This is a genomic window from Blastomonas sp. UPD001, assembly GCF_003426715.1.
In the GTDB taxonomy this organism is placed as follows: domain Bacteria; phylum Pseudomonadota; class Alphaproteobacteria; order Sphingomonadales; family Sphingomonadaceae; genus Blastomonas.
Genome location: NZ_QKVT01000001.1, coordinates 3,263,534 through 3,304,585, shown reverse-complemented (window position 1 = coordinate 3,304,585; position 41,052 = coordinate 3,263,534). Strand labels below are relative to the sequence as shown.

34 protein-coding genes and 1 pseudogene are annotated in these 41,052 nt (G+C 61.3%); 17 read left to right on the top strand and 18 right to left on the bottom strand.

Going from position 1 to position 41,052, the window contains the following annotated elements:
* Nucleotides 1-1,071 (bottom strand): S46 family peptidase (locus DM995_RS16770; RefSeq protein ID WP_198669398.1); only part of this gene is annotated, 1,071 nt, incomplete at its 3' end.
* Nucleotides 1,072-1,516: 445 nt separating this feature from the next.
* Between DM995_RS16770 and DM995_RS16765 the strand changes: the two genes are divergently transcribed.
* The 7 genes from DM995_RS16765 to DM995_RS16735 all read left to right on the top strand — a co-directional run bounded on the left by DM995_RS16765 (nucleotide 1,517) and on the right by DM995_RS16735 (nucleotide 11,281).
* Nucleotides 1,517-1,876, top strand: coding sequence for an STAS domain-containing protein (locus DM995_RS16765; RefSeq protein ID WP_232824457.1), 360 nt, complete (start codon nucleotides 1,517-1,519; stop codon nucleotides 1,874-1,876).
* Nucleotides 1,873-2,241: a response regulator gene (locus DM995_RS16760; RefSeq protein WP_023839252.1), complete on the top strand. Its 369-nt coding sequence runs from the start codon at nucleotides 1,873-1,875 to the stop codon at nucleotides 2,239-2,241. The genes DM995_RS16765 and DM995_RS16760 overlap by 4 nt, the downstream gene beginning before the upstream one ends.
* Nucleotides 2,238-4,274: a chemotaxis protein CheA gene (locus DM995_RS16755; RefSeq protein WP_116970156.1), complete on the top strand. Its 2,037-nt coding sequence runs from the start codon at nucleotides 2,238-2,240 to the stop codon at nucleotides 4,272-4,274. The genes DM995_RS16760 and DM995_RS16755 overlap by 4 nt, the downstream gene beginning before the upstream one ends.
* 4 nt (nucleotides 4,275-4,278) lie before the next feature.
* Complete coding sequence (locus DM995_RS16750) at nucleotides 4,279-4,800, top strand: chemotaxis protein CheW (protein ID WP_116970155.1); 522 nt, start codon at nucleotides 4,279-4,281, stop codon at nucleotides 4,798-4,800.
* Between the two features lie 15 nt (nucleotides 4,801-4,815).
* Entirely contained in the window at nucleotides 4,816-6,750 is a 1,935-nt protein-coding gene (locus DM995_RS16745) for a methyl-accepting chemotaxis protein (protein WP_116970154.1), read from the top strand.
* A gap of 113 nt (nucleotides 6,751-6,863) precedes the next feature.
* On the top strand, nucleotides 6,864-8,108 hold the full coding sequence (locus DM995_RS16740) for an MCP four helix bundle domain-containing protein (RefSeq protein ID WP_116970153.1): 1,245 nt from the start codon (nucleotides 6,864-6,866) through the stop codon (nucleotides 8,106-8,108).
* 314 nt (nucleotides 8,109-8,422) lie between these two features.
* Nucleotides 8,423-11,281 carry a PAS domain S-box protein gene (locus tag DM995_RS16735; protein ID WP_116970152.1) on the top strand — a complete coding sequence of 953 codons (2,859 nt, stop codon included), beginning with the start codon at nucleotides 8,423-8,425 and terminating at the stop codon, nucleotides 11,279-11,281.
* A 321-nt stretch (nucleotides 11,282-11,602) separates the two neighbouring features.
* On the opposite strand, the gene DM995_RS22495 is transcribed toward DM995_RS16735, so the two are convergent.
* Nucleotides 11,603-11,782 carry a hypothetical protein gene (locus DM995_RS22495; RefSeq protein WP_232824456.1) on the bottom strand — a complete coding sequence of 60 codons (180 nt, stop codon included), beginning with the start codon at nucleotides 11,780-11,782 and terminating at the stop codon, nucleotides 11,603-11,605.
* Nucleotides 11,783-11,908: 126 nt separating this feature from the next.
* Between DM995_RS22495 and DM995_RS16730 the strand changes: the two are divergent.
* From DM995_RS16730 to DM995_RS21365, 5 genes and pseudogenes are all read left to right on the top strand, one after another.
* Nucleotides 11,909-12,214, top strand: a pseudogene (locus tag DM995_RS16730) (transposase); the annotation flags it as partial.
* Nucleotides 12,215-12,482: 268 nt separating this feature from the next.
* A complete protein-coding gene (locus DM995_RS16725) occupies nucleotides 12,483-12,665 on the top strand; it encodes a hypothetical protein (protein WP_023836052.1) in 183 nt (60 codons plus the stop codon).
* Between the two features lie 100 nt (nucleotides 12,666-12,765).
* Entirely contained in the window at nucleotides 12,766-13,740 is a 975-nt protein-coding gene (locus tag DM995_RS16720) for a hypothetical protein (RefSeq protein ID WP_116970151.1), read from the top strand.
* Nucleotides 13,737-14,483 (top strand): 2OG-Fe(II) oxygenase, encoded by a 747-nt coding sequence (locus DM995_RS16715; RefSeq protein WP_116970150.1) that lies wholly within the window; start codon nucleotides 13,737-13,739, stop codon nucleotides 14,481-14,483. The genes DM995_RS16720 and DM995_RS16715 overlap by 4 nt, the downstream gene beginning before the upstream one ends.
* Before the next feature lie 160 nt (nucleotides 14,484-14,643).
* On the top strand, nucleotides 14,644-14,826 hold the full coding sequence (locus DM995_RS21365; RefSeq protein WP_157973250.1) for a hypothetical protein: 183 nt from the start codon (nucleotides 14,644-14,646) through the stop codon (nucleotides 14,824-14,826).
* A gap of 69 nt (nucleotides 14,827-14,895) precedes the next feature.
* Here the strand turns inward: DM995_RS21365 and DM995_RS16710 are convergent, their stop codons facing one another.
* The gene (locus DM995_RS16710; protein ID WP_116970149.1) at nucleotides 14,896-17,043 is read right to left on the bottom strand and encodes a peptidase domain-containing ABC transporter; all 2,148 of its coding nucleotides are present in this window, start codon (nucleotides 17,041-17,043) and stop codon (nucleotides 14,896-14,898) included.
* Entirely contained in the window at nucleotides 17,040-18,284 is a 1,245-nt protein-coding gene (locus DM995_RS16705; RefSeq protein ID WP_116970148.1) for an HlyD family secretion protein, read from the bottom strand. The genes DM995_RS16710 and DM995_RS16705 overlap by 4 nt, the downstream gene beginning before the upstream one ends.
* A gap of 205 nt (nucleotides 18,285-18,489) precedes the next feature.
* Between DM995_RS16705 and DM995_RS16700 the strand changes: the two genes are divergently transcribed.
* Nucleotides 18,490-19,833, top strand: a complete 1,344-nt coding sequence (locus DM995_RS16700) for an efflux transporter outer membrane subunit (RefSeq protein ID WP_198669397.1) — start codon at nucleotides 18,490-18,492, stop codon at nucleotides 19,831-19,833.
* Between the two features lie 222 nt (nucleotides 19,834-20,055).
* Nucleotides 20,056-21,954 carry a sensor domain-containing diguanylate cyclase gene (locus DM995_RS16695; RefSeq protein WP_116970146.1) on the top strand — a complete coding sequence of 633 codons (1,899 nt, stop codon included), beginning with the start codon at nucleotides 20,056-20,058 and terminating at the stop codon, nucleotides 21,952-21,954.
* A gap of 98 nt (nucleotides 21,955-22,052) precedes the next feature.
* Here the strand turns inward: DM995_RS16695 and mobF are convergent, their stop codons facing one another.
* From mobF to DM995_RS16625, 14 genes are all read right to left on the bottom strand, one after another.
* Nucleotides 22,053-24,833 (bottom strand): MobF family relaxase, encoded by a 2,781-nt coding sequence (gene mobF, locus DM995_RS16690; protein WP_116970145.1) that lies wholly within the window; start codon nucleotides 24,831-24,833, stop codon nucleotides 22,053-22,055.
* Entirely contained in the window at nucleotides 24,833-26,731 is a 1,899-nt protein-coding gene (locus tag DM995_RS16685) for a type IV secretion system DNA-binding domain-containing protein (protein WP_116970144.1), read from the bottom strand. The genes mobF and DM995_RS16685 overlap by 1 nt, the downstream gene beginning before the upstream one ends.
* Complete coding sequence (locus DM995_RS16680) at nucleotides 26,728-27,018, bottom strand: hypothetical protein (protein ID WP_116970143.1); 291 nt, start codon at nucleotides 27,016-27,018, stop codon at nucleotides 26,728-26,730. The genes DM995_RS16685 and DM995_RS16680 overlap by 4 nt, the downstream gene beginning before the upstream one ends.
* A 544-nt stretch (nucleotides 27,019-27,562) precedes the next feature.
* A complete protein-coding gene (locus DM995_RS16675; protein ID WP_232824455.1) occupies nucleotides 27,563-28,339 on the bottom strand; it encodes a lytic transglycosylase domain-containing protein in 777 nt (258 codons plus the stop codon).
* A 3-nt stretch (nucleotides 28,340-28,342) separates the two neighbouring features.
* On the bottom strand, nucleotides 28,343-28,675 hold the full coding sequence (locus tag DM995_RS16670; RefSeq protein ID WP_116970141.1) for a DUF736 domain-containing protein: 333 nt from the start codon (nucleotides 28,673-28,675) through the stop codon (nucleotides 28,343-28,345).
* Entirely contained in the window at nucleotides 28,672-29,262 is a 591-nt protein-coding gene (locus tag DM995_RS16665) for a S26 family signal peptidase (protein ID WP_116970140.1), read from the bottom strand. The genes DM995_RS16670 and DM995_RS16665 overlap by 4 nt, the downstream gene beginning before the upstream one ends.
* Complete coding sequence (locus DM995_RS16660; RefSeq protein ID WP_232824454.1) at nucleotides 29,259-29,762, bottom strand: DUF2840 domain-containing protein; 504 nt, start codon at nucleotides 29,760-29,762, stop codon at nucleotides 29,259-29,261. Before DM995_RS16660 ends, DM995_RS16665 begins: the two co-directional genes overlap by 4 nt.
* Before the next feature lie 115 nt (nucleotides 29,763-29,877).
* A complete protein-coding gene (locus tag DM995_RS16655; protein WP_023836037.1) occupies nucleotides 29,878-30,120 on the bottom strand; it encodes a helix-turn-helix transcriptional regulator in 243 nt (80 codons plus the stop codon).
* 93 nt (nucleotides 30,121-30,213) lie between these two features.
* On the bottom strand, nucleotides 30,214-30,768 hold the full coding sequence (locus tag DM995_RS16650) for a DNA -binding domain-containing protein (protein WP_023836036.1): 555 nt from the start codon (nucleotides 30,766-30,768) through the stop codon (nucleotides 30,214-30,216).
* Nucleotides 30,769-30,820: 52 nt separating this feature from the next.
* Complete coding sequence (locus tag DM995_RS16645; RefSeq protein ID WP_023836035.1) at nucleotides 30,821-31,006, bottom strand: transcriptional regulator domain-containing protein; 186 nt, start codon at nucleotides 31,004-31,006, stop codon at nucleotides 30,821-30,823.
* Nucleotides 31,007-31,131: 125 nt separating this feature from the next.
* Nucleotides 31,132-31,449 carry a DUF736 domain-containing protein gene (locus DM995_RS16640; protein ID WP_023836034.1) on the bottom strand — a complete coding sequence of 106 codons (318 nt, stop codon included), beginning with the start codon at nucleotides 31,447-31,449 and terminating at the stop codon, nucleotides 31,132-31,134.
* A gap of 568 nt (nucleotides 31,450-32,017) precedes the next feature.
* Nucleotides 32,018-33,499 carry an amidohydrolase family protein gene (locus tag DM995_RS16635; protein WP_157973248.1) on the bottom strand — a complete coding sequence of 494 codons (1,482 nt, stop codon included), beginning with the start codon at nucleotides 33,497-33,499 and terminating at the stop codon, nucleotides 32,018-32,020.
* Between the two features lie 148 nt (nucleotides 33,500-33,647).
* A complete protein-coding gene (locus DM995_RS16630; RefSeq protein ID WP_023836032.1) occupies nucleotides 33,648-34,883 on the bottom strand; it encodes a sensor histidine kinase in 1,236 nt (411 codons plus the stop codon).
* A 53-nt stretch (nucleotides 34,884-34,936) separates the two neighbouring features.
* On the bottom strand, nucleotides 34,937-35,623 hold the full coding sequence (locus DM995_RS16625; protein WP_023836031.1) for a response regulator transcription factor: 687 nt from the start codon (nucleotides 35,621-35,623) through the stop codon (nucleotides 34,937-34,939).
* 133 nt (nucleotides 35,624-35,756) lie between these two features.
* Here DM995_RS16625 and DM995_RS16620 point away from each other — a divergent pair, with 133 nt between their 5' ends.
* The 3 genes from DM995_RS16620 to DM995_RS16610 form a co-directional block, all read left to right on the top strand.
* Entirely contained in the window at nucleotides 35,757-36,800 is a 1,044-nt protein-coding gene (locus tag DM995_RS16620) for a type 1 glutamine amidotransferase domain-containing protein (protein WP_023836030.1), read from the top strand.
* A 147-nt stretch (nucleotides 36,801-36,947) separates the two neighbouring features.
* Nucleotides 36,948-38,201, top strand: a complete 1,254-nt coding sequence (locus tag DM995_RS16615; RefSeq protein ID WP_116970138.1) for a S41 family peptidase — start codon at nucleotides 36,948-36,950, stop codon at nucleotides 38,199-38,201.
* Nucleotides 38,202-38,723: 522 nt separating this feature from the next.
* Nucleotides 38,724-41,052 (top strand): tetratricopeptide repeat protein (locus DM995_RS16610; RefSeq protein WP_198669396.1); only part of this gene is annotated, 2,329 nt, incomplete at its 3' end.

Below are 41,052 nucleotides of genomic sequence, written 5' to 3'. Positions count from 1 at the left end.
AACCCAGGCGCGGAATTCCGCATCGGCCCTGTCCTTGCGGCCCATGAGGTCGATGGCATCCGCGCCGGCAATCTCGCCGAGCAGCTTCTTCTTGTAATTGTCCGACCCCTTGAGGATCGACGCATATTTGATCTCGGCGTCCTTGTTGCCCTTCACCGCCTTTTCGATCGCGGCGGAATAATCGGCGCGCAATTGCTGGTCGATGGCATAGACCTGCTCGAAATTGTGGCGCACCTCGGCAGCAGTCCAATGGCGCTGTGTCACGCCGGGAAAGCCGGCGACCATCACGAAATCGCCTTCGCGCAGCGGCTTGTCGGCGATCTTGAGCCAGGACTTGGGCTTGTAGGGCACGTTCTCCTTGGCATAGGGCACGGACGAGCCATCGGGCGCGACATAGGCGCGGTAGAAGCCGAAATCGCCGGTATGGCGCGGCCATTGCCAGTTGTCGGTCTCGCCGCCGAAATTGCCGATGCCGCCCGCCGGAGCATAGACCAGCCGCACGTCCTTGATCTCGAGCTGCTGCTGCAGGAAATAGGTCTGCCCACCGAAATAGGGACGGACGTCGCAGCGGCGATTGGCTTGCTTCTCGCATTCGGCGATCAGCGCCTTGCGGTTGGCCTCCAGCCGGTTGTAGCGATCAAGACCCGAAAGCTTGGTGGTGACGCCCTTGTTCATCGCCGCGGTCACGTCGCGCAGGTCCTCGATCACATAGATGCGCGATCCCGGCGCGGCGGGCAGTTCGTCGCCTTGGGTCTTGGCCAGAAAGCCATCGGTCAGATAGTCCTGCCCCGGCTTGGAATTATACTGGATCGAGCCATAGACGCAGTGATGGTTGGTGGCGACCAGCCCCTCGGGGCTGACGAACGAGGCGGAGCAGCCGCCCAGCGAAACAATGGCATTGAGCGGCGCGGCCTTGAGATTGCCAAGGTCCGCCGGCGACAGCTCCAGCCCGGCCGCTTTCAGCTTGTCGCCCAGCGCCGGCGTCTGTCCCGGCAGCCACATGCCCTCTTCGGCAAGCACGGGGGCGGATATCAGCAAGGCGGTCGAGGCAAGCAACAGGGGATAACGCATCAGAGAACTCCGCAAACGGGCGCCAGAGGCTGGCATGGGCGCTCAGATAGACCGCAGCCATAAGCGGAGCAAGCGTGCTCGTCCCGGCCTGAGTTTAGCAAGAATAACGGTTCCGCACCCCGGCTTCGCTGGAGTCGACCCGTGGCGACTCGCTGCCGGCCTTTTGGCAAGTCGAGTCGCAGTAATCGGTCAGTCGAGTCGAGCGCAATTTGGTCAATTTTGCCGCATACCGGATATTAACGAGCACACCCCGCAGTTGTCCGTGGTCCATGTACCTTTATCACATGCCCGTAACCTGGTCTTCAGCATGCGTTTTTACTGCCAATTAAAACGCTGATTTTATCTGTAAATTTCAAGGTTGGCCGAATTTGTGGCCCCTCTGACCCGTTCGCCTTCCCAGGCCCACCCGTCACAGGGATATGGTTGCTTCGGCGTTAACCAATATTTGACCAAGTTGGGGGTAGGGTTCGACAAGTTTCGGGGGGCCGATACCATGCAAAAGACTTTCAACATTGGCAGCTCTGCCAATATCCAGAATTCCGCTTCCTTAAGAGATGAGCTCCTGACGGCGCTGGACGAATGTGAAAAGGTCACAATCGACGCGTCGCAACTGCTGGATGTCGATCTCTCGTTCTTCCAGACAGTCTATTCGGCGCATCTTTATGCCGTGAAGTGCGGAAAAACCATCGAATTCACCGATGATGCAAGCGAGAAGCTGGCCGCCACCCTGGTGCGGGCCGGTCTCGCCGATCTGCTGCCCGGCGCTAACCTCAATTCCTGGCTCCATGGAGGACTTCCGCAGTGACTGCCTCGATCCTGACCGTTGACGATTCGTCCAGCCTTCGCATGGCTATCCGCATCGCGCTGAATGGCGCGGGCTATGATGTCAGCGAAGCCGTGGATGGCCTGGATGGCCTGAACAAGGCCAAGGCCGCGAAGTTCGACATGATCATCGCCGATCTCAACATGCCCAACATGAACGGGCTGGAGATGATCCGCGAGATCCGCAAGCTGCCGATCCAGCTCGGCACGCCGATCATCTTCCTCACCACCGAATCCGACGAGGCCATGAAGCAGGAAGCGCGCGCCGCCGGTGCCACCGGCTGGCTGGTCAAGCCGTTCGTGCCCGACCAGCTGCTGCGCATCGCCGCCAAGGTGCTCGGTCGATGAGCGGCCAGGATCCGATCGCCGCCTTCCGGGTAGAAGCCGGGGAGCTGCTGGGCGATATCGAGCAGGCGCTGCTCGACCTCTCGCACGATCTGACCAGCCGCGATCTGGTCGACAGCGTGTTCCGCGGCCTGCACACGCTCAAGGGTTCGGGCGCGATGTTCGGCTTCGATGCCCTGGCGGGCTTCACCCATCATTGCGAAACCGCATTCGACCGCGTCCGCAAGGGCCAGGTTCCGGCCACCGAAGAACTGGTCGCGGTGATCCTGTCCGCCATGGACCATATGCAGGCGCTGGTCGATGGCGACGGATCGGGTCTGGAAGCTATCGGCGACGAAATCCTTGGCCGCCTGCACCAGGCCATCGGCGCGGCAGATGCGTCTGTCGATGCCGCTCCCGCCACCGCCGCCTCAGCAGCGCACCCCGCTTCCGCGCCCGCTGCGCAAGGCTGGCGCATTGCCTTCCGCCTTCCGACCGACTGCATGACCACCGGCACCAACCCGCTGATGCTGCTGGACGAGCTCCGGTCGCTGGGCGATGCCAGGATCACCGCGCAGACCGACCAGATCCCTTCGCTCGACGAACTGGATGCCAGCCAATGCCATCTCGGCTGGCAGGTCGAGCTGCGCGGTGATGTCTCGCGCGCGGATATCGAGGATGTCTTCATCTTCGTGATGGACGACATGACGCTCGAGATCGAGCCGATGGAGTGCGCGGCGCCCGAAGCCGAGACGCCAGCAGCGGCCGAGATCGTGCCCGAAGGCGAGCCGGCAGCCCTCGCACCGGTGACCGCCGAGGCGAGCACCGGCGACACTCCCCGCAACGCCAAGGCCAATCCGGCCAAGGTGCAGGAAAGCGTCCGCGTCCCTGCCGAGCGGCTCGACGTGCTCATGGATCGCGTCGGCGAACTCGTCATCGTGCAGAGCCGCCTCGCCCAGCTTTCGCATCAGGGCGTGCGCGGACCTGCGGGAGAACTCGCGCTGCGCTCGGTCGCCGAGGATATCGAGCGGCTGGCGAGCGAATTGCGCGATACCATGATGGTGCTGCGCATGGTTCCGGTCGCCAGCCTATTCGGGCGCTTCCGCCGCCTGGTCCATGATCTGGCGCGCGAGACCGGCAAGACCATCGAACTTTCGACCCAGGGCGAGAGCACCGAGGTCGACAAGACCGTGATCGAGCGGCTCGCCGATCCGATGGTGCACCTCATCCGCAACGCCTGCGACCATGGGCTGGAGCTGCCCGAAGAGCGCGTGGCGGCGGGCAAGCCCGAGGCCGGGCATGTCACGCTCAGCGCGCATCAGGCGGGCGGCGAGGTGCTGATCACCATTCGCGACGACGGACGCGGCATCAACCGCGAGCGCGTCCGCGCCAAGGCCGAAGCCCAGGGGCTGATCGAAGCCGGCGCGCAGATCAGCGATTCCGAACTGCTGCAGATGATCTTCCACCCCGGCTTCTCGACCGCCGCGCAGGTCACCAACCTGTCCGGACGCGGCGTCGGCATGGACGTGGTCAAGCGCACGATCGAAAGCCTGCGCGGTACCATCGACATCACGTCCAATCCCGGCGAGGGATCGACCGTGGTGCTGCGCATCCCGCTGACCCTGGCGATCATCGAGGGCCTGCTCGTCCGCGTCGGCGAAGGACGCTATGTCATCCCGCTGGCGGTGGTCGAGGAATGCATCGAGCTCAGCCTCGAGGAGGACATGCGTTCGCGCGGCCGCAGCTTCATCACGCTGCGCGACCGGCTGGTGCCCTTCATCCGCCTGCGCGAGATGTTCGCCACCGGCACCCGGCCCGATCCGCATCAAAAGATCGTGGTCATCACCACCGGGGGCGAGCGCGTCGGGCTGGTGGTCGATCAGATCATCGGCAGCCACCAGACCGTCATCAAGTCGATGTCGCCGCTGCACCGCGATGTCGCGACCTTCGCTGGCGCGACCATATTGGGAGACGGCAGCGTCGCGCTGATCCTCGATGCGGTTCAGCTCGTCGCCTTCGGCCAGGAACAGGAGGAGCGGCTGCGCGCAGCCGGATAAGCCCATGCAGGATACACTCACCCCCATATCCGCCGCGAACTGGGATGCCGAGGGCCAGCTGGAAGTGCTGACCTTCGACCTGGCAAGCGAGACCTTCGCGGTCGAAGCGATGCTGGTCCGCGAAATCCTGGACCTGCTGCCCGAGACGATCGTGCCCGGCGCATCGCCGCTGGTGCGCAGCGTCGTCAACTTTCGCGGCAAGATCATCCCGATTGCCGATCTGCGCCTGGCCTTCGACATGCCCGCCGCCGAGAACACCATCGACAGCCGGATCATCGTGATCGAGATCGATATCGACGGCGAGCCGAGCCAGATCGGCATCCGCACCGACAAGGTGCACGAAGTCGCCACGCTCAACCGGACCGACGCGGAAAAGCCGCCGGTGGTCGGCATGCGCTGGCGCCGCGACTTCGTCCACGAACTGGTCCGCCAGCCCGGCGGTATCGTCGTGCTGCCCGATCTGTCCGCCATTTTCCATCACAAGTCGCCGGAGAGCGCTGCCGCCTATTCTGCCGCGGCGAACTAGAGAGAGGATCTACTTATGCGTCCGTATGTTTCCCTGAAGTCGAGCTCGCATTTCGACCATGCCGCCGAAGAGGTCCGACGCGTCGCGCGCGCCGTGGCAGCGGGGGAGAGCGGCGCACGAGCAGACGCGATGAACGCCACCGGCGGCGCGCGCGCGATGCTGCTGGCGGTCAACGAACTTCTCGAAGCGGCGCAACAGCCCGCCCAGGCCCTGCACGCGGGGGTCGACCATGTGCTGGCCGAACATGCGCGCGGCGATATCGATGTCGCGCTTCGCCCGGCAGACTATCCCGGCGAATATGCGGCGATCGCGCAGAAGGTGAACGAGCTGGTCGAAAGCCATATTGCCGTCAAGAAGAGCGCGATGGCGTGCATCCAGGAATTCGCCAGCGGCAATTTCGACGTGCCGTTCGAAAAGCTTCCGGGCAAGAAGGCCTTTATCAACGACACGATCGAGCAGTTGCGCGGCAATCTGCGCGGGCTGATCCGCGAGATGAACCTGATGTCGGCCGAGCATGATCGCGGCGATATCGACGTGTTCGTTCCCATCGAGAAGTTCGAGGGCGATTTCGCCAGGATGGCCGAGGGAATCAACGTGATGGTCGCCAACCACATCGCCGCCAAGAAGAAGGCGATGGCCTGCGTCCAGCAGTTCGGCCAGGGCAATTTCGACGCGCCGATGGAGCAGCTGCCTGGCAAGAAGGCCTTTATCAACGACACCATCGAACTGCTGCGCGCCAATTTCCAGGCAATCATCGGCGAGATTCAGCGCCTGATCGATGCCTCTGCTGCAGGCCGGCTGGAAGAGCGCGGCAATGCGGGCGATTTCCCGGGCGATTTCGGCCGGGTCGTGGGCTCGATCAATGGCATGCTCGATGCCATTCTGCTGCCGATTGCCGAGGGCAACCGCGTGCTCGATCTGGTGAGCACCGGGGTGCTGACCGAGCGCGTCGAGATCGAGTGCGAGGGCGACCACCGCCGGATGAAGGATTCGATCAACAACCTGATCGAGAGCCTGACCGGCTTTGCCTCGAACGTCACCGACGCCGCAGCGCAGGTGGCTGCCGGCAGCCAGGAACTCTCGTCGAGCTCCGAACAGGTCTCGCAGGGCGCGACCGAACAGGCCGCCGCCGCCGAACAGGCGTCCGCAGCGATGGAAGAGATGGCCGCCAACGTCAAACAGAATGCCGACAATGCCGCGCAGACCGAGAAGATCGCGCGCCAGTCCGCGCGGGATGCCAAGGTCAGCGGCGAAGCGGTGAACAAGGCCGTGGGCGCGATGCAGACGATCGCCGACAAGATCGGCATCGTCCAGGAAATCGCCCGTCAGACCGATCTGCTCGCGCTGAATGCTGCGGTCGAGGCGGCGCGCGCCGGCGAACATGGCCGCGGCTTCGCGGTCGTCGCTTCCGAGGTGCGCAAGCTCGCCGAGCGCAGCCAGGGCGCCGCGGCCGAAATCAGCCAGGTCTCGTCCGAGACGGTCAAGGCGGCGGCGGAAGCCGGCGAAATGCTCAACAAGCTGGTGCCGGACATCCGCCGTACCGCCGAACTGGTGTCCGAAATCAGCGCCGCGTGCCGCGAACAGGACATCGGCACCGAACAGATCAACGAGGCGATCCAGCAGCTCGACAAGGTGACGCAGCAGAATGCCAGCGCCTCCGAGCAGATCAGCAGCACCTCCGAGGAACTGGCCAGCCAGGCCGAGGAGATGCAGCAGACCGTATCGTTCTTCCAGCTTGAAGAGCGTCAGGCCCGTCGCGCCCGGCCAAGCGCGTCGAAGCCTGCCGCTCCCAAAACCACCAGGCCTGTGGCGAAGCCCGCCAAGCCTTCCGCACCCAAGCCGAAAGCCAATAGCGTGGCGCATCAGCAGGAGCGGGTGAAGGGCTTCGCGCTGGACCTGGAACGCGGCGTCGCAGACGATGACGATGCCGATTTCGGAGAGGCGGCCTGATCCGGCCTGCCCGCGGGCAGAATTAGACCCTTACGATTGCAACCCGTCAACCACGCACGGTGGGAAGCGATGACGCGCGCCCACCTGTTGCAACCAATGCGAGACCTGAAACCATGCGTGCAACCATCAAGGCGAAACTGGCGGGAGCATTCACGTTCCTGCTTTTGATCACAGCAACCCTCGGCATTTTCGGAATCACGAACATGTCGGACATCAACGAGAAATCGACGGAACTGTCGCAGAACTGGATGCCCAGCATCGATGCCATCCACCGGATCAACACCGCGACGGGTGATTTGCGGATCGCGCAATACACGCATGTCGTCTCCACCGACCCGGCGGTCATGCGCACGGCAGAAGGTCAGATCGACTCCATCCTGAACGATATTGCCACCCAGCGCGCCCGCTATGAGAAGCTGATCTCCTCTGACGAAGAGCGCCAGATGTACCAGGCGTTCGAGGGCAAGTTCGACAGGTACCTGAAGGAGGGCGACCGCTTCATCGCGCTGTCGCGCGCCAACCAGAATGTCGAGGCCGCCGCGACGCTGGCCGACAGCAGGACCCTGTATGACGATTTCTCGGGCGATCTGCTCAAGCTCGTCAAGCTGAATACCGAAGGCGGTGCGCAGGCCAGCGCCGAAGGCGACGTCGCCTATGCCGATGCGCGCAATCTGTTCGTCGTTCTGCTGGTCGTCGCGGTCATTGCTGGCATCGCTGCGGCTATCTGGATTTCGCTGACCATCTCGCGCGGCCTGATCAAGGACCTGGTCGATACCGTCAACCGCATGACCGCCAACCTGCGCCAGACCGCGGCGCTTGCCGAGACCATCGCGCAGGGCGACCTGACCGTGCAGCACACTGCGCTGTCCGATGAAGACAAGCTGGGCCATGCGCTGATCGCGATGGTCGAGCGGCTGCGCATCGTCGTCGCCGATACCGTCGCTGCGATCGGCAACGTCGCCGCCGGCAGCCAGGAACTCTCCTCGAGCTCCGAACAGGTCTCGCAGGGCGCGACCGAGCAGGCCGCTGCGGCCGTGTCCGAACAGCGCGCCGACGCGCAGCCGCGCGTGCTGCTGAGCTTTGCCGCGCGTGACGGCCGACTCTGCCGGGCGTGGCGTGACTCTGGCCGGGGCGGCATCGCCTGCCGCGATTCGGTGGGCTGGAAGATCGAACGGAAACTGCTGCTGGAGAGCACCGGCACAGCCGAATACCGCCAAGCTGGCAGCGACACCGATCTCCTCGCCGCCGCGCAGACCATGGCAGCGGGCGAAGCACTCGACGCGGACGCGGAACGCCGCGCGAAGACCGAGCGATGGATCCGACCGCGCGACCCAGCGCTCTGTTACGAGAGCAACTGAGACGCCGCCAACAGCACCGTGCTGGCCACGACGCTCACAGTCATAATGGGCTTGCGCATCTGGTCTCCGTCCCATTTTTTCGCCTTCCCATTCAGAAAAAGCACGAGGCCAGCCGTTTTATCCAACAGAAAGGCGCCGAATCTGGATGACGACATTCGAAACCCTGCTGATCGACCTGCTGCCGAAGACGCGGCGGTTTGCCTTTGGCCTGCTCGGAGTTTTTTTTGGCTCCGCGGAATGCACCTAAGGAACCGGCTGCACGCTTTCCGCGTTCCTGAGGGTTAGGGAAGAACATACCCTGATTGGGGGGGGGAATGCGGGTATCTGACGATCACAAAGTTGCCCTCGGTCCCACAGCCCTTGATATTTGTCGGGACTCTATCATCGCATTAGCCGAAGATGACAAAGTCATTTACTGCAACCTGCCAGCAACTAAACTTTTTGGCTATAGCAGAGCTGACATCGAGGGCACGCCTATCAGTAGCATTATTCCCGGCTTTTCTCGGGATCTCGAGGCAGCGACAGATAGTAGGCCTACACCCACATCAGTCTGTTTCATGTCGGAGGCCGTAACGGCGGTTGGCGAACATTTCGATGCAGAGCTTCACCTCTCGCAATCGGCTGAACATGGCAAGGCCGCGAGCATACGCTGGATAACCGTCGCGAACGCAACGATACGTAAACGCCGACATGAGCAACAGAAACTGCTTATTGACTGCGCGCGGCTGGTCGGACGCGAGTTTATAGACGAAACCGTCGCCGTTCTTGCAAACGCTCTTGACGCGCGTTGGGTCATGCTGTGCGAAATCGATCATGAACCAACCCGGATGGCTCATACGATCGCCTATTGGGCAGATGGGGAGTGCCGGGCAAACTTCAGCTATGAGCTCCAGGGGACGCCATGCGGCGATGTCATCGAAGACCGAGTGTGTGTCCATTCGAGTGGTATTCAGCGCTTGTTTCCTGATGACGCTGTCCTAGTGGAAATGGGTGCGGAAAGCTATATCGGCGCCCCATTGCACGCCAGCAATGGTCAGTTATTGGGCCTCTTGGCAGTGCTACATGACAAGCCCCTTCAGGAAACCAGTGAAGCAGCATTGACAGTAGAATTATTCGCTGGCCGAGCCGGGGCAGAGTTGGAAAGGCTAAAATTTGGATCGAGCGCCGAAAGGCTAGGTAGAATCGTCGAAGATGCTGCCAGCGAGGTGTTCGTCTTTGATGCTGAGACATTTAGATTTTTACTGGTTAACAAGGGTGCCAGAGATAACCTAGGCTATACGATGGACGAGCTTTCGGAGCTGACTCCTATCGACATCAAGCCCGAATTCACGATAGAGCGGTTTCTTGAGCTAGTTGAGCCTCTTCTCAGCGGCAGCCAGAATGTCATAAGCTTTGATACTGTCCATCGTCGCAAGGACGGTAGTGATTATAACGTCACCGTCAGACTGCAATTATTCAACGACCAAGAGCGGCCAGTATTTTTTGCTGCCATTGAGGATACGACAGAGCAAAGCCTGATTCTGCGGGAACTGCGCGACACGACGGAAAGACTGAACACCGTCTTGGCTAACACCACAATGGCAGTGTTTCTAATGAACGACCGTCAGGAATGCATTTACATGAACGAAGCTGCCGAGACTCTTACTGGCTACCGCTTTGCTGAGACTGAGGGTCGTAGGCTGCATGATGTAATCCATCACACCTATCCAGACGGGCGCCCATTTCCAATTGATGAATGCGCGATCGACAGGGCTCTAACCAGCGGAAACAATGAACAAGGAGAAGATATTTTCATTCATAAAAATGGCAGTTTCTATCCTGTTTCTTATTCAGCGAGCCCAATAAGGGATGCTTCTGGTGCACCAGTGGGCACCGTCATCGAAGCACGAAACATCACCGTGGAAATTGAAGCCAAGCGCGCCCGCGAGAATTTTAACGCTGAGCTTGAGGCTCGGATCGACCAAGCATTAGCCGAGCGCGATGCTGCTGAAGCTAAGCTACGGCATGCTCAGAAAATGGAAGCTATTGGTAAACTCACTGGCGGTGTTGCGCATGATTTCAACAATTTGCTGCAAGTGGTCGGGGGCAACCTTGAATTGTTAGCTCGCGACGTTTCAAATAATCCGCGTGCGGCCCAGCGAGTTGATATGGCGCTTTCTGCGACTGAGCGCGGTGCTCGATTGGCACACCAGCTACTGGCATTCGGCCGTAAACAGCCGCTCAACCCACGGCCATGTAATATCCCCGTTCTGATGACGAACATTGAGGACATGTTGCGGCGGCTTCTCGGCGAACATATTGAACTTCAATTCTCTAGCATGTCAGAAATATGGGAGTGCATGATTGACCACTCTCAGCTTGAGAACGCAGTGCTCAATCTCGCGATTAATGCGCGCGACGCAATGCCCGAAGGTGGGCGGCTGACAATCCAATTGGAGAATGTGGTCATTGAGGAGGGCAGTTGGTCAGACCTCGTTGCTGGCGAATATGCCGCAATAAAAATTAGCGATACAGGCTGTGGGATGACGTCCGATATAAGAGAGAGAGTTTTCGAACCGTTCTTCACTACCAAAGAAGTTGGTAAGGGATCCGGGTTGGGCTTGAGCATGGTTTACGGATTGATGAAACAGTCTGGCGGCCATGTCTCCATTGAAAGCGAAGAAGGCGTTGGAACCACGGTCACACTCTATTTACCCAGAACGATCGAGAGTTTAAGCCAAAAGTGCGATCCAACTGGTGAGGACGTGCCAAGTGGCAACGAGACCATCTTGGTAGTCGAGGACGACGACGAAGTGCGCATAACGGTGAGTAGCACCTTGCGGGAATTGGGGTATCACGTATTGCTGGCTAGGGACGCGGAAGCTGGTTTGGCGGTGCTGGAAAGTGGCACACGGATCGACCTGCTATTTACAGATGTTATCATGCCGGGGAAGGTCAGAAGCCATGACCTTGCGCGGCGCGCTGTTGAAATATTGCCTGAAATATCGGTTCTGTTTACGTCTGGTTATACCGAGAACGGCATAATCCATGATGGCCGTCTGGACGCCGGAGTTGATCTGCTCCGCAAACCTTACAACCGCGCAGTTCTGGCACAGCGAATCAGGCAAAGCCTCGCCGCGCGAAAACCGGTTAAGGCAAAATCGACTGAGAATGAGGTCGGCACACATAGCTAGCCAAACGTCAAACCCCTGTGACTTCTGCAGCAATTGTCAAACAACCTTGAATTACTTATTCAAAACAAGGGAAAGGGGCTGGTTGGCAAGGTCGTCCTAGTCATTACAGCCCCTTCAGGGTCGCATTTATACGGTCGATTAGTAGAACTTGCTCCTATGTTAACACCACGTCAATCGGGCTTTTTCATAGCACAACGTGAGCTTGTCAGCAATTGTCCGAGCTGGCAAGTCTGACGCTGCGGTATCGGACATCTCAGCAGTTAACCGAGGATCAAAGGGAGGCACCGCTTTTGGATGGCACGACACCCGCGTTAATACGGCTTAGCACAGAATAGTGTTCACCAAAATATTGGGAGAATGAGACATGTTAAAAATTGCAAAACTGGCGGCAATCAGCCTCTTCGTCTCAACAAGCGCTGCCTTTGCGGCGGCACCCGGTCCCATCGGACAGATGGTCGGCGCCGCTTGCTGTGCCATCGGTGCTTGCTGCGGCTTGGGCATGGACTGCTGCGGCTAAACAACCGAGTTTGGTCTGAGAGGCTGTTTGGAAAATCGCTCGAAGGGGTTGCGTCGGGGCTAAGTGTCTGGTTCAGACTGTGTACATGAACCCAGCAGGGCCGAGGGTGAATGGCCCGGATTGCCAAGAAGACGACGCTTTACCTCAGTAACCTGAGCCATGAGGAATGGGAGCGCTTTGCACCGTTGATGCCCAAGCCGGGACGCAGAGCCAGTTCGCGCGAGGTGGACTTTCGCGGAGTGATCGATTCGCTCCGCTGCCTAGTTCGATCGGGCTGTGGCGGGCGCATGCTGCCGATCCTTTTCAGGACGTGGCAGACGGTCTATGGTTGGTTTCGCGAACTGGCGCGCAGATTCCTGTTCCAGACGATCCATAACATCGAGTTGATGCTGAACCATGAGTGCCAGGGGCGCGACCCGCCATGATTGGTTGCGCGGGTGACACGCTGCTGGAGTGGGTGAAGAAGGCCGAGGTGAACAGCGGCAAGCCTACCGGCATTCCGGCCGCGGTGGCTGCCCCCAGCGCGAGCATATGCATGTGCCGACCTTCAATAACTTCATGCGTGGTTAATGTCTCGCCTTGGGACGTTAACGAATCGGCGATTTACATAGTTCAAAATCAACACATTATGGCTCCACGGTTACACCTATGGTGGGTAACTGGAGGTTCACTTAGGAGTCTGATATGCGCGATCTGCACGAATTCGAATGGGGCCATGTCAGCGGAGCGGGCAGCTCGCCCAAGCCGCCGAAGAAGAGCAAGTGCAAGGGTTCGAACAGCAAGGGTTCGAAGAGCAAGGGCTCCAAGAGCAAAGGTTCGAAGAGCAAGGGCTCCAAGAGCAAGGGCAAGAGCCACCGCTATTGCTGACGGCGGCGCGGCGCATTGAGCGAGACGCCAATGCGCCGCAGCATCGTTCAGAAATCTCCGATTTAGCAGTGTTTTAACGACAAGATGCTAGGCCCGTGCGATGGAAATGTCGCATCATAAGGCCGATCATAGCGGCTCCACCACGCCATTAGGCCAGCCCGGCGAACGTATTGTCAAGTTGCTCGGCCAACCGCATCTGGCAGATTATCTGCGCTTTTTTGCCAGCCGGGTCATCGATGGTGAGACAATTCCTCCTAAAGTGCTGGCTGCGGAATGGCGAAAAGCCAATGACCGCTATTACGCGCTGCTCACCGAGCAGGCAGGTGTCGCGGAGACCATCGAGGACCTGCCATTACCCGCCGAGCTTGAAGGACCAGCGGCCGAACTCATGGCGCAGGACCATTATCTGCAAGCCTATGACAGCGTTCTAACCGAGATCCGCTGGGTCGAATTGGCCAAGCTCGTGGTGTCGCAAGGCAGCGTCGGGCTCGACCATAGCGACGTTCTGCGTAACACATTGGGCGACGATCGCAACATCATCGAACTGTTCGACTTCTGTCTGCCGCGGACGCATCAGCCCGCACCGGTCAGTATGTTGCGGTTGCCAGCCGATCGATACATTTTCAGTTCGCAATCGACCGATCTCAGGTTCCATGAAATCCAGCGCATGACCGCTGCGCAAGCCCAGTCCATCGCCAGCTTCGGTCTTGTCACCACCGGACTGATGCTGCCGGTAGGCTATGGCGCCAACTTGCTGTCGGGCATCGGTAGCGACAAGCGGATCGTGCTCCAGAATGGCTATCACCGTGCCTACAGCCTGCTTGCCCATGGCATCACCCATGCGCCGATGGTGGTTGAGCGCGTTTCGTGCCTCGATGAGCTCAACCTGGTCGGCTCGGACGATGTGACCGACGACCCAGCGCATTATTTCCGGTCCCCTCGCCCGCCGTTGCTCAAGGACTTTCTCGACCCCGAGCTGACCCGGCAGGTTACCGTCTACCCGCTCGAAACGCGGGTAGAGATCGAGGTGAAGGTGAGGACATCGACCGGCCCTGCGCCGAGGCGTGTCGAATGATCCGGCAAACCCTTGTCGCGGATTCGGCTGATCTGTTCGCGCTGAACCCGGACCTCGATCGCAAAGCGCTGGCGGAATGCTATGCACGCACGGGCCGCGTGCGCATCTATGGCCTGCTCGCGCAAGGCGCTGTGGAACTGCACGATCATCTGCGCGAGCGCGACGACTGGATACAGGTCATCCATGCGCCGGACGCCCCGATCGAACTGACCCGTGACGAGCGCATTGCCATGGGCGCGAAACGCTATGCCAGGATTGAGGACGGCGTGAACCGCCGCGGGCGGGACGGGTTCCAATATCGCTACGAGGCCTTACGCGTGCCCGACCTTGACGAGCCGCTCGACATCCATGACCTGCTTTCGCCCCTCAGCCATTTCCTACACAGCCCGGAGATGCTGGAATTGATCGAGGACATCACTGCACGCGCGCCCCATCTCTTTATCAATGGCCAGGCGACCAGCTATGGCACAGGCGATTTCCTGACTGGCCATGACGACAATGCCGCTGGCGAAAACCGAATGGCTGCATTCGTGCTGGGATTGACGCAGCGGTGGCGGCTCGAATGGGGGGGCCTTCTGCTGTTTCATGGGCAACATGACCGAACGGCAGAAGCGCTTGTGCCGCGCTTCAATACGCTCGACCTGTTCCACGTGCCACAGCAGCACAGTGTTTCGTGGGTCAGCCCGTCTGCCGGATTCCCCCGTATCGCTGTGACAGGATGGTATAGCACCGCCCAAAGCTGAACCCTATCGACTGCGCATTTTATTGTTGGGTATGCACGTGTTCCAAGCTGATACGCGCCCAACTTACCACTTGGCGAAACCTGACTGGCGAGGCAGCATGCTGTTAGCCAGCGGGAAAATCTAACTCCGACTGTTGCCATGACCTCAGGAGGTATTTCAAATGCGCGATCTAGTTGACTTTGAAGTGGCCAATGTAAGCGGCGCAAGTGCATCGCCCTGTCCCCCGGCGGGCAAGGACAAGAAGCCAAAGGGCAATAACGGGTTCGGCAACGGCGGCGGAGATCCGGCACCCGGCAATTCGGGTAAGACCGGAGCTGACAAGGATGCGGACATCGTCCGGTAAGCGTTTTATGATAACCTAGAAATTACCGAAGTGCGCAAGGCCAACCGGCGCACCTCGGTGGTTTCTAGTTTACGAGTGCTGCTGGCCCACAGCCTTATTCGCATTAGCTGCGCGCACCGCGCCGCGCTCGACCATCATGCGGCCATCCACCATCCGCAGCACGATATCTGCGCGTTCGACCAGCGCGGGCCGGTGCGTGATCGCGACTCTGGTGATGGGCAGCCGCGCCAGCATGTCCGCAATGGCCGCCTCGTTCTCTTCATCAAGATTGGCCGTGCCTTCATCGAGGAAGATCGCATCGGGGTCTCGGTAAAGCGCTCGCGCGAGCAGAATGCGCTGACGTTGACCAGCCGACAGGGCATTGCCCATGTCGCCGATCAGGCTCTGATAGCCCATGGGCATTGCCATGATCGTATCGTGAATTCTGGCCATGCGCGCCGCGAACTCAATATCCTCCATTTTGCCCTTTTCATCGAAGAAGCAGATATTGTCGGCCAGCGTGCCGGACAGAAGATGGTCATCCTGCATCACTGCGGCGATGCGACCGCGCCATGTGCTGGTGTTCGTAGGGCCCAGGGGTTGACCGTCGATGAGGAGTCGGCCGGACTGAGGTTTCATGAGTCCCAGTAAAATCCGCATGAGCGTGGACTTTCCAGCCCCGGATTCGCCAATAATGGCAACGAAGCTCCCGGCCGGTATCGCAAAGGACAGATTGGTGAAGACAGGCTTCTGGTCGCTGTCATAGCCGAATGTGAGGTTGTCAGCGACAATGGCTGGTGCGGCGAGCAGCTGTTCGCGCGGCATACCATGCACGACGTCCTCACGGCGTTCCGAAACTATGTCAGACAGGCGCTCCAAATGAACCGAAAGCAGTCGCCAGCGCTCGGCATGATCAATCAGGGACGTCGCACTGTCCATGAAGCTGGCACGATAGGCCAGGAAGGCGAGCATGACGCCAATCGTCATCTCGTTGGCGATGACAGCCTGGGCAGCGATGGCAACAAGCACCAGGAACTGGCCGTTGGTGATGATGCCTTCGGCCAGTCTGCTCCATATCCGATAGGTTTCGGTGCGAAAGCTGGCGGTGATGACGTCCGCATAACGATTTCGCCAGCCAGCCTCGCGCACCGCCTCATTCACATGCAGCTTGATGGCCCGCATCGAGCGCATCGTTTCCATGGTGTAGGTATCTTCATGCGCATCGGCGATCAGTTCCTCTTCGGTGCGTCGACGAATGGCAGGATAGATCGCAGTGCGGAACACGATGTAGAGCAGGGTGGTCGCAACCGTTACGATCATCAGCGGCACACTGATGAGCGCCATCACGATGAGTGTGGTGATAGCCAGCATCGCATCGATCAGCGCGTTGACGATGCCCTGAGTCAGGATGGACTGGATTGGGCCGACCGAGCGCAACCGCGACATCAGATCGCCGACATGACGGCTTTCGAAATAGCGTGTCGGCAGGTGCAGCATGTGCCGCACGATGTTGCCCCCCAGCTGGAACGAGATCATCTGTCCCAGCGTCAGCACCACCCATGACCGCAGCGCCTTGATGAGGATGTTGATTGCGTAGACGAGCCCGAAGCCGGTCAGCAGCAACATGACGAGATTGCTGTCGCTCTGGCCGATGGCTTCATCAATGGTCAGCTGCATGAAAAAGGGTAAGGCGAGTGCTGTCATCTGCAATAGTAGCGACAGCAGCAGCAGCTGGGCAAAGGCACTGCGGAAGTTGACCAGACGCCCCCACAGGTCTGAAAGGCGCACGTTGACCCTGGCGTCGATCGGCTTGAAATCGGCAGTGGGGGTCAGCTCGAGCGCGACCCCGGTAAAGTGCCGCCCGACTTGCCCGATCGCGATCTCGCGCCGCCCGCTCGCAGGATCGAGGATGGTGATGGAGCGCGCCTCTACCCGCTCAAGCACAACGAAGTGGTTGAGGTCCCAATGCAGTATGGCGGGGGTCGCAAGCTTGTTCAGCTCGTCAAGTTCAAGCCTCAGGGGACGTGGTGCCAGATCGAGACGCGAGGCGATCTCGATCAGCTGGGCCAGCGTGGCACCTTTCATCGAAATCGGGAACTGCCGCCGAAGGCCGCCGATATTGATGCGATGGCCATGATGGGCAGCGACCATGGCAAGGCAGGCCAGCCCGCATTCGGCGGCCTCGGCCTGAAGCATCGGGCGCATGCCCTGCGTCCACGGCCATTCAATGCGGGTCATGATCGCATAGCCTTCAGCACGGGTTCCAGGAAAACCTCCCAAAGGCTGCGGTCCTCAAGGATCAGGTTGGCAGACAGGGTCATACCGTCGCGCAACTGCCCGGCCCGGAAGCGGCTTGCGGTCTCCCCGGCCTCGAACTTCACACGCACACGGAACATCGGTTCGCTGGCCGACCCGGTCTGGGTGAGGCCCACCGGCGGTGTCGGCACGGTGGAAACCCAGGTTACCGTCCCCGATCCCGTGCCGTATTTCTGGTAGGGAAACGCATCGAACATCAGCCGGACCTTCTGGCCTGGACGAACGAACCCGACAGCGCTCGATGGCGCATAGAGCTGAACTTCGAGCGTGCTGGCAGATGGGACGACAGCTGCCATGACCGTCGATGCATCGACCCGCTGGCCGGGGCGCACGGCAAGGTCGCCCACTGATCCGGCTATTGGCGCCGTCAATGTGAGCTTGTCCTGGCGCAGCAGACGTGCACGCTGTTCGGCAAGGGCCGCCATGCGTTCGGAAAGCTGTGAACCGGCCTGATCGGCCCCGATCGTGCGCGAAGCAATTTGCGACTCTATGGTCTTGAGCGCTTCGCGCTGCGAAACGATGCGTTCGGCGAGAGTTTCACGCTCCAGCTTGCGCGCCAGCAAAGCCGCCTGGCGATCTTCCAGCTCCGCTTTGGTCGCCGCACCCTGCTTGCTCAACCGCTGCGATCGCTGAAGTTGCGCCTCAGCCAGCCGGGCCTGTTCGGCAACGAGCTTTTCTTGGCGGACCAGGGATTCGAGCGATTGGGCGATGCCTTGTTGCTGCGTCCTGAGCGACTGCGTTTCAGTCGAGCCGAGCAGCCCGCTCAGGTCCTTCTGACGCCGCAGCTCATCATATTGGCGGTCGATCTGCAACAGCTGACTGGCAATGCCTTCGCCGCCGGGATCGCGCCCCTGCGTGAGCGAGACTGTCAACAGCGGCGTGCCCGCATCGACGGCCTGCCCTTCACGCACCAAAACCTTTTCCACCTTGGCCTCGGCGGGCGGCGTAACTCGCGAGACACCTTGCGAATACGCGATGACGCCGCGAACCTGAGCCCTACGTGCATAGCTACCGAACGTCAGAAGCAACGCCAAGGCGAGCACAACGGCGACGATCAGCGCGGTATAGACACGGGCAGATGGCGGCACAGCCGCGACGACCGTGCCGGTGAGCCGCTGACGGCCGGCGTCGATAACCTCCTGACGGAAGAGCGGACTGTTCATGTCGAGTCGGCCAGATGCATTCGCGCAGGGTTAGCCGCAATTCCTCAAAACGTGATTAATGCGCTGAAAACCCAGTCTTTCGGCTTTTGTAACCAATGGCTGGTATCCGGGGACCCGATGTCGGTCGCCGTTGCGCGCGTCACAAGAGACACGGGAACCTGAAGTGAGAGCACGGATACTGGTTGCGATACCTTGGCTGGCCGCGGTGCCTGTGCTGAACGGGTGTGCGCCGCACGTGCAACTGGCGGTGGCCCCAGACATCCAGTCAGCGACATGGTCGATCCAGCCTGGCGCTGGTGCAGACGGAATTGGTGTAGCTCAAGCTCCGCTCGACTGGGCCGCCTTCGGTTCACCGCGTCTCGATGCGTTGCTGGCCCAGGTGCGTGCGGCGAACACCGATATCGCCATAGCCAATGCACGCATTGCCCAGGCGGCCGCCGACCTTCGCATCGCCAAATCCGCCAACGGACCGACGCTGGAAGCGTTCAGCCGGGCAGAATCGAACGCGCGCGGCGGATCGGGCGACAATGCCTTTCGCGACAGCTATGTCACAGGTGACCTCGACCTTACCTATACGCTGGATCTTTCCGGGCGGCTGAAAGCTAGCAAGAAGGCGGCGTTCGCCCGATACCGCGCTGCCGGGTATGAAGCGCAGGCGACACGCCTCACCATCGAAGCCGCTGCCGCCACGGCCTATATCGAATACGCGGCGCTGTGTGACAGGATCAAGATTGCCGAGCAGGCATTGGCCAATGCGTGGGAGTTCGGACGAACATTGAACCTGCGCGCCGAAGCCGGGATTGTCAGCCAGGTTGATGCAGGTATTCAGGCGGCCGAAACCAATGACATTGCGGTCAACCTGTCGCGCCTGCGCGAGGCGCGATCGCGCACCGTTCAGGCGATCGCAGTTCTTGCAGGCGAAGAGGGACCGCTGTTCGACCTTGAGCCCGCCTCTCTTGCCGATTTCGCGTTGCCGCAGTTCAGGTCAGACCAGCCGGCCTCGCTTGTCACCCGGCGGCCCGACATGCTGGCGGCAGCAGCCCGCATCGAGGCTGCAAACGGTGATGTCGATCGCGCACGCGCAGCCTTTCTGCCCGACATCGAGCTTTCGGCCGGCTCTTTCGTCGATAGCGCGGTGGGCGGCGGAATCTTGAACCCTGGCTTTGCGCTGGCCGCCCGGATGGTGGCGACGATCTTCGACAATGGTCGTCTCAAGGGTCAGGTCTATCGAGCATCTGCCGAACAGCAAGAAACCGTGGAACTGTATCGCAAGGCACTGCTGAACGCGCTGGCCGACGCCCAAAATGCGATCGGAGCCGTGCAGGCAAATGGTGAACGCATCCACCTGCTCGAAAACTCGCAGCACCATGCCGCGCGCACGGCTGCGCTTGCGCGTGATCGATATGCAGAGGGCGCCGAAGATTTTGGGGCCGTGCTTGACGCCGAACGTCAACGACTCACCGTCGAGGATGCGCTTGCCAGTTCGCGGCAGCAAGCGTTCAATTCAGCAATTGCCCTCTATGCCGCGCTTGGCGGAAGCCCTCGATAGCCTTTCCAGCCTAGCCGCCAAATTCGCCTGCCAAACTGGGAAAACAGCCACTGAAGCATTCGAGAGCAGAGGGACCAGCACGCTTTGGACAGCTCCCGTGATCGCGCCGCGATCGTAGCACCATGCTCACGCTGCCAATCAGAGATATCCGCGGCAATTTCGACTTTGCAGTTAGCCAGCATCGTCTTGCATTCATCGGTGCAAGCCAATTGGGCTCCGACGATGCTCTTCACGCAGTTCACCGATATGAAGCGCGATTTGCGATCAACGGATTGTGATAGAAGCACTAAATTAACCAAGCTCCGGCAATCGTTGCCAATGTTTCGCGGTTCCGGCAAATTGAACAAGCAATTCCCTGCCTTGGGCTGGCCATTGGCGACCGGCTTGGCCTATTATACCGCTGCGGTAACGTCACTTGCTCTTACAAAGGGTCATGACGGAATCGCGACGGTGTGGCCATCAAGCGGCGTGCTGGTGGCCGCGCTGCTCCTCAGCGAAAAGCGGGTTTGGCCACTCCACATTCTGGCGGGAGCGATCGCCAGTCTTGTCGCCAATCTTGGGCAGGGCAATGGCATCGGTATCTCGCTGGGTTTCACGGCAGCAAATGTCGCTGAATCTCTGCTGGCTGCTTGGCTACTCATGCGCAGCAACGCCCAGCGACCATTTGCAGCCAGATCGACGGACATCGTCACCTTCTGCACCCTGGCTGCATGCTCGACGTTGATCAGTGCGTCGATGGCGTCGATGATCGTGCCCGATCCAACGCCTGTCTTCTGGTTTTCATGGTTCTCGACCGACCTTCTTGGCATTTTACTGGTCACTCCGCTGATCCTGATTATGGGCTGGTCGCTGCGCAGAGGCAGGCTGCTGCCAAGGCATCAGACCCTTGGACAAATTGCCGCGATGTTCGCCATTGTGGCCGCGGTTGCGATATTCACGTTCTCGCAATCGAGGTTCCCGCTCCTGTTTCTGCCAATGCTGACCATCCTGGCGGCCGTGTTCCGCCTCGGTGTGTTGGGTGCGACAGGTGGCGTGCTGGTCGTCGCAGTTGTCAGTTCAATCGCCGTGACACTGCATTCGGGTCCGGAGGCGCTCATCGATGCTGATCCGATGGCTCGCAGCCTGTTTCTGCAATTCTATCTGCTGTCCTTGTTCGCTTCATCGCTTCCCATCGCGGTGCTGCTCGCCGCGCGCCGACGGCTGGTAAATGAGATCAGCGAGAGTGTCCGTCTTCTCCAGCTCGCCGAGAGCGTGGCCAATGTCGGGCACTGGCGGCTGGACATTCTGACAGAAACTGTGACCTGGTCACACCAGGTCTTTCGGATTCACGGCCTGACCGACGATCATCCGCCTGCCTATGCAGATGCGATCAACGCATATCACCCTGAAGACCGTGCCATGGTGTCATCGACCATCGAGCGCGCGATAATGGATCATCAGGGGTTCGAATTCCGCGCCAGAATCATCAGGCCCGGTGGCGAGATCCGCCATGTCCTGTCGCGCGGCGAGTTCGATGGCATCAGCATTGACCGGCCCTTGGCGCTTTTTGGCGTCATTCAGGACATTACTGCGCAAGCAGAACATGAGGACGATCTCAAGGCAGCTGGCCAAAGAGCCGAGAAGGCGGCGGAAGAAGCGCAGATCCTGGCGGAAACCGACCAGCTGACCGGGATAGCGAACCGGCGTCGCGTGACGCAATATCTGGCAGAGGCCATGGCAAGCGCGCTGGAAAGCGGGCGCCCCATGGCCATTGCGCTGCTCGACATCGACCACTTCAAGGCGATCAACGACCGATACGGGCATCTTGTAGGCGATCAGGTGATCCAACGGGTCGCCATGGACGCGAGCCGCCAATTGCGCGGCAATGATATGCTCGGCCGCTTCGGTGGCGAGGAGTTCGTCATTATTTTGCCGGATGCATCGGCAGACATTGCCGTGATGGTCGCAGAGCGGGTGAGAAGCGCGGTCGAGGCTAGCAGAACAAGCCCCTCCGTTACCATCAGCATCGGCGTTGCCGAATGGACACTGGGCGAGACCAGCGACAGTCTGCTGCGGCGAGCGGACGAGGCGCTATATGCGGCCAAGCGTGCTGGCCGGAACGTACTCAAACTTTCGGCGTGAGGATGAGACAAAAATCTACTGCACAGCCAAAAAACAGACAGTTCCACAATTCTCCATTTCAGTATCAGTTCATGAATTAAATCAACCAAGAGTGATTATCAAAGCCCAGCCGTCTTCGAAAACAGAGAATTCCCTGAGTGCGCCACAGGTGGTTTCAATCCTTCCGGCTTAAGCGATGATGCTGGACTGAGCGCTGTCTGGACGGTCCCTGCCCGTTCATGGATCGCCGTGACCAGCCTGGCGCGGTCGTTGGTCACGATGATGGCAGAATGTCTGGCACGCGATATTCCGACATAGAAGCTTTTCTGATCGACCAGGTTGGTCGCACGGCTGTCTGCATGAACAATGACATGATCTGCCGTTCGTCCCTGGGCGGCAAAGGCGGTGTCGACATAGCCGTGCGTAATATGCCGGTCGCGCGCTGCACCGAGATCAAGTGTCCGTATCTGGCCCTTGGGGCTGCGGATCGTGGCGGTTCCGGCATCGGCATCAACCTGCAGCACCTTCGCCCGCGCGCCATTGACGCGCCCCGCTTCGCGATCGTTGCGCGTAAACCGGATGGTGTCTCCGGCCTGCAGCTCCAGCCGCTGGCTTTCGAACACCTGGACTTCGCCCGTACCCCATTGCCGCAACCGCCAGTCGACGGCCTTGCCGTCCTCGCCCTTCAGCGCGATTGCGCCTTTGGCCATATCGATACTTTCGATCCGAAAAGCCTCGCCTCGCTTCACGCCCTTGTCCGCATAGTCGCGGGAGAAACGGACGATATCGCCGGTATCATAGCTCAAAGGATCGCGTGCCTCGGCGCGGGTAAGCCCCTTGTTGACCAGACTCCATGTGGTCAGCGACGGACCATTAAGGCTGCTCGAACGGGCAAGCGCCGAGCGGATTTCAGCGGTAAGCGCATCGCGGCCTTCGCGCGATGGCTCTATGACCATGGTGCGTTCCCGCTGGTGAGAATCGAGCTCGGCATAGCGCGCAGCAATCGTGGCGAAACGCGCGTTTCGGTCGGCATGTTCGATGATATCGCCGCCACCTCGATCGATCGCCGCCAGCGCCTTTCGCGCATCGCCCTCGATCGAGGCGAGTACCGCATCCTTCACCGCGCGATTGCTCTGGCGAACGATCTGCTCGAGCTTGGCCGTCTCCATCCCTGCAGCCTGCAACTGAGCAAAGGCAGCGCCTGCCTCGACCGAACCCAGCTGCTTGACATCGCCCACCAGAACCAGCCGGGCATGGTGTTTTTCGGCTTTCTCGAAAAGCCTTGCCGTATCGCGCGCCGAGAGCAGCGAGGCCTCGTCCACGATCCAGAGCTGGGCTCCGCTGTCGGCGACCCTGTCGGGTTGCAGCAGTTGGCGCGCCACGGTATCGCCGCGTGTCCCGAGAGCCTGGCCGAGCACCATGGCAGCTGAGGCCGTGGGCGCGAGCGCTGCCAATTTGACGCCCCTAGACCGGGCCTCGCGAGCGAAGGTCGCAAGGACAGTCGTTGTCTTGGCGGTACCGGCATAGCCCTGCACGGCCGTGACCTGGTTGCGGCTCGTCAGCAGCTGGCGTGTGGCTGTCAGCTGATCGTCATTCCACGGCAGGCCAGCATCGGCAGAGCGACGCGCAGCCATCGCTACCGCCCTGGCTGCGGCGAGCGGCGAGGCGATCGGAGCGAATGCGCCGCGACCCTCCGCCTCGATCTGCAAAAACCTGGTTTCCGCTTCGATGTTTCGGCGTGTCGTAAATCCGGCAAATTGCGCGCCGCGCCGGTCGGCGAAAGTCCTCGGCTCGATGTCACCTTTTCCAGCCGCTGCTGCGATAGCTGCTGAAATATCCGAATAGCCTATCCGGCCCATCCCTGCGCGCCCTGCTTCTTCGTGCAGGGCAGCTGCTGCAAAGACCGACTGGCGTTCCCCAAGCTTGTCGGCTGCATGAGCGACGGCGCGCGATGCCGCTGTTGCCTTCTCGTCACCCTGAATAGCAGCGCCGGCTCGCATGCGAGCTTCCCTGACCATGGCATGGCGCTGAGCAGCACCGAAGCCGGCCCGGTCGGCCGTCTCGCGCCAATCAGCGACGAGCGAAGCCTGGTCGACTACCTTCTTGGCTTGCCGGGTATCGAGTGCAGCCACCTGCTTTTCAGCGGCGCTGGCATCCGAGCGGCTCGATCCGCGATTCGCCAGCGCAGCCTCGATTTCGGCACTTCGCTTGCTGAAGGCGGTCAGCACATCGGCAGAAACGCCCCTGATCTCGAACATCGAGTCCTTGGCGATATCGATCTCATAGCCGAGCTCGCGCACCTTGAGCGCCAGTTCCTGCCGATAGATGGCACCGATCTGCTTCTGCAGCTGATAGACCGCCCGAGGCTCAATGCTCCGCCAGGCGCCGTCCTCGGTCTGCGTGGCGTTCATGATCACATTATGCGTGTGAAGCTGGGGATCCTGGGCGCGGCTGGTGCCATGCTGGAAGCTTGCTATGACGAGATTGGCTGTAGCCTTGCGGGCCACAGCCCCATCGGCTCGGACACGGGTTGCCGCCGTATGGGCCTCGACATGGGCGAGCGCAGCCCTGACCGCAGCGTCATGGGCCCCGATCAGCCGCCGGTCGCCTGCAACTTCGGCCATGATCGATACCGACTTCGGCGCGCTCAGGGTCACATCCCATCCCGGCCGGTGCTCGAGCTCGCCCTGCCTGTATGTCCCGAGCTGCTGCCCATCGATTTGACCTTCGAGCATCCGGCGGAACACATCCCGGTCGACGTCGCCGGAAAGTGCAAGCTTCTCGGCCCCCTTACCGTTCCAGGCCGAAGGAGATTTTCCCCCGTCGGCATAATAGTCGTCGGCTTCGTAATAGCTGCTTGCCTGGGCCGGACTGGTCAGCGCGGATACCGATGCAACCATCAGACGGGTCCATCATCGGCAGAGGCCGGAGAGGAAACAGGCGGCGTCTCTGGCACTTCATCTGCGACATCTGTAACCGAGACTTGTTCCTGTGCGGGCTGAGGGTCGGCGTTCCCACGGCTCTTTCCCGCATGATGCCACAAGGTGGTGCCGGGGTCTGCCGGCGAGAACGGCGGCTGTCGGGCTTCCCCCCGCCTGGCAATATGATCGGCGGCCAGCGATATGAGAGCTACGGGAAGACCGTCGGGAAACAGCAGATAGCCCTTGTGGCGCGGGAGGCGCAGTTCGCTCTCATGGATGGCGGGTCTGATGCTGCGCTGCTTGCCCAGTGTGATCCTGGGCGGTTCGTCCTTTTCGCTGAGCGCTCCCGTCATGGTGTGGATCTCGACTTCGCAGTTACCGATCGTATCGCTGGCCCAGCGCCGCGATTCAGCGTCGGTCAGCTGGAGAAAGAGCTTGGTGTTGCAGCAGCCGAGCATGGCTTCGGAAATGTCCCTGCCATAACGGCTGCGCATCTGGCCGATGCCCTGGAAGGTCAGGATGACCGCGGCCCCGAACTTTCGTCCTTCGGGCAGCAGCCGGGCGAGATTGTCGACGGCAGGGAGGTCTGCGAGCTCATCGAGCAGGAACCAGACCCGTCGTGACGCAGAGGGCGCCAGACCGAGCATCGCACTGGCGGCGCATTCTAGCCAGCAGGCCAGCAGCGGATTGGACGCTTCGAAATAGTCTTCCTTGCGCGGCACGAAAATCCAGGGGCGCGGTCCCGATCTTTCATCGAGGCCTGTAATGAAATCGCGAAACGAAAATGGTCTTTCGTCGCCGACGGGCATGCGCAGGAACTGGATGAGATTTGCCGCCTTGGCGAGCATGAACAGCACGCTGCCGGTGGCGCGGTCGGCATCGTCGGCAAATGTTCGTGCCGACGAGCTGTCGCCGAGCCAGGTCTTCAGCTCTGCAGCGGTCTGCACCTGCAGCGCATGCAGGAGCCCGGGCAATGTTCCCCTGCCCTCGCGCCAAAGCGCGCGCAGCATATTGGCCACCAGGATCCGGCTGGTTTCAAGCCAGACATCGCGGTCATGCTGACCTGTTTCGCTGATCAGCTGCTGGGCGATCCGGTCGGCATCCGCCGGATGCGCAATCTCTGCAAAGGGCGACCAATAGGCGCAGCGCGCATCGAAGGGATTGAGGATGATGTCGCCGCGCGCCGGATCGTAATAATGGGCGATGAACTCGCCGCTGGTATCATAGACCAGCGCCGCCTCGCCGCGCGCTTCTATGCAGTCGAGCATCTGGCGCAGCACCGTGGTCTTTCCGCTCCCGGTCGTTCCGATCATCGCCATATGGCGGGTCTCGAGCCTTGCAGGAAACGGGACCGCGCCGATCGTGAGCGAATGGCCTTTCGGACTGGCCGCAACCATTCTTGCGAGAGCAGTCTCACTGGTGACGATGGTCCCGCTCACGACACGGTCACGAAGCGCTGCTGCACGGCGTCGTTCAGCTGCCCGGCGCAGCAGCCCCGCACTGAGTGCCCAGCCTGCGAACCCCAGGATCGCCCCGCGATGTGCCAGCGTGGTAGCGGCACCCGCAGCATCGCGGAAATAGGGATGCCTGGCCACCGCCTTTGCGGACACCATCTTGTCGCCATCCGGATAACGGAGGGTCATGTCCGGATTGCTGGCGTGGCCAGCAGAAAGCCAGCCGAGCAGCCTTGCATGGACATAGGTCCCGCACGCCTGCATTTGGCGCGTATCGAGCATCAGCCATGGGGATGCGAGCCCGCCGAGCGCAACCGAGCACAGCATTACGAGCGCGTGGCGCTTCAGCCGCCGGGACCGGCTCAGGCGATCATGGCGACGCAGGCTCTCGGCATGCAGTCGGCGGTCCTGCGGCTCGGTCATGAACGGCCCTGAGCCAGAGCCTTCTGGCGGTCATAGGCCCGATGGATTTCAGCGGTGATGGTCTCATCGGTCTTGCCGTCACGCTTGGCAGCACTGCGCGCATAGCAATAAGCGGCGCAGGCAGTGAACAATGCCCTGTCGATCATTCCTGCCAGGCCGCCAACCTCTGCGCTGAGCGTCCCTGCTTCAATCAGCAATTCCTTGAGGGCTTCGCTTTCGCTTGATGGCTTTGACAGCGCCGCAATCCCGGCTTCGACACAGAGCGGCAGCATCGCATAAACGGTCATGCCGCGTTCCCCAGCAAGACGCGAGAGTGCATTGTCGACCTCACTTGCCAGACGTACCGTATGCCTCCTCCGCGTCATCTCACCGCCTTAGACCAGCGGCAGATCAGCGGCTCAAGAAATGGCAGAAAACCTGATGTTTCGTCCCGCGATTTTGAGGTGGCGTCAGATCCGCCGCTCAAAAAATGGCGGAAATGCTGCATGCACCCGTGCGTGAGGTGTGTATCCAATTTACGGGTCCGATGCGAAGTATCGCGGCCCAGCATCCTTGAGGAAAAATGCCCAGACCGGAGCATGGTCCCTTGCATGAAACAGCCACTAGTTGCGGTCTTGCCCCCGGTCGCCAGCGACAGCTCCCCGGCAATGTCACAGCCAGCTTCCAGGAAAAACTGGCCCGGAACTGGGCGAACGACCATGCAGGCAGTTGGCACCACTCGCCAACGAGCAGCTTTCTGCACAAGGCGAGCATCCGCTGCAGTCGTCCTGCATCCCGGGAGCAATGGAGTTGCCATCGACATCTCCTGCAAGCCGCCCTGGTGCCGCCTGTTCATCGGCGCCTCCGGGGCGACAAAGGAACAAACAGAGAGTTGGTCTCCGCACCAGGCTCGCTACCAAAGTTGCCCGAGTAGTCAGCCTCGGTCTCATCCGGTTGCTTGTCCCGCGTGGGTCCGAGCCCGCTTTCGCTGGCACTGCGTGTGACGGCGAAGACCGTCGGGGGATGCAAGGGACGTGCTTTTCCGATAACAGATCGTGGCTCGGTGATGGCAGGCGCGCCGATCAGAAAAGGCGCGAGACGAGCGACATAGGAACGCGTCTCTGCAGGAAGGTGGCGAAGGCCGGCGCGGTACTCGTCCACCCGGCCGGGCCCTGCGTTATAGGCAGCCAGCATGAGCCTTGAATCACCATATCGGTCCCACATCAGGCGCAGATACGCCGCACCACCATGGATGTTGGCGCGAGCGTCGAACGGGTCTGATCCCAGGCCGTAGCGCGCAGCAAGCATCCTCCAGGTCTGCGGCATGATCTGCATCAGGCCCATTGCACCTACAGGCGAAACGGCGCGCGACCTGCCACCGCTCTCGGCACGCATGACCGACCAGATCCAGCGCTCGGGAATGCCGAAGCGACGCGAAGCATCTGCCACATACGGCGCATAGGGATGAGGTTCAGCGGGTGCCGATGCCTGCCGGGATACCGCAGCAGGGAGGGGCTGGCTCTGCGGTTCGGCTGCATATGCCGGGCACGCGGCAAGCATCCCGATCTGCAGTCCCGCTGCAATCAAGGCGGTCATCCGCACGCAAACATCATGCTTTCTGCTGGCCATGACCTATCTCGGATCACGGGTCTTCGAGCGTGACCAGAGCAGATTCCAGGCGTCGTCGCTGCTTCCCGCCCGAACGAGAATGGCCCGCAGGGGCTGAACGAAGCCGGGATCGTCGAGCTGCAAAGCAATATAGTTTCCGGCGCGCTTGCCGCTGCGGTTCCACCCTGCTCCGATCTCGGGGCCGGTGTCAGCGGTACCTTTCAGCACCTTCCAGTCGGGCGCATTCTCGCTGCTGTCGAGTTCGGCTGGCACAATCATGATCTGTGCATCGAGGCCAAGCGTGGACAGTCGCCCCGAATATCGGGATTGATCAAATCCGAACGTGCCGATGATCATGGCAAATGCTCCTCGTTTCTTGTGGTGGCATGGTTCAACTCGGGTTCCGGGAGCAAGCGGAGTGGTGCACCGGGGCGCGAGCGGGTGAGCAGGGGCCGGGCGATCCCGATGATGCTCGAAGACGCGACAGGCCCGAAATATCGTCCATCGAGGCTGTCAGCGGCCGGGTTCAGCAGAAAAAGGTCGTCAGCGCCAATGGATCGACATCCCTGCCAGACAGGCATGGTACGCCCCATCCTGTCATGCGGCCGGGCGACAGACATGCTCTTGCCATCGACCGTCACCTTGGCGCCCCGTCTGCAAACCGACTGGCCGGGCAGTGCAGCGATATGCTTGAGCAGCGGCACGCCGGTTGGCAGATAGCCGCGCTCCTCGATCAGTCGCGCGATCGCCGCTTTGGGCGTCAGGACAACCAGATCCCCGCGACGCGGAAGGACAAAGTCATCGACCAGATAGAGGCCGACCGGAGCGCTCGGGCTGGCGTTCCACAAAAGGCGGGGACGCGGTTCGAGACAGGCGATTGCTGCAAAGGCGCTGCTGAACAGTCCTGCCAGCACGCAGGTCCTGCGGAGCCAGCGCGCATTCATCGCCCGGCCCTACTGCGCTGAAGCCATGCAGCGTGGCGTGCACGGGTATAGGGCCTGATCTGGCGTCCATCGTTCAGCCTTGCAGCAACATCGCGCCAATGGTCGGGCGATGCGTCGCATGGATCGATGCCGTCGGTCTCCATCGCATCGACCATTTCAAGCACCTGCGAAACATGCGCCAGGTTCTCGACATGGAGCAGACGTTCGCCGCCTACGATCACAGAAGCGATGGGCGCACTGGTCTGCCCCGCTTTTGCAGCCTGCACGACCGAAAGGCTGCAGCAGGTAGGGCCGAAGTCACTGGAAATGCGCCGGACCAGCGCGAACACCGCGCCGGGACGGAAGGAAACGATGCGGCTGGCTTCGCTATCCGTTCGATCATCCGCGACCCGCCCGAAGCGCAGCATATGTTCGCAGCGGCCCTCGATCCATGTCAGCCGCACTTCGGTAACCGACGCGTCGGCACCGCTCTGGCGTCCACAGGCGAATTGCGGCTTCACAGTCTTTCCCCGGCAGCGGCATAGTCGCAGGACAGATGTCTGCGAAGCACGTCCACCGCGTGCAAAGGGAGGTCTGAGGCGACGATTGCGCGCAGCGTTTCATCAGGACGGCGCATCAGCGGCGCACCGGACGCGCAGGGTGGATCGTTCCCTTGCCCGGATCGGAGGTGGAGGATCGCCTGCCGATTTCGGCCCAGGCATCGAGATCCTCGATCGCGTAGACGATCCTGCCGCCCAGCTTGCGATACTCGGGGCCGGTGCCGTAGCAGCGGTGCTTTTCGAGGGTCCTGGCAGATAGCCCGAGCCGAAGCGCGGCATCGGGGGTCTTCAGATAGCAGGGGGCGGAATAGGCGTTCACTTGGGCATTCCTTCCAGTAACCGGAGCGGACCAGCGCGATTTGCGGCGGCTGGAGCGGCATGGCGGACATTCTTCGGTCACCGGAGCGGCTGATTATCGGGATTGTTTTTGTCGCCCCTCCCCGCCCGCCAGCAGCGCGCGGTAGCCGCTGTTCATCATGGCCCTGGCCTCGCCGATCAGGCGCTGCGTCCGGCGTCTTTGGGAGGATGACTTCCATTCCGCGCCCCGCCCGATCGACATGCCGGGATAGACGCGCTGGCACGCAAGTTCGTGACTGGTCAGTCGAACGCCGTCCGGAATCACCGCAAGATCGAGGATGTCACAAAGCAGTTCGAGGCGCTGCCGCTGAAACTCTGTCGGGATCAGAAGGCCAGCAGGTTCCCCGGAGCCGAAGTCAACTGGCGGGCAGTTCAAGACCGCAGAGGCGGAAAGGCGAACTGACGCCAGTTGATCGCAGGGAATGACAAAGGCGAGCGGCCGCTCATGCAGACCCGTCAGCAGGCAGAGCCGATGCAGCATCTGACCATCGCTGAGGACCATATGATGACCCGTCCGCAGCTGCTGCTCCGCGATCACACGCAGCGGTGTCATGAAGCTGGCCGCAGACCTCCCCGTGAAACGATCAGGGGCGGCATCGAGGATGGTCACGAAACCGCAGGCATCAGCGGCCCAGAATGCCGGTGCCTCTTGCGCATTCAGGTCAGGCGGACAAGGAAAAGCTGAGGCCCCAGCGCCGGGCCATTTCCTCCTCCCGTCCAAGGTCCCGGCTGCGCCCTGTCTTCACCACGGCGCGATATTCGGCCCGGTATCGGGGATTTCGGCGCAGGAATTCCTGGGCGAAGCCGGGAAAGTCGAGCGTGTGCCGTGAAAGTGCCTGTTCGGCCATCGCTGCCTCCTCGAAAACCTGCGATAATGGCCATCGGAAGCGTCGCGGCCATTCCGGTCCTGAGGGGCGGCAGTCCCTGAAACAGGGTAGCCCGCCCGGCCTTTCGGCCGGGCGGGCTGCGCGGATCAGTCCGCGCTCCTGCGGCTCGGGCGGTTCCAGACTAGGTCGTGCGTCCCATCTTCGGCCTCGAAGAGCTGGGCAAAGACCGGAGCGGCAAAACTGGGATCATCGAGCTTCACGGACAGGTAGGAGCGCTTGTCCTGAGAGGTCTTGGCCCAGGCTGCGCCGACTTCCGCCTCGCCGACGAAAACCCGATGGCTGGGTGCATTGTTGCCGGGATTGTCTTCGGGCGCGATGCGCACCGACTTGGCCTGCAGGGAGAGTGTAACGATCTGACCGCGATATTCGCCGGAGACCTTCTTGAACGAACCAATTTTTGCCATGTTGAATTCCTTTCCTCGAATGCTCGAGCCGCGCCAGTGCGGTCTCGATGCGCATCGCCCGCCAGCAAGGGCGGAGCGCTGCAGCCGGATGGCCCGGAGCGGATGCGGAGGACGGCAAGCCAGCGTCTTTCTTGCTCCGCGAGGAACGGCGGCACGCCGGGGGAAGAAAGTCGCGACGGCTCGCCGTTGCGGCAAGCACAGCCAGCGCAGCGACTTGCTGGCAGATCGCGCATCTTCGAGAGACCGTATTGGTGCGAGGGACAACGAGGTTAGAGAACTGACAAGATTGTTCGATAATGTTCCCATATACTGGCCCAGCTACACGCCATCGCCGCAGGCCGCGCCGTCTTGACTGAACAACAACATACAGCCCTGAAACGTCATATCTGGGTTTTGGAGGCACTAGGCGATTGTCGGAGTTTGGGGACTTAACCGCCGGACCCATTCGACATGCTGAATGGCTGGGTTCGCCAATACCGGTCAGTCAGCTTCGACTGGGGTTCTGCAAAACGCCGAAATTCAGCAAGCGACCTCATTGCGGTCATTCGCGTCGCGCGGACGCTTTGGTCTAGAGGTCGGATTGGACCGAACTTCTGGCAAAGCCGAGAATGAGCTTCAGTGTTATTGCTGGTGAGCGCGCTTGCTCACGGGTATAGTCGAGCAGCGAGTCAAGCAGCGCACGATCGTAATGCCGCCCGTTCATCCATAATGCCGCGATCTTGCGAGTGTTGCCTATGTCTTCGAGTGGATTGGCTCTCAGCAGCACCAGATCGGCGCGCTTGCCGATGGCCACCGAGCCCGCCTCGCGCTCTTGTCCGGCATAGCGTGCCGCAGCGATTGTGGCGGCACGCAGAACTTCGGGCGCGCTGAGGCCGGCATTGACCAGGTGCGCCATCTCGTCGTGATAACGAAATCCGCCGATCGTCGTGTCTGTGCCGACCAGGATGCCGACGCCTGCGCGGTGAGCTTCGCCCGTGAGCTTGCGACCATGTTCGAAATAGGCGCGCAAAGCCGCCTTGTGGTCAGCGGACGGATAGCGCGCCGCGACGGCGCCGAGGTCGTCTCTCAGCGCCCATCGTGACAGCGGATCGAGATACTCGAGGCGCGGGTCGGCAAGAAACTCCGGATCGGCCGATCTTGCGTCTTCCTCGCGGGTTACATGGGTGGGTACCAGCCAGGTTCCGGCAGCACGCATCTGGCCGAAGACTACGGCGCACTTTTCCGCGTCATGCTCCTTGACGATGCGCCGGGCGAGCGCGCCGGGGGAAACGTCGGCAAGCTTCCCCTCGCGCCATGCAGCGGCCTGCGCGAAGCAATGACGCGGCAGCGCGTCGGAATGTTCGATGCTGACCTGGCCAGCTCGGACCGCTTCGTCGAGGGCGACGGCTTTTGGCAAGTGACCGAGCAGCTTCAAGCGGTGTCGCCGGGCTTCCTCCGCCGCACGGAAATAGGCTGGCCGCGAGAGTCGGTCATAGACCTTCAGCGCATCAAGCCCGCGGTGCTTGTAAACAAGCGCGAGCCGCGAGACATCGGATGGGGTCACGTCCGGGCCTTCGAGATAGTAGCTGGCAATCTCCACGAAGCGGGGAGACGTCATCTCGCCTGCATCGGCCGCCCGCGTCCATGCACGCTTGTCTTGAAGGCAGGCGATCAGCGTGTCGCGTGTACCCGGGCAATCCATCATGTCGCGCACATTGACGATGCCGTTTGCGACAAAGAGCGGCAAGTGCAGTTCGGGCGAGACATGGAAGCTGTGCATGTGCATGTCCCAGAAGGCCGGGACCAGCCAGCCCCCCTTGCCATCGATCACCGGAAGGCCGTCACCCTGTGCCGCGCTTCCGATCGCATGGATGCGACCGCCGCGCAGTTCGACATCGGTGAGCGGGCCGGCCGCGCCCCTCTCCACATCGACGATGTGGACCCTGCGAATGAGGTAGTCGGTGCCGGGAGGCGGTAGCGGTGCTGGAGGGGTCGGCCACATCAGGAGCACAAGAAGCGCGAGCGCCGCTACACCGATCGTTACTCCAGCGATCTTGAGAGCTCTTTTCATCAGCCGGTTCCTTTGATGAGCCGGGCGCATTTAGCCACACGCCTGTGAAAGAAGCGTCAAAACGCTTTCGATGGGTGTTTGACGGACTACCGCTCAAGCTTGATGCCGCACTGCTTCCGGCAGCAAGTCTGAACGGACGGGATCCGACTCAAAGCCCGCAAAATTCGAGTCTGAGATGCACGCCCTTGCGGCTGCCTTCGGCCTCATCGAGGAAAAGTCCGATCCCAGCTGCGTTGCACAGGCGCCGAGAGATATCGAGGCCCAGGCCGCTACCGCTGCTACCGATGCCCTTCGCGAAAGGAGCGAACGGATCGGTCCCGGGTTCAAATCCGGGGCCGTCATCCGAAATCGACAAAGAGCCGTTAACATATCTGATCAACAGCTGGCCGGCCCCGACATGCTGGAAGCTATTGCCGATCAGGTTGTTGAGCACGAGTTGCAATGACGTCGGGTGCGCGAGCACGGCGGCATTAATGTCGACCTCGGTAAAAACCTCGATCAGGCTGCCGGGATGGCGTGCCCTGGACCAGGATACGGCTTTGTCGATCAGCGGCCGGAGCCGCACGCGTTCCTTGCAAAAGCGATGATTCTCCCGCGCCAAGGCGAGCAGTTGATCAAGCGCCAGGACCATGTCGGTGGTCGCGGTTTCAATTCGCCGCAAGGGCTCAGCAACACCAGACGGCAGGTCGCGGTTGAGCGCGATGACTTCCGCGGCGCCGGAAATGACCGCCAGCGGCGTGCGCAGTTCGTGACTGGCATCGCGGGTGAAAGCGCGCTCCCGCTGAACAAATCCGCTTATCCGCGCAAATGCCTGCTCAAGTACTTCTGCGAGCGTCCCGATTTCATTGGTCGGATAATCTTTCGCATTCAGTATCGGTATCTCCGATCCGGCCCCAGCCACATCGCGAGCCAATGCGCTGAGCGGCTGCATCGCCCGATTGACGAGCCACCACCCGAATGCGGCCATGACCGTCGCGATCATCAGGCTGAGCCCCGCCAGCAGCACGATGAACGAATTCCGGTATGGACGAACGAGCAAATCCCCGCTGACTTCAATCACTGCAATCGCCGGTGCCCGCCCCGCTCCAGATATGCCCTCGTTGAGATCGAAGCGCTGGATATGATAATGGCGGCCCTGCTGTCCGTAGAATTCGCTCTGCTGAGGATTTTCCAAAAGTTCCTTTTGGATCTCCGGTGGCAGATGCTGTTGGCCGCGATATATGGTGACGGTAGGATTGTTCGGCGTCGTCAGCGCGCCCGATCTGCGCCATGCGGCTGTCTGAAAAGCGACCTCTTGCGACAGCCTCTCGCGAAACAGCCGGTCTTCGGTGGTATAAGCGATGGCAAAGGCGGCGAGGCCGAAGATCGCGCTTGTCGCAATCACGCTGCCTATGATCGTGAGAACAATGCGCCCGCGCAGGCTGTGCCGCCTTCCTCTCACCGTGCAACCTTCAAGCGAAACCCGATACTATGTACGGTCTCGATGATGGGGACGTCGAAAGGCTTGTCGACCACCTGGCGCAGCAGGTGCAGATGCGCGCGCAGCGAGTCGGACGAGGGCGGTTCATCCCCCCAGAGGCGCGAAGTCGCCTCATCACGGCTGACAGGATTGGGCCACGCTTCTGCCAGCAGCAAAAGCAGTTCCCACAGCAGCGGAGTGAGGCGCAGCGGCTGCCCGTCCCGGGTTGCGATGCGTGCCTGACGGTCGATGGTCAGCGGGCCGACCACGAAGCGATGCGACTGGCCCAGCTGCGGTCGCAAGGTCAGCGCGGCCACCCGCGCGGCAAGCTCTGCCAGTGAGAAGGGCTTGACGAGATAATCATCAGCGCCATGCGCAAATCCCGCCAGCTTGTCATCGAGCGTATCGCGCGCGGTGAGCATCAATATGGGTATGCGGCGGTCCGCGCAGCGGCGAAGCTCGCTGCAGACGCTCAATCCGTCGCGGTTCGGCAGGGCCAGATCCAGCAGCAGGATGTCGATCGGGCGCACCAGCGCTTCGCGAAGCCCCGACTCGCCATCCGCAGCATAATGCATTCGGTGCCCAAGCGCCTCGAGATAGTCGATGATGTTGCTGGCCAGATCGGGGTTGTCCTCCACCAGCAGAATGTCGAAGCTTTTGCTCAAGAGCAGTTTCCCGGCTGTTACTTCCGCCTCATGGCGCGCCCTGTGTCAAAGGAACGTCAAACCGCGTTTCACATCTGCATGACATCCGGTGTGCGAATGCTGCCAGCATCAACAGCTTGTGAAAGGGTAGAAGATGCTGCTGCGGATAACAACGGTGCTGACGTGCACGCTCGCTTTGCTGCTGTTTGCGCCTAGTCATGCTATCGCCGCTCAGAACAACCGCGTCCTGCTGGTCGTCAGCGGTCATGGACTGGAAGAGGGCAAGGCACGCCCCGGCTTCGAAATGGACGAGCTCACACAGGCCTATGCCGTTTTCGCGGACAATGGCCTGCAGGTCGACATCGCCAGCCCAGCGGGCGGGGTGGTCGTGGCGGACAAGTTTGATCGCGACAAGCCCTATAACGAGCGGTTCCTCGCCGATCCGATCGCCACCGCGAAGCTGAATGCCACCCTTTCGGTCGCGAGCCTCGACAAACAGAACTATGCGGCAATTTTCATCATCGGCGGCAAGGGCGCAATGTTCGATCTGCCCGTCGATGTTCAACTGAAGGCGCTGCTGGCACAGACCTATCAGGCCGGAGGGGTCATCGGCGCTGTCTGCCATGGTCCTGCAGTCCTGATGAACATCTCGCTGCCAGGCGGCGTGTCGCTGCTTGAGGGACGCTCGGTCACCGGATTTTCAAACGAGGAAGAAGCGCTGTTCGGAAAGGGCTGGGCGCGGGCGTTTCCCGTTCTTCTGGAAAACGGCCTGCGCGGATCAGGTGCACAGTTCAGCGACGCCCCGATGATGCTGAGCCATGTCGTCACGGATGGCCGGCTGGTGACGGGGCAGAATCCATATTCGACCGCTGCAGCAGCAGAAGCGGTGATCAGGGCGATGGGACGGATACCCGCGCCGCGCCAGCCATGGGCGGATGAGCGCAGCATCGCGTTGCTCGGCGAGATGCTGACCGACGGCAAAGGGGCAGCGCTCGCGACATTTGCCACGGATCCGACGCTGTATGATGTTCCACTGATCGCGATGTGGGGATATTACCGAGCGCAATCGGCGGGATCAGACCGCGATGTGCTCGCCAATGCGGTCGAAGTCATGGAACTGGCCCTGCCCCATTTCAATCGTCCGGAACTGGTTTCCGCCATCGCCGAGGGTCGCAGCAAACTTGCAGCGATGCCGTAACGCCGTCGCGGCCTTGCCATTGCCGATCTGTTATCTTCGGCTCGGCTCGAGCCAGAACCGGGGACAGCATCACTACAGTGTTGATCGTCTATCGGTTGAGACCAGAAATAGAACATTGTGCTTTCCCTCAGGACAAGAAGGGGCAACATGAGAAACATCTCAAAAGTAGCTGGCTTGATCGGCGCCATTGGAGCGATGCTTTCTTTCCCTGCGTACGCGCAATCCTACGCCCAGGTCTTTGCCGAGCTTGAGCAAGCCGTGACGGAGAATTTCTACGATCCGCATTTCGGCGGCCGCAACTGGCGTGAAATCGCTGATCGATATCGTTCGGAGATGGCCAATGTCAAAACCGATTCAGAGTTTCAGCGTCTCGGACAGCGGATGCTGAATGAGCTGGGCGTATCGCATGTTGTTCTGCACCTGCCGGGGACGAACCGGCCTACCATGGGACTTGGTGCGCGTTGGGAACGGATAGGATCATATGACGTCGTGGTCGATATCGATCCGGCATCAGGTGCGCGCGCGGCGGGGCTCAGGATTGGTGACCGTATCCTCAACCCTGAGGCGATCCGTGGCCCGCGGCAGGAAGCGGCTCTGCTGGATGTCGAGCGCTGCGATGGAAGTCACGCCCAACTGACCGTTCCGCGGGAATCTGCCTACTGGCCGCCGCGCGAGAAGACGATCTCGTGGAGTGTACTGCGGCGCGGGGACGGCCGGACGGTCGGCTATATCCGGGCAGACCGGTTCGGCGACGATGCTGCCGATCTGGTCGATGAGGCCATGGAGACGGTCGGTTCGACCGACGGCCTGTTGATCGATATTCGTAACAACAGCGGCGGAAATGCCTCTGCACTGCGCCTGCTGGGATATTTCGCCGACCCAGGACCCGGCATCGCCCTGCTGTCGCGGCCCTTTCTTGAAAAGCTTGACGGACCGGTCGAGGCATCGAACCTGGCCAATATCCACCGCGTGTCACGCGCCTACACGACCGAAGCGATCTTCGACGCCGTCAGGCAGGGGAAAGGTGCCGTGATGCTGATGATAGAAGATCTGGGAGAGCGCCGCTATCGCAAACCGGTGGTAGTGCTGATCGGACCGGAAACGGGAAGCGCAGCGGAAGGGTTCGCTTGGGGCCTGCGCGAACAGACGAAGGCTGTCCTGGTCGGCCGCGATACCGCCGGTGCCCTGCTCAGTTCCCAGCCGTTTGATCTGTCTTTAGGATGGCGGGTGACATTGCCCGTGCATGGCAATTGGGGGCCGGATGGACGCGATTTCGGTGATCGCGCTGTCCCGCCGCATATTACCACCGAGCTGACGCGTGAAGCTGTGTGCCGTGGTGAGGATTTCGACCTGGCAACCGCTACAGGCGTGCTGGAAAGCGCCTGGCAGGCGGGTCAATGACGACAGAAACGCAACAGCACATGGCGCGCGCTTTGTGGCACACCGACCCTTTCCTTTTCCGAACCCTGGCGTCAGCATTTCACAACCCATTGGACCTTCATGCTGGGGTTGGAAGCGATCGACTTGTGCGTCGCTGCAAGCCAACTGTCACGAAACCATCTTGCTCGGGTCATCTGCAGGGCCGGAGCTCGATTCCGCAAGCCGAATGACGGCTTTCGGCCGTCGCAGACTTTCAGCCTGATCACTGGCAATGACCGAGTCGGGGTCGAACTTCCGTCGGACGCGTGCGCGGGATCGGGGGACAAAACTGTCGTTTCAGGCATACCTGTAAAGCGGCAGGTCTTTCCCCAAGATCCAACGCTCAGGTCTTTTCTGATTGGTCTCGCACCCCGACGACGGCAGGGCTGCTTGCGGACAGGCTCACGGAAAGCGCGAGATTCACCGCGCACACTGTGCTGGAAAGCACGCTTCGCTTCGCTTAAGCCAAATCGATTTCGGCCGAGCTCAATCAAGGACCTGGCGATGACGGGATGGGACATGCAATGCAGTGTGCTGGCAGGCCTCGCCCTGCTCTGCGGCACGGGTGCGAGCGCCCAGACAGTCATTGCCGACGGGCTGACTGTACCGGAAACGATCTACGCTCAGACCGAAGCTCGCTTTGCGCAAGCGCATCAGCAGACCTATGGCGGTGATGACGAATACTCCCCGCCACCCGCTCCACTGCCATCATCGTTCATGTTCCGTCCGGTAGACGTGAATGCCGACGGGCAGCCCGACTGGCTGGTCGATTTCTATCGCGGCAGTCACGGCCTTGCCGCATTCTGCGGTACCGGCGGTTGCCTGCAGGAGCTGTACGTTTCCAGGCCCGATGGCACGCATGCCCTTGGCCTCTCAGCGCAAACGGTCAGCCTCGAGATCCGCAAACGCAGCGGACAGATGCCGCTGGTGGCACTCTCTGTTCACGGCATCTATTGCAACGGTACCGGCGGCGACGACTGCCGCATTGGCCTGGAATGGTCACCGCGCACCGGGGCGCTCGTTCCAGTGGCAAGCGAAACGACCACGGCCTCGATCAGCGGCTTCAACCCGCTGAAGCAATCGCCCCCCGCCCCGCCCAGGGAAGTGCTGCGCAAGCTGGAGGACGACCGCAAGACCTGCGAGGCGGCTGGCATGGTTCTGTCGGAGGAACTTGCCGGGGAAAACACCTACCCGCTGCTCGACTTCAACGATGACGGCATCTCGGATTGGTTCGTCGAGGCCTATTGCGAACCTCCCGAACCTGCAGAGGGAAATGACGCCGAGCCAGCTGCCGAAGCCGCACAAGGCCAGGTGCCGCAGCTTGCGGCAGCGCTCTACCTCAGCCGCAAGCAGGAATTTGTCGAGGCCGTCACGACTTCCGGAGGATATGCTGTCTTTCTCTCCACCGGCCGCCCCGTCTTCGTGGTCGGGGCAGAACAGAGCGATTGCGCGGCTGAGATGGCCGGCGACTGCCCCGCGCGGACCTATATATGGGATGCTGCTTCCGGCACGATGCGCCGGATCGAGATCGCGCCGCTATCCGGTGAGGAGCAACGGTCCTTGGAAGCGCTCGAAGCCCAGGTTCTGGCCGATCGGTGGCCGCTGGACGCGTCCCCGGCAATCCTGGATCAGGCCCGCAGTCTGGAAGCCGGCCTGGCGCAAACCCGCCCGCCCAACGATCTCGATCTCGCCCGTGCGAGGTTCGCGCTGGGTGCGCTGTTGCTCGTTCAAGGCGACAGGCGCGCCGCCGAGGGCATGTTGCGCCTTGCCGCCGACGCTCTGCACAGCCTCGGGATCGGGCAGAACGCTCGGCTTGCGCGAGCGAGGACGCTGCTGGCAAGAGCCATAGATGCGCCCGAACGGGTCGAGGAGCGCAGCGCCATGGCGCGCGGGGCTTTCTACGCACTTGAAGAAGGACCGCAAACCGCATGGCTGCGCAATCGCGCCGCAGAGATGCTCATCCCGGCCTATTACCGGACGTCCAATTTTAGTCTCAATGCCGCGGAGCTCGAGGACTTCAGCGCCGCAGGGGCAGGCCGTGGACCCGACAGCTGGGCCGGCCCTGCCGATTTCACCCGCTATGCCGCCGGCCTTGCACGGCACGAATTCCGCTGGGACGATGCCATCGCTCTGGGTCAGGCGCTTGTCGCCGCCCCCCACGCCGAACAGGCCGATCATGCTCATCTTGCGAGCGATCTCGCCACGGTCGCACGGCTCGACGAGGCCGAGAGCGTTGCCCGCAAATCTGTAGTGATTGCCGAAACGACAGTCGGCCGAGATCATGTGCAGGCGCTGCGTGCGCAGTCCGATCTTGGCGCGATCCTGCTGCAGGCGGGCAAGATCGATGAGGCAGAAGGCATTTTGCAGAGCGTCGTGGCGCGGATGGATGCATCGTCCGCAATCAGTCACGATCTTCCGCTTGCGCTGCGCCGTCTGGCCGATTGCGCTCTGGTGCTTGGCCGCGTGACCGAAGCCGAGCCCCTGCTGGAGCGCGCGCTAGCGGCCGAAGCGGAGCTGCTGGACCGTTTCATTCTGGCCGATGAGTATGATGATTTTGCTGCGACCCGCGCGCTGGCCAGGGTTCAGGTCCTGACGGGCAAGGGACGCAAGGCGGCACAGGCGCTGGCAGCATCGCTGGCGCAAATCAACAATGAAACGCCTGCGACGCTCGGCCTGCTGCTGGATTATCTGGACCTTGCCGATGCCCATGCGACGCCCAACGAGCGTGCTGCGGCCGCCTATTTCGCCAAGGCTGACGATGAGAGCAGTGCCAGCATCGCGGCCGGAGCGGTGCGCATGGCGCGGGCGCTCTTTGCCGAGCCGCACCCTGCGA

Excerpts from the sequence above, each read along its gene's own strand:
- DM995_RS16755 (WP_116970156.1), top strand. The coding sequence starts at position 2,238 with ATGAGCGGCCAGGATCCGATCGCCGCCTTCCGGGTAGAAGCCGGGGAG.
- DM995_RS16685 (WP_116970144.1), bottom strand. The coding sequence starts at position 26,731 with ATGACCGAGCCGCAGGACCGCCGACTGCATGCCGAGAGCCTGCGTCGC.
- DM995_RS16715 (WP_116970150.1), top strand. The coding sequence starts at position 13,737 with ATGATCCGGCAAACCCTTGTCGCGGATTCGGCTGATCTGTTCGCGCTG.
- DM995_RS16710 (WP_116970149.1), bottom strand. The coding sequence starts at position 17,043 with ATGACCCGCATTGAATGGCCGTGGACGCAGGGCATGCGCCCGATGCTT.
- DM995_RS16645 (WP_023836035.1), bottom strand. The coding sequence starts at position 31,006 with ATGGCCGAACAGGCACTTTCACGGCACACGCTCGACTTTCCCGGCTTC.
- DM995_RS16620 (WP_023836030.1), top strand. The coding sequence starts at position 35,757 with ATGCTGCTGCGGATAACAACGGTGCTGACGTGCACGCTCGCTTTGCTG.
- mobF (WP_116970145.1), bottom strand. The coding sequence starts at position 24,833 with ATGGTTGCATCGGTATCCGCGCTGACCAGTCCGGCCCAGGCAAGCAGC.
- DM995_RS16670 (WP_116970141.1), bottom strand. The coding sequence starts at position 28,675 with ATGATCATCGGCACGTTCGGATTTGATCAATCCCGATATTCGGGGCGA.
- DM995_RS21365 (WP_157973250.1), top strand. The coding sequence starts at position 14,644 with ATGCGCGATCTAGTTGACTTTGAAGTGGCCAATGTAAGCGGCGCAAGT.
- DM995_RS16665 (WP_116970140.1), bottom strand. The coding sequence starts at position 29,262 with ATGAATGCGCGCTGGCTCCGCAGGACCTGCGTGCTGGCAGGACTGTTC.
- DM995_RS16695 (WP_116970146.1), top strand. The coding sequence starts at position 20,056 with ATGCTCTTCACGCAGTTCACCGATATGAAGCGCGATTTGCGATCAACG.
- DM995_RS16635 (WP_157973248.1), bottom strand. The coding sequence starts at position 33,499 with ATGAAAAGAGCTCTCAAGATCGCTGGAGTAACGATCGGTGTAGCGGCG.
- DM995_RS16725 (WP_023836052.1), top strand. The coding sequence starts at position 12,483 with ATGCGCGATCTGCACGAATTCGAATGGGGCCATGTCAGCGGAGCGGGC.
- DM995_RS16750 (WP_116970155.1), top strand. The coding sequence starts at position 4,279 with ATGCAGGATACACTCACCCCCATATCCGCCGCGAACTGGGATGCCGAG.
- DM995_RS16745 (WP_116970154.1), top strand. The coding sequence starts at position 4,816 with ATGCGTCCGTATGTTTCCCTGAAGTCGAGCTCGCATTTCGACCATGCC.
- DM995_RS16615 (WP_116970138.1), top strand. The coding sequence starts at position 36,948 with ATGAGAAACATCTCAAAAGTAGCTGGCTTGATCGGCGCCATTGGAGCG.
- DM995_RS16740 (WP_116970153.1), top strand. The coding sequence starts at position 6,864 with ATGCGTGCAACCATCAAGGCGAAACTGGCGGGAGCATTCACGTTCCTG.
- DM995_RS16675 (WP_232824455.1), bottom strand. The coding sequence starts at position 28,339 with ATGGCCAGCAGAAAGCATGATGTTTGCGTGCGGATGACCGCCTTGATT.
- DM995_RS16735 (WP_116970152.1), top strand. The coding sequence starts at position 8,423 with ATGCGGGTATCTGACGATCACAAAGTTGCCCTCGGTCCCACAGCCCTT.
- DM995_RS16680 (WP_116970143.1), bottom strand. The coding sequence starts at position 27,018 with ATGACCGTTTATGCGATGCTGCCGCTCTGTGTCGAAGCCGGGATTGCG.
- DM995_RS16640 (WP_023836034.1), bottom strand. The coding sequence starts at position 31,449 with ATGGCAAAAATTGGTTCGTTCAAGAAGGTCTCCGGCGAATATCGCGGT.
- DM995_RS16720 (WP_116970151.1), top strand. The coding sequence starts at position 12,766 with ATGGAAATGTCGCATCATAAGGCCGATCATAGCGGCTCCACCACGCCA.
- DM995_RS22495 (WP_232824456.1), bottom strand. The coding sequence starts at position 11,782 with ATGCCCAAGCCGCAGCAAGCACCGATGGCACAGCAAGCGGCGCCGACC.
- DM995_RS16705 (WP_116970148.1), bottom strand. The coding sequence starts at position 18,284 with ATGAACAGTCCGCTCTTCCGTCAGGAGGTTATCGACGCCGGCCGTCAG.